Origin of the sequence: Streptomyces rugosispiralis, assembly GCF_024505145.1 — a bacterium.
GTDB classification, from domain to species: domain Bacteria; phylum Actinomycetota; class Actinomycetes; order Streptomycetales; family Streptomycetaceae; genus Streptomyces; species Streptomyces rugosispiralis.
Genome location: NZ_JANIAA010000028.1, coordinates 55,544 through 113,095, shown reverse-complemented (window position 1 = coordinate 113,095; position 57,552 = coordinate 55,544). Strand labels below are relative to the sequence as shown.

The 57,552-nt window shown below is 68.5% G+C and carries 50 protein-coding genes, 1 tRNA gene and 5 pseudogenes (2 of these 56 only partly in view); 15 read left to right on the top strand and 41 right to left on the bottom strand.

Annotated features, from left to right (window positions below; genetic code table 11):
- The 13 genes and pseudogenes from kynU to NP777_RS32000 form a co-directional block, all read right to left on the bottom strand.
- Nucleotides 1-426, bottom strand: the beginning of a protein-coding gene (gene kynU / locus NP777_RS32060; protein WP_256653659.1) for a kynureninase. Its footprint begins 936 nt before the window's first position; only the first 426 of its 1,362 coding nucleotides appear in the window; the start codon lies at nt 424-426; its stop codon lies off the left edge, out of view.
- Nucleotides 419-1,261: a tryptophan 2,3-dioxygenase family protein gene (locus tag NP777_RS32055; protein WP_256653658.1), complete on the bottom strand. Its 843-nt coding sequence runs from the start codon at nt 1,259-1,261 to the stop codon at nt 419-421. Before NP777_RS32055 ends, kynU begins: the two co-directional genes overlap by 8 nt.
- 255 nt (nt 1,262-1,516) lie before the next feature.
- Nucleotides 1,517-1,930 carry a DUF3151 domain-containing protein gene (locus tag NP777_RS32050; protein ID WP_014178261.1) on the bottom strand — a complete coding sequence of 138 codons (414 nt, stop codon included), beginning with the start codon at nt 1,928-1,930 and terminating at the stop codon, nt 1,517-1,519.
- Nucleotides 1,931-1,993: 63 nt separating this feature from the next.
- The gene (locus NP777_RS32045) at nt 1,994-3,598 is read right to left on the bottom strand and encodes an MFS transporter (RefSeq protein ID WP_256653657.1); all 1,605 of its coding nucleotides are present in this window, start codon (nt 3,596-3,598) and stop codon (nt 1,994-1,996) included.
- Nucleotides 3,599-3,707: 109 nt separating this feature from the next.
- Nucleotides 3,708-4,730: a class II fructose-bisphosphate aldolase gene (fbaA, locus tag NP777_RS32040; RefSeq protein WP_256653656.1), complete on the bottom strand. Its 1,023-nt coding sequence runs from the start codon at nt 4,728-4,730 to the stop codon at nt 3,708-3,710.
- Between the two features lie 176 nt (nt 4,731-4,906).
- Nucleotides 4,907-5,452 carry an orotate phosphoribosyltransferase gene (gene pyrE, locus NP777_RS32035; RefSeq protein ID WP_256653655.1) on the bottom strand — a complete coding sequence of 182 codons (546 nt, stop codon included), beginning with the start codon at nt 5,450-5,452 and terminating at the stop codon, nt 4,907-4,909.
- 144 nt (nt 5,453-5,596) lie between these two features.
- On the bottom strand, nt 5,597-6,412 hold the full coding sequence (locus NP777_RS32030; protein ID WP_256653654.1) for an aldose epimerase family protein: 816 nt from the start codon (nt 6,410-6,412) through the stop codon (nt 5,597-5,599).
- 25 nt (nt 6,413-6,437) lie between these two features.
- Entirely contained in the window at nt 6,438-7,319 is an 882-nt protein-coding gene (locus NP777_RS32025; RefSeq protein WP_256653653.1) for an SRPBCC domain-containing protein, read from the bottom strand.
- A 205-nt stretch (nt 7,320-7,524) separates the two neighbouring features.
- Entirely contained in the window at nt 7,525-9,099 is a 1,575-nt protein-coding gene (locus NP777_RS32020) for a polyamine aminopropyltransferase (protein WP_256653678.1), read from the bottom strand.
- 268 nt (nt 9,100-9,367) lie between these two features.
- Nucleotides 9,368-9,883, bottom strand: a pseudogene (locus tag NP777_RS32015) (DUF2617 family protein); the annotation flags it as partial.
- A gap of 401 nt (nt 9,884-10,284) precedes the next feature.
- Nucleotides 10,285-10,587 (bottom strand): hypothetical protein, encoded by a 303-nt coding sequence (locus NP777_RS32010; RefSeq protein ID WP_256653652.1) that lies wholly within the window; start codon nt 10,585-10,587, stop codon nt 10,285-10,287.
- A gap of 107 nt (nt 10,588-10,694) precedes the next feature.
- Nucleotides 10,695-11,624 carry an alpha/beta fold hydrolase gene (locus tag NP777_RS32005; RefSeq protein WP_256653651.1) on the bottom strand — a complete coding sequence of 310 codons (930 nt, stop codon included), beginning with the start codon at nt 11,622-11,624 and terminating at the stop codon, nt 10,695-10,697.
- A gap of 271 nt (nt 11,625-11,895) precedes the next feature.
- Nucleotides 11,896-12,840 (bottom strand): DUF5996 family protein, encoded by a 945-nt coding sequence (locus NP777_RS32000; RefSeq protein WP_256653650.1) that lies wholly within the window; start codon nt 12,838-12,840, stop codon nt 11,896-11,898.
- Nucleotides 12,841-13,042: 202 nt separating this feature from the next.
- Between NP777_RS32000 and NP777_RS31995 the strand changes: the two genes are divergently transcribed.
- Both NP777_RS31995 and NP777_RS31990 read left to right on the top strand, forming a co-directional pair.
- Nucleotides 13,043-14,215 (top strand): pyridoxal phosphate-dependent aminotransferase, encoded by a 1,173-nt coding sequence (locus NP777_RS31995; RefSeq protein ID WP_256653649.1) that lies wholly within the window; start codon nt 13,043-13,045, stop codon nt 14,213-14,215.
- Nucleotides 14,216-14,466: 251 nt separating this feature from the next.
- Nucleotides 14,467-15,666: a hypothetical protein gene (locus NP777_RS31990; RefSeq protein ID WP_256653648.1), complete on the top strand. Its 1,200-nt coding sequence runs from the start codon at nt 14,467-14,469 to the stop codon at nt 15,664-15,666.
- Between the two features lie 104 nt (nt 15,667-15,770).
- On the opposite strand, the gene NP777_RS31985 is transcribed toward NP777_RS31990, so the two are convergent.
- Together NP777_RS31985 and clpB are read right to left on the bottom strand one after the other, a co-directional pair.
- Nucleotides 15,771-16,307, bottom strand: a complete 537-nt coding sequence (locus NP777_RS31985) for a YbjN domain-containing protein (protein WP_020869726.1) — start codon at nt 16,305-16,307, stop codon at nt 15,771-15,773.
- A 168-nt stretch (nt 16,308-16,475) separates the two neighbouring features.
- The gene (gene clpB, locus NP777_RS31980) at nt 16,476-19,067 is read right to left on the bottom strand and encodes an ATP-dependent chaperone ClpB (RefSeq protein ID WP_256653647.1); all 2,592 of its coding nucleotides are present in this window, start codon (nt 19,065-19,067) and stop codon (nt 16,476-16,478) included.
- Between the two features lie 118 nt (nt 19,068-19,185).
- On the opposite strand from clpB, the gene NP777_RS31975 reads away from it, so the two are divergent.
- On the top strand, nt 19,186-19,590 hold the full coding sequence (locus tag NP777_RS31975; protein WP_256653646.1) for a pyridoxamine 5'-phosphate oxidase family protein: 405 nt from the start codon (nt 19,186-19,188) through the stop codon (nt 19,588-19,590).
- Between the two features lie 102 nt (nt 19,591-19,692).
- Here NP777_RS31975 and proP read toward each other — a convergent pair whose 3' ends face one another.
- Entirely contained in the window at nt 19,693-21,243 is a 1,551-nt protein-coding gene (proP, locus tag NP777_RS31970; protein ID WP_256653677.1) for a glycine betaine/L-proline transporter ProP, read from the bottom strand.
- 141 nt (nt 21,244-21,384) lie between these two features.
- Nucleotides 21,385-21,756 (bottom strand): cupin domain-containing protein, encoded by a 372-nt coding sequence (locus tag NP777_RS31965; RefSeq protein ID WP_256653645.1) that lies wholly within the window; start codon nt 21,754-21,756, stop codon nt 21,385-21,387.
- A gap of 158 nt (nt 21,757-21,914) precedes the next feature.
- Between NP777_RS31965 and NP777_RS31960 the strand changes: the two genes are divergently transcribed.
- Nucleotides 21,915-23,453, top strand: coding sequence for a type I restriction endonuclease (locus tag NP777_RS31960; RefSeq protein ID WP_256653644.1), 1,539 nt, complete (start codon nt 21,915-21,917; stop codon nt 23,451-23,453).
- Complete coding sequence (locus tag NP777_RS31955; RefSeq protein ID WP_308405277.1) at nt 23,428-23,799, top strand: HsdM family class I SAM-dependent methyltransferase; 372 nt, start codon at nt 23,428-23,430, stop codon at nt 23,797-23,799. Before NP777_RS31960 ends, NP777_RS31955 begins: the two co-directional genes overlap by 26 nt.
- Before the next feature lie 301 nt (nt 23,800-24,100).
- Here NP777_RS31955 and NP777_RS31950 read toward each other — a convergent pair whose 3' ends face one another.
- The 3 genes from NP777_RS31950 to NP777_RS31940 form a co-directional block, all read right to left on the bottom strand.
- A complete protein-coding gene (locus NP777_RS31950) occupies nt 24,101-24,877 on the bottom strand; it encodes an endonuclease domain-containing protein (RefSeq protein ID WP_256653643.1) in 777 nt (258 codons plus the stop codon).
- 315 nt (nt 24,878-25,192) lie between these two features.
- Complete coding sequence (locus NP777_RS31945; protein WP_256653642.1) at nt 25,193-25,393, bottom strand: DUF397 domain-containing protein; 201 nt, start codon at nt 25,391-25,393, stop codon at nt 25,193-25,195.
- 10 nt (nt 25,394-25,403) lie between these two features.
- Complete coding sequence (locus tag NP777_RS31940; protein ID WP_256653641.1) at nt 25,404-26,255, bottom strand: helix-turn-helix domain-containing protein; 852 nt, start codon at nt 26,253-26,255, stop codon at nt 25,404-25,406.
- A gap of 32 nt (nt 26,256-26,287) precedes the next feature.
- Here NP777_RS31940 and NP777_RS31935 point away from each other — a divergent pair, with 32 nt between their 5' ends.
- Nucleotides 26,288-26,605 carry an ATP-binding protein gene (locus NP777_RS31935; RefSeq protein ID WP_308405276.1) on the top strand — a complete coding sequence of 106 codons (318 nt, stop codon included), beginning with the start codon at nt 26,288-26,290 and terminating at the stop codon, nt 26,603-26,605.
- A gap of 10 nt (nt 26,606-26,615) precedes the next feature.
- Here NP777_RS31935 and NP777_RS31930 read toward each other — a convergent pair whose 3' ends face one another.
- From NP777_RS31930 to dnaK, 6 genes are all read right to left on the bottom strand, one after another.
- Entirely contained in the window at nt 26,616-26,822 is a 207-nt protein-coding gene (locus NP777_RS31930) for a hypothetical protein (protein ID WP_256653640.1), read from the bottom strand.
- Nucleotides 26,823-26,957: 135 nt separating this feature from the next.
- Complete coding sequence (locus NP777_RS31925; RefSeq protein WP_256653639.1) at nt 26,958-27,599, bottom strand: Uma2 family endonuclease; 642 nt, start codon at nt 27,597-27,599, stop codon at nt 26,958-26,960.
- Between the two features lie 154 nt (nt 27,600-27,753).
- Nucleotides 27,754-28,227: a heat shock protein transcriptional repressor HspR gene (locus NP777_RS31920; RefSeq protein ID WP_138914662.1), complete on the bottom strand. Its 474-nt coding sequence runs from the start codon at nt 28,225-28,227 to the stop codon at nt 27,754-27,756.
- 1 nt (nt 28,228) lies between these two features.
- Nucleotides 28,229-29,416: a molecular chaperone DnaJ gene (dnaJ, locus tag NP777_RS31915; protein ID WP_256653638.1), complete on the bottom strand. Its 1,188-nt coding sequence runs from the start codon at nt 29,414-29,416 to the stop codon at nt 28,229-28,231.
- A 45-nt stretch (nt 29,417-29,461) separates the two neighbouring features.
- Nucleotides 29,462-30,118 (bottom strand): nucleotide exchange factor GrpE, encoded by a 657-nt coding sequence (gene grpE / locus NP777_RS31910; protein ID WP_256653637.1) that lies wholly within the window; start codon nt 30,116-30,118, stop codon nt 29,462-29,464.
- Nucleotides 30,115-31,986 (bottom strand): molecular chaperone DnaK, encoded by a 1,872-nt coding sequence (gene dnaK, locus NP777_RS31905; protein WP_256653636.1) that lies wholly within the window; start codon nt 31,984-31,986, stop codon nt 30,115-30,117. The genes grpE and dnaK overlap by 4 nt, the downstream gene beginning before the upstream one ends.
- A gap of 314 nt (nt 31,987-32,300) precedes the next feature.
- On the opposite strand from dnaK, the gene NP777_RS31900 reads away from it, so the two are divergent.
- Nucleotides 32,301-34,589, top strand: a complete 2,289-nt coding sequence (locus tag NP777_RS31900; protein ID WP_256653635.1) for a (Fe-S)-binding protein — start codon at nt 32,301-32,303, stop codon at nt 34,587-34,589.
- Between the two features lie 252 nt (nt 34,590-34,841).
- On the opposite strand, the gene NP777_RS31895 is transcribed toward NP777_RS31900, so the two are convergent.
- Both NP777_RS31895 and NP777_RS31890 read right to left on the bottom strand, forming a co-directional pair.
- Nucleotides 34,842-37,685, bottom strand: a complete 2,844-nt coding sequence (locus tag NP777_RS31895) for a SpoIIE family protein phosphatase (RefSeq protein ID WP_391858613.1) — start codon at nt 37,683-37,685, stop codon at nt 34,842-34,844.
- 20 nt (nt 37,686-37,705) lie between these two features.
- Complete coding sequence (locus NP777_RS31890) at nt 37,706-38,095, bottom strand: hypothetical protein (protein ID WP_256653634.1); 390 nt, start codon at nt 38,093-38,095, stop codon at nt 37,706-37,708.
- 730 nt (nt 38,096-38,825) lie between these two features.
- Between NP777_RS31890 and NP777_RS31885 the strand changes: the two genes are divergently transcribed.
- Both NP777_RS31885 and NP777_RS31880 read left to right on the top strand, forming a co-directional pair.
- Nucleotides 38,826-40,268, top strand: a complete 1,443-nt coding sequence (locus NP777_RS31885) for an FG-GAP repeat domain-containing protein (RefSeq protein ID WP_256653633.1) — start codon at nt 38,826-38,828, stop codon at nt 40,266-40,268.
- A gap of 264 nt (nt 40,269-40,532) precedes the next feature.
- A complete protein-coding gene (locus NP777_RS31880; protein ID WP_256653632.1) occupies nt 40,533-41,489 on the top strand; it encodes a Yip1 family protein in 957 nt (318 codons plus the stop codon).
- Nucleotides 41,490-41,612: 123 nt separating this feature from the next.
- Here NP777_RS31880 and NP777_RS31875 read toward each other — a convergent pair whose 3' ends face one another.
- On the bottom strand, nt 41,613-42,110 hold the full coding sequence (locus NP777_RS31875; RefSeq protein WP_256653631.1) for a phosphoribosyltransferase: 498 nt from the start codon (nt 42,108-42,110) through the stop codon (nt 41,613-41,615).
- Between the two features lie 5 nt (nt 42,111-42,115).
- Nucleotides 42,116-42,691: a dCTP deaminase gene (gene dcd, locus NP777_RS31870; RefSeq protein ID WP_256653630.1), complete on the bottom strand. Its 576-nt coding sequence runs from the start codon at nt 42,689-42,691 to the stop codon at nt 42,116-42,118.
- 597 nt (nt 42,692-43,288) lie between these two features.
- Between dcd and NP777_RS31865 the strand changes: the two genes are divergently transcribed.
- Nucleotides 43,289-43,362, top strand: a tRNA-Gly gene (locus NP777_RS31865).
- Nucleotides 43,363-43,416: 54 nt separating this feature from the next.
- On the opposite strand, the pseudogene NP777_RS31860 reads toward NP777_RS31865, so the two are convergent.
- Together NP777_RS31860 and NP777_RS31855 are read right to left on the bottom strand one after the other, a co-directional pair.
- Nucleotides 43,417-43,788 (bottom strand): annotated as a pseudogene (locus tag NP777_RS31860) (tyrosine-type recombinase/integrase); the annotation flags it as partial.
- Between the two features lie 54 nt (nt 43,789-43,842).
- Nucleotides 43,843-45,576, bottom strand: coding sequence for an AIPR family protein (locus NP777_RS31855; RefSeq protein WP_256653629.1), 1,734 nt, complete (start codon nt 45,574-45,576; stop codon nt 43,843-43,845).
- 561 nt (nt 45,577-46,137) lie between these two features.
- Between NP777_RS31855 and NP777_RS31850 the strand changes: the two genes are divergently transcribed.
- The 5 genes and pseudogenes from NP777_RS31850 to NP777_RS31835 all read left to right on the top strand — a co-directional run bounded on the left by NP777_RS31850 (nt 46,138) and on the right by NP777_RS31835 (nt 48,610).
- Nucleotides 46,138-46,359 (top strand): hypothetical protein, encoded by a 222-nt coding sequence (locus NP777_RS31850; RefSeq protein ID WP_256653628.1) that lies wholly within the window; start codon nt 46,138-46,140, stop codon nt 46,357-46,359.
- A pseudogene (locus tag NP777_RS48610) lies at nt 46,346-46,480 on the top strand (type II toxin-antitoxin system VapC family toxin); the annotation flags it as partial. The gene NP777_RS31850 and the pseudogene NP777_RS48610, both read left to right, overlap by 14 nt.
- A gap of 97 nt (nt 46,481-46,577) precedes the next feature.
- Nucleotides 46,578-46,745: a hypothetical protein gene (locus NP777_RS31845; RefSeq protein WP_256653627.1), complete on the top strand. Its 168-nt coding sequence runs from the start codon at nt 46,578-46,580 to the stop codon at nt 46,743-46,745.
- A 419-nt stretch (nt 46,746-47,164) separates the two neighbouring features.
- Nucleotides 47,165-47,533, top strand: a complete 369-nt coding sequence (locus NP777_RS31840; RefSeq protein ID WP_256653626.1) for a hypothetical protein — start codon at nt 47,165-47,167, stop codon at nt 47,531-47,533.
- A gap of 705 nt (nt 47,534-48,238) precedes the next feature.
- Complete coding sequence (locus tag NP777_RS31835; protein ID WP_256653625.1) at nt 48,239-48,610, top strand: hypothetical protein; 372 nt, start codon at nt 48,239-48,241, stop codon at nt 48,608-48,610.
- A gap of 66 nt (nt 48,611-48,676) precedes the next feature.
- Here NP777_RS31835 and NP777_RS31830 read toward each other — a convergent pair whose 3' ends face one another.
- The 9 genes and pseudogenes from NP777_RS31830 to NP777_RS31790 form a co-directional block, all read right to left on the bottom strand.
- Complete coding sequence (locus NP777_RS31830; RefSeq protein ID WP_256653624.1) at nt 48,677-49,150, bottom strand: hypothetical protein; 474 nt, start codon at nt 49,148-49,150, stop codon at nt 48,677-48,679.
- A 73-nt stretch (nt 49,151-49,223) separates the two neighbouring features.
- Nucleotides 49,224-51,083, bottom strand: a complete 1,860-nt coding sequence (locus tag NP777_RS31825) for an alpha/beta hydrolase (RefSeq protein WP_256653623.1) — start codon at nt 51,081-51,083, stop codon at nt 49,224-49,226.
- A gap of 364 nt (nt 51,084-51,447) precedes the next feature.
- A complete protein-coding gene (locus NP777_RS31820) occupies nt 51,448-51,660 on the bottom strand; it encodes an excisionase family DNA-binding protein (RefSeq protein ID WP_256653622.1) in 213 nt (70 codons plus the stop codon).
- A gap of 181 nt (nt 51,661-51,841) precedes the next feature.
- Nucleotides 51,842-52,178, bottom strand: a pseudogene (locus NP777_RS31815) (DUF2637 domain-containing protein); the annotation flags it as partial.
- A pseudogene (locus NP777_RS31810) lies at nt 52,159-52,473 on the bottom strand (FtsK/SpoIIIE domain-containing protein); the annotation flags it as partial. The pseudogenes NP777_RS31815 and NP777_RS31810, both read right to left, overlap by 20 nt.
- A gap of 667 nt (nt 52,474-53,140) precedes the next feature.
- The gene (locus tag NP777_RS31805; protein WP_256653621.1) at nt 53,141-54,376 is read right to left on the bottom strand and encodes a DNA methyltransferase; all 1,236 of its coding nucleotides are present in this window, start codon (nt 54,374-54,376) and stop codon (nt 53,141-53,143) included.
- Nucleotides 54,377-54,387: 11 nt separating this feature from the next.
- Entirely contained in the window at nt 54,388-55,413 is a 1,026-nt protein-coding gene (locus NP777_RS31800; protein ID WP_256653620.1) for a Bpu10I family restriction endonuclease, read from the bottom strand.
- 717 nt (nt 55,414-56,130) lie between these two features.
- Nucleotides 56,131-57,219, bottom strand: a complete 1,089-nt coding sequence (locus tag NP777_RS31795; protein ID WP_256653619.1) for a hypothetical protein — start codon at nt 57,217-57,219, stop codon at nt 56,131-56,133.
- 61 nt (nt 57,220-57,280) lie between these two features.
- Nucleotides 57,281-57,552, bottom strand: partial view of a TIGR03086 family metal-binding protein gene (locus tag NP777_RS31790; RefSeq protein ID WP_256653618.1) — the end only. It continues 295 nt past the right edge of the window; only the last 272 of its 567 coding nucleotides appear in the window; its start codon lies off the right edge, out of view — the gene reads right to left on this strand; it ends in the stop codon at nt 57,281-57,283.

The following is a 57,552-nucleotide window of genomic DNA, read 5'->3' as shown; positions in this document are numbered from 1 at the left end:
GACCTGGCCGGGGCCCGCGCCGATGAGCCGGGCGACGCGGTCGCCGATCCGCTCCGGCGCGGTCCACCAGCCGCTCTCATCCCAGGAGCGGATGCGCAGCTCACCCCATTCGCGGGCGACCACATCGGCCAGCCGGGGCGGGACGGCGCGGGGCAGCGCGCCCAGTGAGTTGCCGTCGAGGTAGATCGTGTCGTCGAGGGTGAAGGCGTCGCGCTTGGCGCGCAGCGGGTCGGCCGCGTCGAGCCTGGCGGCCTCGTCGGCCGGAGCGGTCCCGGACAGACCGGGCGCGGCCGCGCCGGGCTGGACCGCGCCGGGCTCGGCCGCGCCGGGCTCGGCCGCACCGGGCTCGGCCGCACCGCGCCCGGCACCGGGCGCCGCACCCCGCTCGGCACCGGCCGACTCCGTCGGAATCGTCGCGTCAGACATGGCTGCGCGCCGTCCACAGCTCGGGGAAGACGTTCTTGGCCGCGCGCTTCTCCAGCCAGGCGACCCCGGCCGAGCCACCCGTGCCGGTCTTGGAGCCCATCGCCCGCCGGGTCGCCACCAGGTGGTCATTGCGCCAGCGCCACACCAGCTCGGCGACCTCGGTGAGCGCCTCGCCGAGCCGGACCAGCTCGCTGTCGCGCGGACCGGAGTAGATCTCCGCCCAGACCCGCTCCACCCCCGGATCCGGTTCATGGCGCAGGGCGGGATCGCGGTCCAGCACCGCGGCCGGGACGGCGAGGCCGCGCCGCGCGAGATGGCGCAGCACCTCGTCGTAGAGGCTGGGCTCGGTCAGCGCCTTCTCCAGCTCGGCGTGGACCCGCGGCGCGCCCCGGTGCGGGACGAGCATGGACGCGGACTTCTCGCCGAGCAGGAACTCCAGCCGCCGGTACATCGCCGACTGGAAGCCGGAGCCCTCGCCGAGCGCGGAGCGGTACGCGTTGAACTGGCCGGGGGTGAGATGGGCCAGCGGCGTCCACGAGGCGTTCAGCGACTCCAGCTCGTACGCCGAGCGCTGGAGCGCGGCCATCGCGGTGGGCAGATCGTCCTCGCGCAGCGCCTGCGCGGCGGTCTGCCACTCATGGACGATCACGGTGAACCACAGCTCCATGACCTGGGTGGTGACCAGGAACACCATCTCGCCGGGATCGTCGGAGAGAGGGTGCTGGAGGTGGGTGAGCACGGACGCCTGGACGTAGTCCTCGTACGGCGTGGTGCCGGCGAAGTCCAGATTCGGGGCGTCGGACTCGGCGTGGTCAGGGACAGGCTGCTGCGACATCGCATCTCCTGAGTACTGCTCGCTACCGGGTAGCGGTCCGCCCCATCCCTTCGGTCTCGGAGCCCCGGTCCCCTCGGGGCCCACAGCCGAAGGGGCCCCGCACCGCATCATCCGCGCAGCGCGGACGATCGGCAAGTACGGAAGGGGCCCAAGGGGCCCGTGGGGCATACGACACCCCACAGGCCCGGTGCGCCTCGCGCCGTCTCAGCGGATCAGGAGAGCCGAGATCAGGAGACGGGATTCAGAAGACGGGAATCAGGAGAGCGTGTCCGCCGCGGTCGGGGAGCTCTCGCGCAGGAAGGTCGAGCAGCGCTCGTACTCCTCCTGCTCGCCGATGGACTGCGCGGCACGCGCGAGCGCGTGCAGGGCGCGCAGGAAGCCCCGGTTGGGCTCGTGCTCGAAGGGCACCGGACCGTGCCCCTTCCAGCCGCTGCGGCGCAGGGCGTCGAGCCCGCGGTGGTAGCCGGTGCGGGCGTACGCGTAGGACTCGACCACCCGGCCGGCCTCGAACGCCTCGTCGGCGAGCTGCGCCCAGGCGAGCGAGGAGGCCGGGTACTTCGCGGCGACCTCGGCCGGGGCCGCGCCGGAGGCGAGCAGCTCGCGCGGCTCCGGGTCGTCGGGCAGATGGGTCGGGGGCGGTCCCCCGAGCAGGTTCTCGTGAATGGCCATGGGTTCCAGTCTGCCTGGTCCGGGGCCCCATCCGACACGCTCAAGCCATGAGGGGGACGCGGGTCAGGTACGGGGACTTCGCTCGCCCGGGTCCAGGGGCGGCGCGGACACCCCGCAGTGGTAGGCGCACTCGGGGCGGCACGGCGGCCCCGCCGCCCGCGCGGCGCCCTCGGCGCCCTCCGCGGGCACCGCGGCCCCGGCCCGCTCCGGCTCCGCCCCCACCTCCGCGCCCGCCTGCTCCAGCGCGTCCGAGCGCACCGTGCGCCAGGCGAGGATCGCCCCCAGCACCAGCACCCCGGCGCAGATCGGCATCGCCCGCCGGAAGGTGCTCGAGAAGGCGTCCGCCGACCGGTACGCCTCCGGGCCCATCCCCGCGAGCAGCGGCAACGCGGCCACCGCGACCAGCCCGGCCGCGCGGGCCGCCGCGTTGTTGACCCCGCTGGCCAGGCCGGCGCGGGCGACGTCCACCGAGGCCAGGACGGTCGCGGTGAGCGGGGCGACCACCACGACCATGCCCAGGCCCAGCACCAACAGCGCGGGCAGGATGTCCCGCCAGTACACCGCCCCCACCCCGGCCCGGGTCATCAGCAGCATCCCCGCCGCGCACAGCAGCGGGCCCACGGTCAGCGGGATCCGCGGGCCGATGCGCTTGCCCAGCTCCCCCGAACGGGCCGACAGCAGCAGCATCAGCGTGGTGGTGGGCAACAGCGCGGTACCGGCGGCGAGCGCGGAGTAGCCCACCACCACCTGGAGGTCGAGCACCGAGAGGAAGAAGAAGCCGCCGAAGGCCGCGTAGACGCACAGGGTCACCACATTGACGGCGCTGAACTGGCGGGAGGCGAAAATGGAGAGCGGCAGCATCGGCTCGCGCAGCCTCCGCTCCACGGCGATGAAGGCCGCCCCCAGCGCCAGCCCGGCGACGCCGGGGACCACCACGGCGGCCGATGCGCCCTTCTGCGGCGCGGCGATCAGCGCATAGGTGACCAGGGCGAGGGCCGCCGCCCCCAGCAGGGCGCCGAGCACGTCGAACCGGCCGCGCGGGTGCGGATCGCGGGTCTCCGGTACGTGGCGCAAAGCGACCGGCACACACACCGCGGCCAGCGGCACATTGATGAAGAACACCCAGCGCCAGCCGGGCCCGTCCACCAGCCAGCCGCCCAGGAACGGCCCGATCGCCGCCCCGATCCCGCCGAAGCCGGACCACAGCCCGATCGCCCGCGCCCGGTCGTCGGGGTGGATCACCGACTGGATCAGCGCCAGCGACCCGGGGGTGAGCAGCGCCCCGCCGATGCCCTGGAACGCCCGCGCGGCGATGAGCACCCCGGCGTTCGGCGCCATCCCGCACACCAGCGAGGCCAGCGCGAACCACACCACTCCGATGACGAACACCCGCCGCCGCCCGAACCGGTCCCCGAGCGCCCCACCGAGCAGGATCAGCCCGGCGAGGGTGAGCATGTAGGCGTTGACGGTCCACTGCAGTACGGGCAGATCGGCGCCCAGGTCGAGGCCGATGCGCGGCAGGGCGACATTGACGACGGTGCTGTCGAGGAGCGCCATGGCGGAACCCAGCACGGTGGTGAACACCAGCCACCGTCCGGCCGGCACGGACAGCCGTACCGGCTCACCGTTGCCCGGAGCGTGCCCCGCCCCGGGCGTGGAGCCGCCCATACCTGGATCATGCCCCGGGCAGCGCCCCCGGGACCAGCCCACAACGCAAACGAGCCCGGCGGCTCGCCGCAAAGGCGAGACGCCGGGCCCGAAGAGGCGAGCCGAAGAACTACTTCAGCTTCGTACCCGTGGACCGAAGATCCGCACAGGCCTTGGTGACCCGCTCGGCCATCCCCGTCTCGGCCAGCTTGCCCCAGCTCCGCGGGTCGTACGTCTTCTTGTTGCCGACCTCGCCATCCACCTTCAGCACCCCGTCGTAGTTGCGGAACATGTGGTCCGCGATCGGACGGCTGAAGGCGTACTGGGTGTCCGTGTCGAGGTTCATCTTCACCACGCCGTTCTCCAGCGCGGTGCGGATCTCCTGCTCCGTGGAGCCGGAGCCGCCGTGGAAGACGAAGAAGAACGGGTCCTGCTTGCCGTACTTCGCGCCGACACCGTCCTGGAGGTCACGCAGCAGCTCCGGGCGGAGGACGACATTGCCCGGCTTGTAGACGCCGTGGACGTTGCCGAAGGAGGCGGCCAGCAGGTAGCGGCCCTTGTCGCCCAGGCCCAGGGCCTCGGCGGTGCGCAGGGCGTCGTCCACCGTCGTGTACAGCTTGTCGTTGATCTCGTGGGTGACGCCGTCCTCCTCGCCACCGGTCGGGGTGATCTCGACCTCGAGGATGATCTTCGCCTTGACCGCCTCGGCGAGCAGCTCCTGCGCGATGTCGAGGTTGTCGGCGAGGGTCTCCGCGGAGCCGTCCCACATGTGGGACTGGAACAGCGGGTGCTGGCCCTTGGCGACGCGCTCCTGCGAGATCTTGAGCAGCGGACGCACATAGCCGTCCAGCTTGTCCTTCGGGCAGTGGTCGGTGTGGAGGGCGATGTTGACCGGGTACTTCTGGGCCACGACATGCGCGAACTCGGCGAGGCCGACCGCACCGGTCACCATGTCCTTCTTGTACTGGCCACCCAGGAACTCGGCACCACCGGTGGAGATCTGGACGATGCCGTCGCTCTCCGCCTCGGCGAAGCCGCGCAGGGCGGCGTGCAGAGTCTGCGTCGAGGTCACGTTGATCGCCGGGTAGGCGAACTTGCCCGCCTTCGCCCGGTCGAGCATCTCGTTGTAGATCTCAGGGGATGCGATGGGCATCTGACCGCTCCTTGTATGTGCGGGTTAGTCGTACTTGGCCCTGACCTAGGGGCGACGTCATCGTCGGGGCCATAATCCCAGACTCCGTCGATTGCTCCACACGGCGCACGCCGAGACCACACGGACGGGGGTGGGTGGTTTCACGTGAAACCTCCCGCCTCCTCAGCCCGCGTGATTCAGCTCAGTCCGAGGTCGGTGAGCGAGTACGCCGGGAGGTACGGCAGCCCGGCGTCCGCGATCGCGGGCGCGGCGCCGCGCTCGACGATCGTCGCGACCGCGACGACCTCCGCACCGGCCTCCCGCGCCGCCTCCACCGCGGTCAGCGGCGAGCCACCGGTGGTGGAGGTGTCCTCGACCACCAGCACCCGTCGGCCCGCGATGTCCGGTCCCTCGATCCGGCGCTGCATACCGTGGGTCTTCTGGGCCTTGCGGACCACGAAGGCGTCGAGCCGGCGCCCGCGCGCGGCCGCGGCGTGCAGCATGGACGTGGCCACCGGGTCGGCGCCCAGGGTCAGCCCGCCCACCGCGTCGTACTCCAGATCGGCCGTGGCCTCGAGCATGACCTGCCCGACCAGCGGCGCGGCCTCGGCGTCCAGGGTGATCCGGCGCAGGTCGATGTAGTAGTCGGCCTCACGCCCGGAGGAGAGGGTCACCTTGCCGTGGACCACGGCCTTGTCCTTGATCTGCTGCAGCAGGGCGTCACGCGCATCGCTCATGCGCATGAGCTTATGCGGTGGCCCTCGGAACCCCTCAAGCCGCTCCGTACCGTGAGACCGACCACGTCGGCCGTGAAACCGACCGCGTCGGCCGTGAGACCGAGCGCGTCAGTCGTGAGACCGACCGCGTCAGTCGTGAGACCGACCGCGTCAGGCCAGCGTGCGCCAGCTCCAGGTCATGGCGATCTCCAGCGGCTCGATGGGGGTGACGAGGCGCGGCATGAGGTTGAGGCCGTTGGGCGGGCCGGACTGCGGTTCGACGCACACCGCCTCCGCCTGCTCGTCGTAGACGACCACCCACTCCGTCCGGCTGGTGACCTTCAGCTCGAGCCGGCCGGGCCAGGTGAGCGTGACGTCCACCCCCTGTGGCATCCCGAAGCAGTCGTCCCAGGGGCCGGGCTCGGGCGCGATCCGGCGGCCGGTGGGGAGGTGGTCCTCGCCGCGCTCCTCCTGCCATGCGGCGTCGAAGGCGATCTCGGCATCGGCGCCGCCGTCGCCCAAGTTCCGCAGGAACCACGGATGCCAGCCCGCCTGTGCCGGGAAGGAGTCGCCCTCGGTCTCGACGCTCATGGTGACGGTCAGGCTGTCCGGGGAGAGCTCGAAGGTCTGGGTGACCCGGCCCTCGTACGGCCAGGGGTCGGCGAGGTCGTAGGTGAAGGCCGCGCTGGACTGCCCCGTGCTGACAGGGGTCCATTCGGTGTTCCGGCCGGTCCCGTGGATCGCGTGCGGCGGGGAGTTGACAGGCAGTTGGTGGGTCCGCCCGCCGTTGCGGAACCGGCCGAGACCGGTCCGGCCGCACCACGGCACCATCGGGAACGACCCGAACCGCGGGCCCTGCCGCAGCAGCTCCGTACCGCCGATGCGCAGTGAACCGATACGGCAGCCGTTCTCGGGTGAGACGGTCAGCTCGGCGTCCCCGGCGGTCAGCCGTACGCCCTTGGTCTCCGTTGTGTCTTCGGTGGTCACAAAGACCGAGCCTATGCGTCCGGGCTCATCGGCGGCGGCGAAGTACGCGACGGCCCACGACGACGACGGAGGCGAGCACGACGGCCGCGGCCGGCGCGGCCCAGCGCAGTGTGGCGCTGGTGGAGACGGTCTCGGGCGCGGGGACCGGTGCGTAGCGGCCGCGCGGCGGGGCGTGGTCGACCTCCTCGGTGGAGCGGCCGATCATCGTGCGGCGGGCGTGGGCTGCCTCGGCCGGGGGCTCCTCGTCCAGGTCGTCGAGATCGCCGAAGCCGACGGGCTCCTCGACGGCACCCGCGTCGTCGAGGTCCTCGAGGTCGCCGACGTCCCCGATGTCCATGTCGTCGGCCGACAGCGGAAGCTCGGCCTCGGTCGGCAGCCCGGTCTCGTCCGCGGCGGCGGCCGCGTCGGTGGTCTCGTCGGCCGCCTCGGCAGCGGCCCGGCCGGGGGCCTCGTCCTCCGTGGGCGCGCTGATCGGGGACGTCTCCAGCCCGGCCGTGAGCGCCGCGGCGAACCGGTCCAGCATGCGGCGGGCCACGGTGATGGACGCCTCGTCGTCGAACTCGGCCAGCCGCCCGTCGCTGTGGACCGTCCCGGAGAAGTTCAGCTCCGTACCGCCCTCGACGGGCCTCGGCGTGATGGTCAGCGCGAGCTTCACCGAGCCGCTGCCGCGCGCCTCGCCGCCCTCGCCCTCGACCTCGAAGCCATCGGCGCGCCGGACGACACGCAGCGAGCCGCGATACGTGATGGTGGATCCGCCGATGCGCAGCCGAAGCCGCCCGGCGAGTGGACCGGCGGCCTCATCGGCGTCCTGCTGGAGCCCGGGAACGCAACGAGCGACGCGGGCGGGCTCCGCGAGCGCCAGCCGGACGGTGTCGACGGGAAACGGAACGAATACCTCATGCTCCATAGGTCAAGACAGTACCCATCGCACGTTCGCTGAGACCCGTTCCCGCGCAACTTTCCGCGCGCCGCTGACGTACGCCGCCGACGCGAGCCCCCGGCGCGCGGACACGCCCCGCACGCGGGCGGGCACCCACCGCCGGAGCGGGCACCCACCGCCGGGCCCACTGTGGCGTCGCTGCCCATAGGCCGGCGCGTCTTGGGCCGTGGCGTCATTCCCCATAGCGCGGACGCATGAGCGTCGACGGGGGCAGACCCGCCTCTCGGCCGCGCTCGGCCGTGCGGCGGGCCGTCCGCAGCCCCTCCTCCGTCAGCGAGCGCGGCCGCGGCCGGTGCGGGGCCAGCCGCAGCCCGGCCGGGGAGCGCGCCGCCAGGACGAAGCCCCAGTCGTGCGGGCTGCCGCGCCCGGGGCGCGGGGCGCCGATCACATACGGAGTGGTCCGCAGCCCGACCGAGCGCATCGTCGCGTCCACCGTCCAGAACGGCCGCGGATCGGGCCGCAGCGGCCCGGCGTGGACCACCAGCCGGCCGCCGGGCGCCAGCACCCGCTCGGCCAGGCCGTAGAACTCCTGGGAGTAGTACTTGGTGCTCGGGGTGAGCTGGGGGGCGGGCAGATCGCAGACCACCACGTCGTACGCCATGGACCGGCGCAGCCAGTCGAAGGCGTCCGCCGTCACCGCCCGCACCCGCGGGTCGCGGTAGGCGCCGCCGTTGAGCGCGGACAGGCCGGGATCGCGCCGGGCCAGCCGCACCACCTCCACGTCGCGCTCAACGACGGTCACCGAGCGGACCCCCGCGTACCGCAGGATCTCGCGCGCCGCGAGCCCGTCGCCGCCGCCCAGCACCAGGACCCGGCCGTGCGGTCCGGCGGCCATCGCCGGGTGGATCAGCGCCTCGTGGTAGCGGACCTCGTCGCGCCCGCTGACCCGCAGCCGCCCGTTGAGGAAGAGGGACAGCGGCCGCCCGCTCGTCCCCCCGCCCACCAGCACGATCTCCTGCTCGCCAGTGCGCAGCGCGACCCGCACCCCCGGTCCGTAGACGGCCTGTCGGGCGGCCCGCTCGAAGGAGGGGGTCAGCATGGCACCGGCGGCCAGCGCGGCGAGCACCAGCCCGTTGGCGACGATCAGCGTCCACCGCGCCCGTACGCTCAGATCGCGGCGGAACAGCCAGAGCACCAGCGCGCCGCCCGCGACCGCGTTGACCGCGCCGGTGACCAGCGCGCCGGTCAGCTGGCCGAACGCGGGCAGCAGCAGAAAGGGAAAGGCGAGCCCGCCGACCAGCGCGCCCACATAGTCCGCCGCGAACAGATCGGCCACCGCGCCGCCCGCGTCCTGCCGGCGCACCCGCTGGATGAGGGTCATCAGCAGCGGCACCTCGGCCCCGATGAGCACACCGATGGCGAACGAGAAGCCGACGAGCGCGGAGCGCGAATCACCGCTCCACGCGAAGCACGCGTACAGCGCCATCGCCGAGCAGCCGCCGACGAGCGCGAGCACCGCCTCGACCGCGCCGAAGCCCACGGCGGCGCGGCAGCGCAGCCGCTTGGCCAGCAGCGAGCCGACGCCCATGGCGAAGACCATCACGGACAGCACCACGGATGCCTGAGTGACCGAGTCACCCGCCAAGTACGTGGCGAGGGCGACGAGTTCGAGCTCGTAGACGAGCCCGCAGGCGGCGCAGACGAAGACCGTGCCGAGCACCAGGAAGCGGCCGAGCCCCGCCCGCACGGGCAGCCGCGCCGGAGGGCCGGATTCCGGCGACGACGGCGCATCCGAGACGGCGGACATGGGCGAATCGATCACAAAGGGAACGCTACGTCACATATCGCTTACGTCTCGTCCCCCACACGAGTGCAATGCCGTTCGTACATCTGGCATCGACGGCCTCTCGGCCACTCGCGATTCCCGTTCAGGAGCAGGGGACTTGGGACGACACCCCACCCGACAGCCCGTCCGACAGCCCACCCGGCAGCTCACCGGGCAGGCCGTTCGGCAGCTCACCGGGCAGGCCGTTCGGCAGGCCGCCCATATCGAGCCCGCCCGCGCCCGGCGGCCGGAGCGCGGGCGGCACCCTGGCCCCCACACAGGTGCGGGTGGTGACCAACCGCCCCTCCTGGGGGTACGCATGCCAGGTCCGCCACCCCACCGTGCCCTCGTTCCACTGCGCGAGCAGCGCCGTGAACGCGTTCGGGCTGCCGGGGAACGTACCGGCCAGGCCGTGCGGATGGTCGGCCACCAGCGCGAGCAGCTCCTGCGCACGTCCGGCGAAGGCCCCTTGTGACAACTCCTCGACGCGCGCCGCGAATTCGTATTCGCGGCCGTCGACGAGGGTGGAGACCCCCAGCGGAAGCGGGGTGCTGTTGCCGGACATACAGGCCACGGTCTCCGAGCAACGACCGCCCTCCCCTTCGAGGAGGACCTGGTGGGAGGCGCCCAGAAGCCTCAACTGAACGGTGAAGCCATGGAGTTGCAGATCGAGCACGGCGAGGGCGGGAAGCGGTTCCCGTCCCAGGCCCCAGGCGAGGTCAGCGGCGCGGGTATCGGTGTAGGCAGTCTTGAGGGTCGTGAGCATGGATCGGCTCCGCAAGCACGCAGTGGAAAGAGTTGGGCCAGCTCGCCCCGCGGGGGACCAGGGGCATGCGCATACGGCGGCTCGTGCCCACGTGGGGCCGTAAGGTCGATTGGTGGTATACGGAATCATGAAATGCTGGGCGCCACATCGTTTTTACCCACCTTCGCCGGGTTTCCACCCCCTAGGGCGCTCACTAGGGCAAGTGTTCAACAAGCCAGCGCCCGGCGCACGTTGGCGCGCCGGGCGCTGGCTCATCGCTTCACGGCCGTAAGGACGGCCTGGCAAACCGTAAGAAGGTCATGGCAACCGTAAGGACGGCACGGCGACCGTAAGGGCCGCACGGGGCCGTAAGAACGGCGCGCGGCGACCACGAAGGTCGCGGGGACCGCGGGAACCGCGGGTCAGCCACCCCCGCCGCAGCCACCGCCGCCACCACCGCCGCCGCCACAGCCACCCCCGCCACCGCAGCCGCTTCCGCCGCCGCAGCCACCGCCGCCGCCGTGGTGACCACCCCCGTGATGGCCACCACCACTACCGCCGCCGTCGCTGGATCCGGCCCACCAGCCGCCACCGGCGGCCCCGCTGGATCCGGCGCCCCAGGACCGCTTGCGCCGCCCGCTGTACCCCTTCGACCGACCGGCGCCGAGCGCGGCGAGCGCCGCGAACGTGAACGCCAGCACGACCAAGATGACAACAGGACCCATGGTCCTCACTCTCCTTCCAACCCCCGTAGCGAGGTACCGCTTCGTACCTGTCGGGTCCCATGCCCGACCTCACGGCGGCCAAAGCGAAGTTGAGGAAGTCCAGAGGTTCAGTCCACGCCCTGCGCGCCGTCCACGACCTGAACGGCGACGCGCTCGATCGCCCGCACGGCGATATCCGGCTGGTCGACGTAGATGTAGTGCCCGCTGGTCTTGGCGGTGCTCAGCTTGGAGCGGCTGGAGACCGCGAGCCACTTGCGCTGACCGTCGGTCCACGCCCGCTCCAGGCCCGGCCCGTAGTCGGGCACCTCCGCGAGGTACCGCTTCCCGTGGTGGATCACCTCCACCGGGATGTCCCCGGCGGAACGGACCTTCCCGTCCGGCACCGTGAGCTTCTCCGGCTCCCCTCCGTGCAGGATCGCGAGGGTCTGATCACGCAATGCGACCGCCGGGCCGGTGGCGGTCTCGGGGATTCCCTTGTTGAGATCGGCGGTCTGGGTCGGCGAGGTGGCGTCCATCAGGACCAGCCCCTTGATCCGGTCCTGGTGGTCGGGGGCGTACCGGGCGGCGATCAGCCCGCCCAGCGAATGCCCGGCCAGGACGACCGGAGCGTCACCGGCGACCCGGTCGAGCACCGTGGTCAGCACCTTCCCCGTGCTCTCGAGGGTCTGCGGCCCCTCGGGCTGGTCGCTGGCGCCTTCGCCGGGCCGGTCGTAGGAGCAGACCCGGTTCTTCTTGCTCAGGGTCTCCTGGAGCCCGGCCATCTTCTCCAGACCGTCGCCGCCGCCGGCCACCAGCATGACAACCGGCCTGCCGTCCGCCGACGTCCCGGAACAGGACACGTTCACCAACCGGCCACCGACCTCGATCTTCTTGGTGCCGGTGAAGTCCTGATCGCCCGCCTCCTTCGAAGCGGCGGCGGACGTGGTGGCGGACGCTTCCGGATCCGCCTTCGCGGAATCGTCACAGCCGACCAGCCCCACACCGGCGACGGCGCAGGACAGCGCGATCACAGCGGACACCCTGGCACTGCGGATCATCGTTCTTCCCCCTGAGAGAGTCTGGGTCACCCGCTCCCCGCGGGCGTCTCAGACGCTATGGACCCGGGTCCCCGGAATCGTCACCACACAGAGCGCACCCGCCCGTAGCTCGCCCGGGGGACAACCTCTGAGCGCTGGACAGGAGCTAAGCGGCCTCGCTGGAGTCCGGTGCGGTTCGGTTGCGCCCCGAAGGGGCGCGGGGAACTGCGAGAACGGCCACGACGCACCCGCGGATGAACGACCACACCTCGCGACGCTTCCCGCGGAGCGCTTAGCGGTGCTCCCAGTGGACGGGGTCCGCTTCCAGGACCGCGCGGTCCCAGTCGGCCAGTTCGGCGGCCGCCCCATAGGTGCTGTGGAGGAATTCGCTCAGCGTCCGGTCCGGATCGGGTGCGGTGGCGACCGCCTCATAGGGCAGCACGAATTCACCGACCTCCCGCCGGTATGAGGCTGTCTCGGGCTGTACCGGCTGGTCGGCGAAGCCGGTGGGCTCGGGGTAGGCGTAGGAGTAGAAGCCGCCCTCCGCACCGCCGCCGGGCCAGAAGCCGCAGCTGGAGAGCTCGACGGAGTACGCCTCCTGCGTCACCCGGTCGGGCAGGTTCGGCACACCGCCGGGGGGATGCGGCGGCGCGGTGCGGCCGGAGAAGCGGGTGACGCACAGGTCCATCGCCCCCCAGAAGAAGTGCACGGGGCTGGCCTTGCCGACGAAATGGGACCGGAACTCCCCGAAGACCCGATGTGCGCTCAGCAACTGACCCCAGAAGAGCCGTGTGGCGTACGGGTCGTACGCCGCGTGCCGGTGGTCCTCCGGGAAGGGGATCGCCACGGGCACCTCGTTCGGCCGGGGGTACATCCGGGTCTGGATGCCCAGGTCTCCCAGCACGCCCATGACCTCGGAGTAGAACTGGGACACCGGTTTGGACTCCAGCCTCAGCTCGCGCCGGCTTCCGTCGCTGACCCGGATCCCCAGCCGGTGCTCGATGAAGTCGAACTCGATATCGAACGCCCCGGTCCGGTACGGGACCGTGGACGTGCTCAGCCCGCGCGGGGTGACGTACAGGGTCACCTGCCACCATTGATTGGCCGGTGGCGCGTGGTCCAGCCGGATCTTGCCGACGATCTGGGTCCACATGTGCAGGGTGTCCCGGGTCTCGGCCCAGTCCTCCAGCCGGAGCCGTGGCCAGGCGCCCGCCTGCTGTGTCCTCTGCTTGGCCATCTCGCCTCCCGCGGGGCTCACCCCTCTGGCGACAACGCGCGGTCGATGGATCCCGGCCCGGCCGAGTACCCGCCCGTCCCGCGACCGAAAACGAGCGCAAACAATCAGCGCGGAAAATCCAGCCCCGAAACCGGTGAGCAAGCCCCACACCGGGCACGGGGAGAGTTGATGAAGGCCGAGGGTTCGGCGGAGTATGGGCGCCATGGGACGACCGCCGCTCAACCACCGACTGGCCGCCTTCGGGACCACGATCTTCGCCGAGATGTCCGCCCTCGCCGTGCGCACCGGCGCCATCAACCTCGGGCAGGGCTTTCCGGACACCGACGGCCCCGAGGAGGTGCGCGAGGCCGCCGTGCGTGCGCTGCGCGAGGGCCGGGGCAATCAGTACCCGCCCGGTCCCGGTGTGCCCGAGCTGCGCACCGCCGTCAGCGAGCACCAGCGGCGCTGGTACGGCCTGGGCTTCGACCCCGACACCGAGGTGCTGATCACCGCGGGCGCCACCGAGGCCATCGCGGCGTCGCTGCTGGCGCTGGTGGAGCCGGGCGACGAGGTGATCGCGCTGGAGCCGTACTACGACTCGTACGCCGCCTGTGTCGCCATGGCGGGCGGCGTCCGCGTACCCGTCACCCTGCGCCCCGACGGAGACACCTTCCGTCTTGATCTCGACGAGCTGCGCGCCGCCGTCACCGACCGCACCCGGCTCATCCTGCTCAACACCCCGCACAACCCCACCGGCACCGTGCTCACCCGCGATGAGCTGGCCGCGGTCGCCGAGCTCGCCGTCGAGCGCGATCTGCTGGTGGTCACCGACGAGGTGTACGAGCATCTCGTCTTCGGCACCGAGCACACCCCGCTCGTCTCCTTCCCCGGGATGCGCGAGCGGACGGTCACCATCAGCAGCAGCGGAAAGACGTTCTCGTTCACCGGCTGGAAGGTCGGCTGGGTGACCGGCGCTCCCGAGCTGGTCACGGCGGTGCGCTCGGCCAAGCAGTACCTCACCTATGTCTCGGCGGGCCCCTTCCAGTACGCGGTGGCCGAGGCGCTGGCCCTCCCCGACGCCTATTTCCACGGCATCCGGGACGATCTGCGCGCCAAGCGCGATCTGCTGGCCGACGGCCTGACCGACGCGGGCTTCCATGTCTTCCGCCCCTCGGGGACGTACTTCATCACCACCGACATCCGCCCCCTCGGCGAGACCGACGGCTTCGCCTTCTGCCGCTCCCTCCCCGAGCGCTGCGGCGTGGTCGCGGTCCCGAACGCGGTCTTCTACGACCACCAGGACCAGGGCTCCCCCTTCGTCCGCTTCGCCTTCTGCAAGCGCGAAGAGGTCCTTACGGACGCCGTGGCCCGGCTCAAGACCCTCGCCGCGGGCTGAGGCGCCTGACGCGGGCCGAGGCGCCTGACGTGCGCTGAGGCGCTTGACGTGCGCTGAGGCGCCTGACGCGCGCGACGCGGCTGACGCACCTCCTCCGGTAACCCCGCTCCCCCGGTTGGACGTCCCGGGTCGCGGGCGTCCGCGGCCTGGCGGATGGTCGGTGTGTCCGCCGAGCCTCCTGGTCCGTCCCGTCCCGGGGGCTCGGCGCAGGTCCGTCGTGCGCCCGTCGTGTGCCCACACCGGAGGTCTCCGTGTCCGCCGAAACCGCCGCGTCCACACGGACCCCGGAACCGCCCCGGCGGCCGGCGGAACGGCGACGGGCGCTGGGGCGGATCGGGGCGTCGCTGAGGCGGGCGTGGCTCGCGCTCGCGGTGTACGCGACGGTGCGGGCCGCCGGGATCGTCTGCGTGGTGCTGGGCGCCCGGCAGGCCGGGAAGCAGCCGCGGACGCAGCTCGGGCACTACTGGGACAGCCGCTGGTACGTGGGCATCGCCCAGCACGGCTACGGCACCAACCGCCCCTCCGTCACCCACCCCGGCCTGACCTTCAGCGACCTCGCGTTCTTCCCGCTCTACCCGGCGCTGATCAGGGCCGTCACCGCCGTCGTCCCCGTGAGCGGGGTGACGGCCGGGCTGCTGGTCGCCTGGGGCGCGGCCGGGCTTGCGGCCTGGGGGATCCACGCGGTCGGGGAGCTGCTGTACGGGCGGCGGGTGGCCTTGACGCTGGTCGCGCTGTGGGGGCTGCTGCCGCATGCGGTCATCGAGTCCATGGGGTACACCGAGTCGCTGCTGACGGCGCTGGCGGCCTGGTCGCTGTACGCGCTGCTGACCGGGCGCCCGCTGTGGGCCGGGGCGCTCGCGCTGTGCGCGGGGGCCACCCGGCCCAACGGGCTCGCGGTCGCGGCCGCGGTGTGCGCGTGTGCGGCCGCCGAGATCCGGCGGCACCGGTGGCGTACGTCCTGGCGGGTGTGGGCGGGGGCCGCGCTGTCACCGCTCGGCTGGCTCGGCTACGCCGTCTGGGTGGGTGTGCGGCGCGGCACCTGGCGCGGCTATCTGGACGTCCAGGACGACTGGGGCACATATCTCGATCTCGGTGCGAGCGGCTTCCGCTCCGCCCGCTCCCTGATCATGGGGGACGGCTATCTGTCGCACTACATGGCGCTGGTCGTCATCGGCGCCGCGCTGATCTCCCTGGTCGGGTTCGTGCTGCGGCCACCGCCGCTGCCGCTGGTCGTCTACACCCTCGCCCTGGTGTTCATCGCGCTCGCCAGCGCCCACTACTTCGCGTCCAAGCCGCGCTTCCTGCTGCCCGCCTTCCCGCTGCTGATCCCGGCGGCGCTGGCGATGGCAAGAGCCCGGCCGCGCACCGCCGTCCTGGTGGGCGGCGCGCTGGCCGGGCTCTCCTGTCTCTACGGGACGTATCTGCTGACCATGGCCACCAGCCCGGTCTGACCGGGACACGGCCCTTCCGACCGTGACACGGCCCTTCCGACCGGCATACGGCCCTGCTGACCGCAATACGGCTGTACGGCTATAGGGCTGTACGGCTCGGCCGCTCAGGCCTCGTCGTCGCCCGGCTTGTCGTCACCGTCGGACTCGATGTCGGCCTCCAGACCGAGCTGTTCGACCAGCCAGCGGTCGAACTCGATCGAAGCCCGCACCCAGCTGACCGTGCTGGATACGAAGTGCTCCAGGCTGACGCCGGTGCCGATCAGCATCTGCGCCTCGCCGATCAACCGGACCGTGCCGTCGTCATTGGTGTGGCTGTAGACCTTCGGCCACAGGGTGCGGCGGTTCCAGTCGTCGATCGCCTCGAGCAGCCGCGGCTTCTCATCGATGCCATGCGGCCGGTCGTAGAACGTGCGAACGGAGAAGACCTGCTGCTCCTCCTCCCCGCGGAACATGAAGTAGGTGCGGAACTGCTCCCACGGCGCGGCGAGGTCCCCCTCCTCGTCGACGACGTACTTCAGCTCCATCTGCTCCAGCAGCTGCTTGACCAGGTCCTGGTCGGGCAGCACGGGGCCGCTCGGACCCGTCGGTTCGGGCTCGGGCTGACCCCCGAAATTCGGAATCGAGGACGGGTCGATGCTCACCGTGGATTTCCCTTCGTATGGAATACCGCCATCCTCCCTCACACCCGCCCCCGCCGTGCAACCCCGGCCGTACATTGCCCGATCCGGCCGAAACGACAGCCGAAACAACGGCCGCGAGGTCCGGCCGGCGGACCGGCCGGACCGTGGGCGCCGGGCGGCCCCGGACCCCTATTGCGCGGGGCCCACCAGCAGGTCGTCGCCGACCCGGTCCACCCGGACCTTGTCGCCGTCCCGGACCTCCCCGGCGAGGATCTCCTTGGCCAGCCGGTCGCCGATCGCGGTCTGGATCAGCCGGCGCAGCGGGCGCGCCCCGTACGCCGGGTCGTTGCCCTCCTCGGCGAGCCACTCCAGCGCGGCCGGGGTGACGTCGAGGGTCAGCCTGCGGTCGGCGAGGCGGCGGGCCAGCCGGGCGATCTGGAGCTCGGCGATCCGGGCCAGCTCCGGGCCGCTGAGCGCGGAGAAGACCACGAGGTCGTCCAGGCGGTTGAGGAACTCCGGCTTGAAGGAGGCCCGCACGGTCTCCAGCACGCTCTGCTTCTTCTCCTCCTCGCCGAGCAGCGGATCCATCAGGTATTGGCTGCCCAGGTTGGAGGTGAGCACCAGGATGGTGTTGCGGAAGTCCACCGTCCGGCCCTGGCCGTCGGTGAGCCGCCCGTCGTCGAGCACCTGGAGCAGGATGTCGAAGACCTCGGGGTGGGCCTTCTCCACCTCGTCCAGCAGCACCACGCTGTACGGGCGGCGGCGCACCGCCTCGGTGAGCTGGCCGCCCTCCTCGTAGCCGACGTAGCCGGGCGGGGCGCCGACCAGCCGGGCCACGCTGTGCTTCTCGCCGTACTCGCTCATGTCGATGCGGACCATGGCCCGCTCGTCGTCGAAGAGGAAGTCGGCGAGCGCCTTGGCCAGCTCGGTCTTGCCGACGCCGGTGGGCCCGAGGAAGAGGAACGAGCCGGTGGGCCGGTCCGGGTCGGCGATGCCCGCCCGGGTCCTGCGCACCGCGTCCGATACGGCCCGTACGGCCTCGGTCTGGCCGATCAGCCGCTTGCCCAGCTCGTCCTCCATGCGCAGCAGCTTCTGAGTCTCGCCCTCCAGCAGCCGGCCCGCGGGGATACCGGTCCAGGAGGCGACCACATCGGCCACGTCGTCCGGGCCGACCTCCTCCTTGACCATGGTGGGGCGGTCCCCCTGGACCTCGGCCTCGGCCTCCGACGCCTCGGCCAGCTCCCGCTCGACGGCCGGGATCTCCCCGTACAGCAGCTTGGAGGCGGTGTCGAAGTCGCCGTCGCGCTGGGCGCGCTCGGCCTGGCCACGCAGTTCGTCCAGCTTCTCCTTGAGCTCACCGACGCGGTTGAGGCCCTGCTTCTCCTTCTCCCAGCGGGCGGTGAGGCCGCGCAGCTCCTCCTCCTTGTCGGCGAGGTCGCGGCGCAGCTTCTCCAGCCGCTGCCTGCTGGCCTCGTCGGTCTCCCGGGCGAGGGCCATCTCCTCCATCCGCATCCGGTCCACCGACCGCTGGAGTTCGTCGATCTCCACGGGCGAGGAGTCGATCTCCATCCGGAGCCGGGAGGCCGCCTCGTCCACCAGGTCGATGGCCTTGTCGGGGAGGAAGCGGGAGGTGATGTACCGGTCGGAGAGGGCGGCGGCGGCCACCAGCGCGCCGTCGGCGATCTGCACCTTGTGGTGGGCCTCGTAGCGGCCCTTGAGCCCGCGCAGGATGGCGACGGTGTCCTCGACGGTCGGCTCGGCCACCAGCACCTGCTGGAAGCGGCGCTCGAGCGCGGCGTCCTTCTCGATCCGCTCGCGGTACTCGTCGAGGGTGGTGGCGCCGACCATGCGCAGCTCACCGCGGGCCAGCATCGGCTTGAGCATGTTGCCCGCGTCCATCGCGGAGTCGCCGCCGGCGCCCGCGCCGACCACGGTGTGCAGCTCGTCGATGAAGGTGATGATCTGGCCGTCGCTGGACTTGATCTCGGCCAGGACGGTCTTCAGCCGCTCCTCGAACTCACCGCGGTACTTCGCGCCCGCGACCATCGCGCCGAGGTCGAGGGCGACCAGCCGCTTGTCGCGCAGGCTCTCGGGCACATCGCCCTTGACGATCCGCTGGGCGAGCCCCTCGACGACGGCCGTCTTGCCGACGCCCGGGTCGCCGATCAGCACCGGGTTGTTCTTGGTGCGCCGGGAGAGCACCTGCACCACCCGGCGGATCTCCTGGTCCCGGCCGATGACCGGGTCCAGCTTGCCCTCGCGTGCGGCGGCGGTGAAGTCCGTGCCGAACTTCTCCAGTGCCTTGTACGTGCCCTCCGGATCGGGCGTCGTCACCCGCTGTCCACCCCTGACCTTCTCGAACGCGGCGAGCAGCTTCTTGGCACCCGCCCCCTGCTGGTCGAGCAGCTCCCCCGCCTGGCCGCCCTTGGCGGCGATGCCGATGAGGAGGTGCTCGGTGGAGACGTAGTCGTCCCCGAGTTCCCTGGCCCGCTGGGTGGCGTCCGCGATGACGGCCAGCAGGTCGCGGCTGGCCTGCGGCGGGGCCACGGTGGAGCCCTGGACGCTGGGCAGGGCGGCGAGCAGCCGCTCGGCGCCGTCGCGCACCAGGGCCGCGTCGGCCTCGACGGCGGCCAGCAGATCCATCACGTTCTCGTTGTCCTGGCCCTGCAGCAGGGCGAGCAGAAGGTGCGCGGGCGTCATGTCCGCATGCCCGGAGGACACCGCCCGGTCATTGGCGGCGCTCAGCGCCGCCCGGCTCTTGTTGGTCAGCTCGGCATCCACGTCCCTGTGCTCCTCCTCGCTCCGATCTTCCCATCCCTGCCCTACCCAACCTCCGTAAAGTTGAGTCTATTCCACTCAACCTCGCGGGCGCCACTCCTCTGGCCCTAGGTTCTGGACCATGTCCGTCGATCCCCGCAACCCCGATCCCGAGTACCTCGCCTTCTGGCGCGAACGCCATGTGTGCACCCTGACCACCCCACGCCCGGACGGCACCCCGCATGTGGTCCCGGTCGGCGTCACCTACGACCCCGAGGCCGGGCTCGCCCGCGTCATCGCGAGCCGTCACAGCCGTAAGGTCGCCCATGTCCGGGCGGCGGGCGAGGGCGGTGCGCGGGTCGCGGTCTGCCAAATGGCGGGCAGGCGGTGGGCCACGCTGGAGGGGCTCGCGGTGGTACGTGAGGAGCCCGAGCTGATCGCGGACGCCGAGCGCCGCTACGCCGAGCGCTACCAGCGCACCCCCCGCCCCAACCCGGATCGCGTCGTCATCGAGATCGCCCTCACTCGGGCAATGGGCCGGGGCTGAGGCTCGTCACGCCTTTGGGCCCGAGGCCCGTCACTCCTCATGGCCCGAGACCTGTCACTCCTCATGGCCCGAGGCCCGTCACTCCTCATGGCCCGAGGCCCGTCACTCCTCTTCCTCCTCCTGGTGACCGGCCTCCCGATGGCCCGCCCCCGCCCAGGGGTGGCGCAGCCGGATCCAGACGTCGCGGGCGCGCCGCCCGGCCTCCGTGCGGCTCTCCGCCACCGCCGTACGCGCCTCCTCCTCGGTCTCCACCATGGGCCCCGAACCGCGCAGCGGCTTCCCCGCCGTCTCGTGCAGGAACACCGTGGCGATCAGCCCGATCACGCCCGCCACCATCAGGTAGAAGGCGGGCACCAGCGTGTTGTGGGTGGTGGCCACCAGCCACGACGCCAGCAGCGGCGTCGTCCCGCCGAACAGCGACACGGAGAGGTTGTACGAGATCGACAGCGCGCCGTAGCGCAGCCGGGTCGGGAACAGCGCGGGCAGCGTGGCGGCGCTCGTCCCCGCGAAGGTGACCAGCATCGCGCCCAGGATCAGACAGCCGATCGCGGGCATCAGGACGCCGCCCTCCCGGATCAGCAGCACCGCCGGAATGGCCAGCACGATCATGCCCACGCTGCCGAACAGGAACAGCGGCCGCCGCCCCCAGCGGTCGGATGTGCGCCCCACCACCGTGATCGCCAGCACCACGAACAGCATGGTGCCCAGCACCAGCACCTGGGCGGTGGTGGCGTTCTGGCCGAGCGTGGAGGTCATGAAGGTCGGCAGATACGACGTCACCATGTAGTTGGTGACGTTGTACAGCAGCACCAGACCCATGCAGATCAGCACCGCCTGCCAGTGCCTGGTGAAGATCTCCTTCAGCCGGCCCCGCCCGGACTGCCGCGCCTCCTCGATCGGCGCGGTGCCACCGTGTGCCTCCGCCGCCTTGGCCTCCTCGGCCGCCCGCTCGGCCACCTGCTGGAACGCCGGGGTCTCCTCCAGCCGCAGCCGCATATAGAGACCGATCAGCCCCAGCGGCCCGGCCACCAGGAACGGCACCCGCCAGCCCCAGTCCACCATCCCGTTCGCACCGACGGCGGCGGTGAGCACGGTGACCAGACCGGAGCCCAGCGAATAGCCGATGAAGGTGCCGAAGTCGAGCCAGCTGCCGAGGAAACCACGGCGATGATCGGGCGCGAACTCGGCGATGTACGTGGTCGCACCCGCGTACTCACCGCCGGTCGAGAAGCCCTGCACCACCCGGCAGACCAGCAGCAACAGCGGGGCGGCGAAGCCGATCTGGGAGTAGCCGGGCAGCAGCCCCACCGCGAAGGTGCCCGCCGCCATCATGATCATGGTGGTGGAGAGCACCAGCCGCCGCCCGATCCGGTCGCCCAGCGGCCCGAACACCAGCCCGCCCAGCGGCCGCACCAGGAACGCCACGGCGAAGGTGGCGAACGTGGAGACCACCTGGGCGGCGGGGTCCTCGGCGGGGAAGAAGACACGGCCCAGGGTGACGGCGACATAGGCGTAGACACCGAAGTCGAACCACTCCATGGTGTTGCCGATGGCCGTCGCCGCGACGGCGCGGCGCATCCCCGGCTTGTCGACGACGGTGACGTCCTCGATCGCCAGCGGCTCCTTACGGCGGCGCAGCAGCGTGCGGATCAGCTGGTCGGTACGGGCACTGCCGTGCGGCCATCCTCCGCGGCGGGGGCCGCGCGGTGGTCTCGGACCGGTAGTCATCTCGTCCCCTGCCGCCGGCTGAACCGCTGAAGCATCCGCTACCCGACGCCACTCCCGCCCCCGGGCTCAGGCTCCGGCATCGCTGGACTTCGCGTAGGTCTCCGCCATCTGCCCGCCGACGTCGTACATCACCACCTGTTCGTCACCGACCACCCACGCTTCATGGCCGGGCGGCACCACATACGCATCGCCGGGGCCCACTTCGCCCTCGGCTCCGTCGTCCGTACGCACCCGCATCCGGCCCCGCACGATGATCCCGGTGTGCTGGACCTGGCAACTGTCCGTCCCCACGATCGGCCGCACCGACTCCCGCCAGCGCCAGCCGGGCTCGAGGGTGACCACGGCGAGGTGCAGCCCGGTCAGATTCAGCGCTTCCAGATGACCACCGGGAAAGTCCCGCCGCTCATCCGGCTTGTCCATCGTCTTGATCTCCAACATTGGCGTACCTCCTCCTACACCTCCATGGTGCGCCCGGACCGCCCTCGGGGCGCTTCGAGAGCCTCGTCGTTCTCTGCAAACCTCTTGTGCGCCCCAGCGCCCCGGTGGCATCCTGCGAGGCTTTGCTCACGCACGGAAACGGTTCTGGGGGGAACACCATGCCGACGTCGCCGACCGGCCAGGGCGGAAACCAGCACGACCCGCAGGTCGCTCAGCTGGCAGCCGGATCGTCCAACTTCGGTCATCTGCTGGAACACGAGCCTCTGCTCGTCACCATCGGCTGCTCCGCCGAGTCGTATGTGCACACCGACTCGCACGCCGCCATGTTCAAGGCCCGCCTCTTCGGCGAGGTCATGGCCCGCCATCTGCTGAGCCTCCTCGGCCTCCAGGTCAACAGCAACACGCAGTTCCACCGCATCAGGGCACTGTCCCAGGCCGGTGTCCTGAAAGAGCAGACCTACGAGTGGTTCGACCTCCTGCGCGACACGGGGAACAGGGCCGCCCACGGCTACTACGCGAACGTCCGCACCGCGCTCCAGATGGTCGAGACCTGCTTCAAGCTCGGCGACTGGCTGCACCGGGCCCGCAACCAGGACGACACCACTCACCGCGTTTTCCTCGCCCCGGCCACTCCCGATGAGAGCCCTACCCCGGCCACCCCCGCCGACCTGGAGGAGCTGGGACAGCTTCGCGCCGAGCTGGACGACTACCGTGCCAAGCTGGCCGAGGCCCGGATGCGCTTCGACGGCAAGCAGGACCGACTCGAACGTGAGCGGGCCGCACGTGAACAGGCCGAAGCCGAGCTGGCCCGTGCCGAAGCCGACCGCGCCGCGCTCAGCGAATTGGTCGAGCAGCTCAGCGCACAGATCGAAGAGTTCACCGACGCCGACCTGGCCGACGCCTACGTCGCGCCGACGCCACTCAAGAACACCTCGGAACGCGACGCGTTCATCTCCCACGCCCAGAAGGCGGCCCTGCCGCCTATGAACGAGGCGCAGGTCCGCGCGGAGCTGGACCGGATCTTGGAGCAGGCCGGCTGGGTGGTCCAGGACGACAACGCCAAGAACCTGTACGCGGAGGGTGTCCCCGGCGTCGCCGGCGTCGCCGTGCGCGAGGTCACCACAGCCGTGGGCCGCGCCGACTACCTGCTGTACGTGAACCAGCGGCTGGTCGGCGTCGTAGAGGCCAAGCGCGAGGGCGCCGATCTGGAAGGCGCCATGCACCAGGCCGCGCGGTACGCCGCCGGGCTCACCCGCAGCCAGCAGCTCAGCGCCTGGCGGGCCAGCCTGCCCTTCCGATACGTAGCCGACGGCAACACCGTCCGCTTCCACAACGCCCTGGACCCCGCGCCCCGGACCCGGGACGTCTTCGCCATCCACCGGCCGGACACCGTCGCCCGCTGGATCGACGAAGCCGAGGCCGACCCGCAGGCACCCACCCTGCGCGCTCGCATGCGCCGCCTGCCGGAGGTGTTCCTCGACCGGGAACCGCTGCGTCCGGCCCAGGTGTCGGCCATCGAGGGAATGGAGCGCTCCCTCGCCAAGGACGACCCCCGCTCCCTCATCCAGGCCATCATCGACTGCGTCAAGCCGACCCCCGAGGACACGATCACCGACCCGGCCTGCGGAACCGGCGACGCCCGAGCAGCGCCAGCACCTCAGCTCGGGCGGCATCTGGGGCAACGAACTGGTCCGTAACACCGCGCGGCTCGCCGCCATGAACCTCTTCCTCCACGGCATCGGCCACCCCACGGGCAACGCCCTCGTCCGCACGAAGGACGCGCTCGCCGCCCCGCCCGACCAGCGCGCCAGCCTGGTCCTCGCCAACCCGCCCTTCGGCAAGAAGTCCTCCATCACCGTCTACGGCGACGACGGCAAAGCAGCCCGCGAGTCCATCGCCTACGAGCGCCGGGACTTCTGGGTCACCACGACCAACAAGCAGCTGAACTTCGTCCAGCACATCGCCTCGCTCCTCGAAATCCACGGCCGCGCCGCTGTCGTCGTCCCTCAAGCAGAACCCCCTCACCCGGGCCTCCCTCGATGACTTCGTCCAGTGCTACCGGCCGGACGACGAGGACCGCAGCAAGCGCGTCGAAACCGAGCGCTTCAAGTCCTTCACCTACGAAGAGCTGGCCGCCCGCGACAAGGCAAACCTCGACATCCTCTGGCTCCGCGACCCCAGCCTGGACGACGCCGACTCGCTCCCCGCACCCGAGGTCCTCGCCGCCGAGATCGTCGAGGATCTCCAGGCCGCGCTCAGCGAGTTCGCCGCCATCGCCGAAACCCTCCAGCAGGCCCGAGGAGGCAACGAGGCGGTCGTCGCCGACGAGTGACCTCCGCGCGAGCTACGAAGCGGGCTGAACGTCGGCAAGCTGTGTCAGGGCGCCCCGGATATCGCGAATCATCGCTCCGGGGCGCCGATACACATCGCTCGCCGTGAACCGCAGAATCCGGCGCACTTCCCCGCACGACATCAGGTCGTTGAAGCGAGCAGTATCCCGCTGGTGCTGTGCCCTGCTGCCGTGCCACCGGTAGCCCTCGATCTCCACTACCAGCCCCTGTGCCCGGAAGAAGAAGTCCGGGTACGCCCGCCTCCCCGTCGGGGTGGTGAGCAGCAGCTGCGACTCGGGGTGCAAACCGGCGTCATGCATCCGCAGGCGGGCGATCGTCTCCGCCGGCGACCCCGCCTTGGGGTCCGCCAGCGCCAGCCACTCCCGGGCGGTGGCCGTACCGCGCATGGCAGACCCCCGCTCCAGGGCTCGGGCGATCTCCCCCAGCGTGGTCAGCGGCGCCCTGCGCCCCTTCCCGCCCCCGTACCGGCTGGGCCGCCTGCTCACCGCCGACTCCACCGCCACCAGCGCGTCGTCACGCGGCCCGGCCCGTAAGAGGTCTGCCATGGTGCGTCCCACGGTGGTGACCCTCAGCCCGCCCAGGGTTGTGGTTTCGTCCGCCCCGAGCGGCAAACGGTGCAGCACGCCGCCGTGCACGTCCGTCCTGCCCTGGGGCGGCCCGGTGAACTCCACACGCTGTGTACGGGTTTCGATGTCATGGAGTACAGCCGCCGCCGTATGGCTGACGACGAGGTGCGCATGCGCCAGTTGGTTCGCCCACAGCAACGCCACCGGTCCAACCGCCCGCCCGGGCTCCACCCACACACCTGCACGGAGCTGGGTCCACCCCTCCGCGCGAAAGCGACGGTTCAGCCGCCCGCGCTTCCAGCCGCCCACAAGAGCCTGGGCAGTCAGCACCACCCCGCCCTGGGCAGCAGCCAGCCTAGCCAGCAACACCGCATCCCCCGTCCCCGTCATCTCCCCACAGTGCCGCAGTTGCCTGCTCTCGCGCTGGGCCTGTGGATAACGGGGTTTGCGGTGGGTTTGCGCCGCCGGTGTGCCAACACGGGCGATGTATCGGCGACCAAACCCACCGCAGCCCCCTGCTCACTCAGTCAAGCCGTCGAACTCCCCCGCCTTGGCGGCCCGTATGAAGGCCGCGAGAAGGGGAGGCGTGGTCGTGAGGACGGCGCGGGGGTCGTCGCTCTCGCGCAGGCATATGGCACCGCTCTCAGTGGCGGCGAGTTCCACGCACTCGTTGCCCTGCGTTCCAGCGGAGTACGAGCTCTTCCGCCATGCCCCGGACATCTGCACTTCTTCACAGCTCCTCTGCGATGCGGTGAATGAGGTCACGCGACTCTCTCACCGGCAGGGCAGCGCTCTCCATCATGCCGAAGACCCTCCGGTAGTCGGCCAACTGCTTCTCCTCGCCGGAGAAGACGCTGCCGTTCACCGTGTCGAACTGCACCGTGTCCAGTTGTCGCACCGGGCCCTCCGCGTACAGCATCGGCAGACCGGCACCGGCGAATCCCTCCTCCTCGAAAGAGATCACCCGCAGGCTCACACATGGTCGTGTGGATGCCTCCAGCAGGTGGTCAAGCTGTCCACGCGCCACCTTGCGATCGCCGACTTTGATACGGAGCGCGGCTTCATGCACGACGGCGCGCGTCTCGGGCGGAGCATCACGGTCCAGGACCTGCTGTCGGCTCAGACGAAAATCCACAGTCGCCTCAAGGAGCTCCGGCGACAACTCGTAGGGCGCGTTCACATGAAGTGCCCGCATGTAGTCCTCGGTTTGGAAGAGGCCCGGCACATGCACCATCTGGAACAGCTTGAGGCCACGTGCATGATGCTCCAGCTCTGCAAGATCCAGCAGCACCGGGACGAGACGGCCCTGATACTTCCCCCACCACCCGCGAACCCGCTCAGCCGCTATCGCGGCAAGGGCATCAACCAAAAGGACGTCCGAGACACCGTAGTGCGAGGTCAGCTGCCGCACACGCTTTTCACCCGCCGCGACGCGCCCTGCCTCAAGGTGCGACATCGTGGCCTGGTCCATGCCGACGACGTCGGCCGCCTCACGTGCGGTTACGCCCGCCCGCTCGCGCAACTTCCGCAGCTCCGCGCCCAGTCGCTCCTGCCGAGCAGTTACGTGATTTCTCCGCGGCATGAACCCCTCGTACCGCCCTCACCGCCCATGAACTGCCCGAACTGGTCGAGCGCGCGGAGCTGTTGGCGAGCGAGATGCTCACCAACGCCATCGTGCACGCGGGCGGCGAGGCCGATCTGCGGCTGAAGTGGTCCGCCGAGACGCTGCGGATGACCGTGTGGGACTCCAGCATGGCCCCACCCGGCATCCGCCCGCTCACGGCGGGCGGCGAGAGCGGGCGAGGGCTGCACCTGCTGCGGTTGCTCGCCGACCGGTGGAGCCACTACCCGCTGACGGGGGAACGTTGGGGGCCCGCGTCCAAGGTCGTCTGGTGCGAGATCAGCAGAACGCCGCCCGCTGCCTGGGCATAGGCCGTTACGGTCAGGGCGCCGTGAGGGCGACGCGGCGGAACTCGACGGACTCGACGGTGACGCCGGGGGCCGAGGCGCCGAGCAACGGGGCGGCCGCGCGGGCCCGCTCCTCGTCCTCGAACGTCAGGATCGACATACCCCGGCCGTCCACGGGCTCCAGCCACTGGCCGGACACGAAGCCCGGCGCGGCGGTGAGCTTCGGCAGGACGTCGTTCATGAGCGCGGCGGCGGCCGCGGGGGCCTGGGCCGGGTCGATGGGTGACGAGGACTGCGTGCATCGGGGTCTCCTGCGGTGGAATGCTCCGTTCAGCAGGTAGGACCGTCCAGCGGCCCGGAACTCATCGCGGCCCGGTCACCCCTGGCGCGGGCCGGTGATCTCCTCCGTGATCGCGAAGCCCTTCGCCGGGCCCTCCGAAATCTCCACCACGGTGCCGTACGGGACACGGGTCTCGGCGGCGTACGTCCCCTCGTCCGGGGAGGGGGAGGTCAGTACGGTGACGGTGCCGTGGTTGTCGTGGTCGTCGATCAGGACGTAGACGGGGATCCCGGCCCCTGCGTAGGCACGGCGCTTGCGCACCCGGTCGCGCTGCTGGTTCTCGTGGCCGGGGGAGACCACTTCGACGACGAGCTTCACGGCGGAGGCGGCGAAGCCGAGGCCGTCCTCGGTGAGGAACTCCTCGTCCTCCTGGGGCGCGACGAACAGATCCGGCACCCATGCCTTCAGGCCGTGGATGACATTCCAGTCGTGGTGGACCGCGTAATCGCCGTCTTCCAGGTACTTCTCGAGCAGCCGCCGCAGCCGGTTGATGATGCGGGCATGGCTGGAACGTCCGGTTGGCGACACCTCGATGAACCCCTCGACAATCTCCGCGCGAAAGCCCTCGGGGAGTTCCAGGGACTTCCACGCCTGCCACAGGGCCTCATCGAGCGAGATCGGGGACATGGCCTCGGGCACCTCCGTCGTCGTAGGCGCCTCATGGGCGAGTGCGGTCATGGCGCAGCACCTCCTCCTCAAGTGTGGGCCAAGAGTGCCCTCGTGGCACAGGCAGGCAACGGCCTCACGCTAGAGATACGAAAGGCCCGACGACCTGGGATTCGGTCGCCGGGCCACTCGATCGGATGAGTTTGGAAACGGAAGAAACGGTCCGCTACTCCGGGCGCTTGGGGCGCCAGACCACCAGGGCGCTGCTCTGCTGGACGTCCTGGTAGCGGACCAGGTCGCGGCGGTAGGAGGCGTGGACCTGGGCCTCGCGCTGCTGCATGGCCGTCGCGGCGCCCTCGACCGCGGCCTGGAGCTCGGCGACCCGGGACTGGAGGGCCGCGACCTGGTTCTCCAGTTCGATGATGCGCTTGATCCCGGCGAGGTTAATGCCCTCGTCCTGGGACAGCTGCTGGACCTGGCGGAGCAGCTGGATGTCGCGCGCGGAGTACCGCCGGCCGCGGCCGGCGGTGCGGTCGGGGGAGACCAGGCCGAGACGGTCGTACTGACGCAGGGTCTGCGGGTGCAGCCCGGAGAGCTGGGCGGCCACCGAGATGACGTAGACCGGCGAATCCTCGGTCAGCTCATAGGGGTTGCGGGGTCGGCCAGCGCCCCTGCCTCCGATTCCTCCGCGGCCGTCCATCTCATGCTCCCTTCGCGGCCTTGAACAGCTCCGCCCGTGGGTCCTCTCCCACGGTCGCCTCGCGATACGACTCCAGCGCGTCACGCGCCGGGTCGCTCAGGTCCTTCGGCACCGTGACCTCGACGGTGACCAGCAGGTCTCCGCGGGTGCCGTCCTTGCGCACCGCGCCCTTGCCCCGGGCGCGCATGGTCCGCCCGTTGGGCGTGCCGGGCGGCAGCTTCAGGGTGACCGGCGGGCCGCCCAGGGTCGGAACCTTGATCTCGCCGCCGAGCGCCGCCTCGGGAAGGGTGACGGGCACGGTGACGGTCAGGTTGTCGTCCTTGCGGCCGAAGACCGGGTGCGGGTCCACATGCACGACCACGTACAGATCGCCCGCCGGGCCGCCGGTCTCGCCCGGGGCGCCCTTGCCGCGCAGCCGGATCCGCTGGCTGTCGCTGACCCCCGCGGGGATCCGGACCTGCATGGTGCGGGCGGAACGGGCCCGTCCGCTGCCCTTGCAGGTCTCGCACGGGTTCTGCGCGATCAGTCCGCGGCCGCGGCACTCCACACACGGGTCGGTGAGCGAGAAGCCGCCCCCGCCGCCCCGGCTGACCTGGCCGGTGCCGACACAGGTCGGGCAGACGCGCGGGGTGCCGTCCCGGTCGCCGGTGCCCGAGCACGCCTTGCACGGGGCCTGGCTGGACATCCGCAGCGGGACCGTGGCCCCCTCGACGGCCTCGGTGAAGCTGAGCGTCACCTCGGACTCGATGTCCTGGCCACGGCGCGGCTGGGCGCGGGTGGCGCCACCGCGGCCGAACAGCCCGCCGAAGACGTCCCCGAGCCCGCCGCCGAAGCCGCCGGCGCCGCCACCACCGCCGCCGCCCTGGGCGCCGCCGCCGAAGAGGTCGCCCAGGTCGAAGTTGAAGCTGCCGGTGGAGCCCGGTCCGCCCGGCCCGGGGCGGAAGCCCCCGTTGCCGAACAGCGCGCGGGCCTCGTCGTACTCCTTGCGCCGCTTGGGGTCCCCGAGGATGTCGTTGGCCTCGGAGATCTCCTTGAACCGGTCCTCCGCCTTGGCGTCGCCCTTGTTGGCGTCCGGGTGGTACTCGCGGGCGAGCTTCCGGTACGCCTTCTTGATCTCCGCTTCGGTGGCGTCCTTGGGGACGCCGAGAACTTTGTAGTAGTCCTTCTCCACGAAGTCCTTGGTGCTCATCCCCGACGTCCCTCCTCTCCTGCTGCTCTCGCGGTCACCGTCGCGTCAGCCCTCTTCCGGGCCACCGCTCTCCTCGTCCGGCGCCGCGGTCTCGCCCTCGCCCTTGCCGGAGCCGGCTCCCGGCTGGGGCTCGGCGACGGCGACCCGCGCCGGGCGGATCGTGCGCTCGCCGATTCGATACCCCGGCTGCAGAATCTGCACGCACGTGGTCTCGGTGACATCCGGCGCGTACGAGTGCATCAGGGCCTCGTGGATCAGCGGGTCGAAGGGCTCGCCCTCCTTGCCGAACTGCTGGAGGCCCAGCTTGGCCACCACCGTCTCCACGGACTCGCCCACCGACTTGAAGCCGCCGACGAGCTCGCCGTGGTCACGGGCGCGGCCGATGTCGTCGAGCACGGGCAGCAGCTCGGACAGGAGGCTCGCGACCGCGATCTCCTTGACCGTCACCCGGTCCCGCTCGACCCGGCGCCGATAGTTCTGGTACTCCGCCTGGAGCCGCTGGAGGTCGGCCGTCCGCTCGTTGAGCGCGGTACGGACCTGGTCCAGCTGTGCCTGAAGGGCTACCTGCTCGAGGTCCCCGGCCGGGGCCGCCGGGCCCGCCTTGTCGGCGGACCCGGCGCCCTTCGCCGCGTCATCAGGGGTCTTCGCGGCCTCGGAGGGGACATCGGGCTGCTCCTCGAAGCCCGGGGTCTCCTCCGTCACGCGGCACCACCCTGACCCTTGTCGGCCTTGTCGTCGTCGACGATCTCGGCGTCCACCACATCGTCATCGGCCTTGGCCTGGCCGCCCGCGGCACCGGCGTCACCGGCGGCGGCACCGGCCGCGCCCGCGCCGTCCGCCGTGTTGGCGTACATCGCCTGGCCCAGCTTCTGGCTGACCGCGGCGACCTTCTCGGTCGCGGTGCGGATCTCGGCGGTGTCCTCGCCCTTGAGCTTCTCCCTCAGCTCGGTGAGGGCCTCCTCGACCTCGGTCTTGACCTCGGCCGGGACCTTGTCCTCGTTGTCCTTGAGGAACTTGTCCGTCTGGTAGACCAGCTGCTCGGCCTGGTTGCGGGCCTCGGCGGCCTCGCGGCGCTTGTGGTCCTCCTCCGCGTACTGCTCGGCCTCGCGCATCATGCGGTCGATGTCGTCCTTCGGCAGCGCGGAGCCGCCGGTGACGGTCATCTTCTGCTCCTTGCCGGTGCCGAGGTCCTTCGCGCCGACGTGCATGATGCCGTTGGCGTCGATGTCGAAGGTGACCTCGATCTGCGGCACGCCGCGCGGGGCCGGGGGCAGGCCGGTCAGCTCGAACATGCCGAGCTTCTTGTTGTACGCCGCGATCTCGCGCTCGCCCTGGTAGACCTGGATCTGCACGGACGGCTGGTTGTCCTCGGCCGTGGTGAAGATCTCCGAGCGCTTGGTCGGAATGGTCGTGTTGCGCTCGATCAGCTTGGTCATGATGCCGCCCTTGGTCTCGATACCGAGGGACAGCGGGGTGACGTCCAGCAGCAGGACGTCCTTGACCTCGCCCTTGAGGACACCGGCCTGGAGGGAGGCGCCGATCGCGACGACCTCGTCCGGGTTGACGCCCTTGTTGGCCTCCTTACCGCCGGTCAGCTCCTTGACGAGCTCGGCGACGGCGGGCATACGGGTCGAGCCACCGACCAGGACCACGTGGTCGATCTCGGACAGCGAGATGCCCGCGTCCTTGATGACGTTGTGGAACGGGGTCTTGCAGCGCTCCAGCAGGTCGGAGGTGAGCTGCTGGAACTGGGCGCGGGTGAGCTTCTCGTCCAGGTGCAGCGGGCCCTCGGCGGACGCCGTGATGTAGGGCAGGTTGATGGTGGTCTCGGACGAGCTGGAGAGCTCGATCTTCGCCTTCTCAGCGGCCTCGCGGAGGCGCTGCAGGGCCATCTTGTCCTTGGACAGGTCGACGCCGTGGCCGTTGTTGAACTGCTTGACCAGGTAGTCGACGACGCGCTGGTCCCAGTCGTCACCACCGAGGTGGTTGTCACCGTTGGTGGCCTTGACCTCCACCACGCCGTCGCCGATCTCCAGCAGCGAGACGTCGAAGGTGCCGCCGCCGAGGTCGAAGACCAGAATGGTCTGGTCGTCCTTCTCCAGCCCGTAGGCGAGCGCGGCGGCGGTAGGCTCGTTGACGATACGCAGGACGTTGAGGCCCGCGATCTCACCGGCCTCCTTGGTCGCCTGGCGCTCGGCGTCGTTGAAGTACGCCGGGACGGTGATGACCGCGTCCGTGACCTTCTCGCCGAGGTACGACTCCGCATCCCGCTTGAGCTTCTGCAGGATGAAGGCGCTCATCTGCTGCGGGTTGAAGTCCTTGCCGTCGAGGTTGATCTTCCAGTCGGTGCCCATGTGGCGCTTGACCGAGCGGACGGTGCGGTCCACGTTGGTCACCGCCTGGCGCTTGGCGACCTCGCCGACCAGCACCTCGCCGTTCTTCGCGAACGCCACAACGGACGGCGTGGTCCTGGCGCCCTCGGCGTTGGTGATGACGGTGGGCTCACCGCCTTCGAGAACACTGACGACGGAGTTCGTCGTACCCAGGTCGATGCCGACCGCACGTGCCATTTCGGGATCCTCCAGCTACAGCATTGAGTGGAACAGGCTCAAGCGTGCATCACCCGCTCCATCGCTGTCAACAGACCTGAGTCGACAGGGCTCAAGTTTTATATGAGGCTTATGCCCAAGCGGGCGTGGAAGAGGGAGAGGGGAGGCCAAACGAGAGGACGGAGAGGCCAAATGAGGGAGTGGAGGGGCCAAATGAGCGACACAGATCACCGGCTCGTCGACTACATGGGTCCCCGTCCGGGCGGGTAATCTCGGTCAAGCCACATTAAGTTACTGCTTAGTAATCCAGCTCTCTCAGGTTCGAGGAGCCCCTTATGCAACTCGCCGCGATCATCGTGTCGCTGGTCCTCACCGCGGTCGGCGTTGCCCTGCTCGGCCGGGCCGTCGCACAGTTCGTGCGCTTCTTCAAGCTCGGCGCGCCGGTCCCGGCGGGGGCCAGGGCCGACAATCCCTGGCAGCGCAGCGTAACCCTGGTCCGGGAGTTCCTCGCGCACACGCGCATGAACAAGTGGGGCGTCATCGGCGTCGCCCACTGGTTCGTGGCGATCGGCTTCCTGACCCTGCCGCCGACCATCATCAACGCCTATGGCCAGCTCTTCCGGGCGGACTGGACGCTGCCGATCCTCGGCGGCTTCCTCCCCTACGAGCTGTACATCGAGTTCATCGGCACGATGACCACGCTGGGCATCCTGACGCTGATGGCGATCCGGCTGCTGAACCTGCCCAGCCGGGCCGGCCGCAAGTCCCGGTTCGCGGGCTCCACCGCCTGGCAGGCGTACTTCGTCGAGTACGTCATCCTCATCATCGGCCTCGCGATCATGGCGCTGCGCGGCACCGAGGGCGCGCTGCACCACGTCGACCATTACGAGCCCGCGTACTTCGCCTCGTATCCGCTGGTCCAGCTCTTCGACGGGCTCAGCGTGGACACGGTGCAGAACCTGACCTACCTCTTCGCGATGATCAAGCTGGGCACGACCATGATCTGGATGATCACGGTCAGTACCAACCTCGACATGAGCATCGCCTGGCACCGCTTCCTCGCCTTCCCCAACATCTGGTTCAAGCGGGAGTCCAGCGGCGAGGTGGCGCTCGGCGCGCTGCAGCCGATGGTGAGCGACGGCAAGCCGATCGACTTCGAGGACCCGGACGAGGACGCCCAGTTCGGCGTCTCGCAGATCGAGCACTTCTCCTGGAAGGGCATCCTCGACTTCTCCACCTGCACCGAATGCGGCCGCTGCCAGTCGCAGTGCCCCGCCTGGAACACCGGCAAGCCGCTCTCGCCCAAGCTGCTGATCATGTCGCTGCGCGACCACTCGCACGCCAAGGCCCCCTATCTGCTCGCCGGTGGCGGCAAGACGATGGAGGGCGAGGAGAAGGCGAGCGAGGAGCAGCTCGCCGGGGTGCCCGCGGCCGCGCTGGCGGAGGCCGAGCGGCCGCTGATCGGCACGCTCGAGGAGAACGGCGTCATCGACCCGGACGTGCTGTGGTCCTGCACCACCTGCGGCGCGTGCGTCGAGCAGTGCCCGGTGGACATCGAGCACGTTGACCACATCGTGGACATGCGCCGCTACCAGGTGATGATCGAGTCCTCGTTCCCGTCCGAGGCGGGCACGATGCTCAAGAACCTGGAGAAGAAGGGCAACCCCTGGGGCCTGGCCAAGAAGCAGCGGCTGGCATGGACCAAGGAAGTCGACTTCGAGGTGCCGGTCGTCGGCAAGGACATCGAGGACCTCACCGAGGTCGACTATCTGTACTGGGTCGGCTGCGCGGGCGCCCTGGAGGACCGGGCCAAGAAGACCACCAAGGCCTTCGCGGAGCTGCTGCACATCGCGGGCGTCAAGTTCGCGATCATGGGCGGCGACGAGGCGTGCACCGGTGACTCCGCCCGCCGGCTGGGCAATGAGTTCCTCTTCCAGCAGCTCGGCCAGCAGAACGTCGAGATGCTGAACATGGCGTTCGGCGAGGACGCCGATGAGGGCGTCGTGGTCGAGAAGTCCAAGAAGAAGATCGTCGCGACCTGCCCGCACTGCTTCAACACGATCGCGAACGAATACCCGCAGTTGGGCGGCGAATTCGAGGTCATCCACCACACCCAGCTGCTGCAGCACCTCCTCGACGAGGGCAAGCTGATCCCGGTCACCCCGGTCGAGGGTCTGATCACCTACCACGACCCCTGCTACCTGGGCCGCCACAACAAGGTCTACACCCCGCCGCGCGAGATCATCGCCAAGGTGCCGGGGCTGCGGAACGAGGAGATGCACCGCCACAAGGAGCGCGGCTTCTGCTGTGGCGCGGGCGGCGCCCGGATGTGGATGGAGGAGCGGATCGGCAAGCGCATCAACAACGAGCGCGTGGACGAGGCGCTGTCCCTCAACCCGGACATCGTCTCCACCGCCTGCCCGTTCTGCCTGGTGATGCTGACCGACTCCGTCAACGGCAAGAAGGGATCCAATAGCGGATCCGCCGCGGGCGACGCGAAGGTGAAGGAAGACCTCCAGGTCGTGGACGTGGCGCAGCTGCTGCTCGACTCGGTCAAGACCCCCGCCGAGCCGGAGGGCGACGGCGAGTCGACCGAGGCCCCGGAGCCCGCGCCGGCGAAGTGACGCACTCGCCGTACCGACGATGACGAGGCCCGCCCGCGCACCGCGCGGGCGGGCCTCGCTCTTAGAGCCTGTGTCATATCCCCGGTCGGATCAGCGTGCGGCGTCAGGGGGCACCTCCCAGCGGTAGCTGGGGGCGCGTGCGATCGCAAGGCGCCGGAGCCCCCTCGTGGCGGAGCCACATGGGCGTTTCGGCAACGCCGCGAGCGTGCGTGCCAGGCGCCGCACGCCCGGCCGGGGATATGACACAGGCTCTTACGCCCGCGGCTTGCCGTTCCTCGACAGCGGCAGCGCCTGCTCGGTCCAGATGACCTTGCCGTCCGCGGTGTAGCGGGTGCCCCAGCGGTCGGCGAACTGCGAGACCAGGAAGAGCCCCCGGCCGCCCTCGTCCGTCGTCCCCGCGTACCGCAGATGCGGGGAGGTGCTGCTGGTGTCGAAGACCTCGCAGATCAGGCTGCGGTCGCAGAGCAGCCGCACCCGGATCGGACCGGTCGCGTAGCGGATCGCGTTGGTGATCAGCTCGCTGAGGATGAGCTCGGTCGTGAACGCGACCTCGCCCAGCTCCCACTCCGCCAGCTTCCGGGCCACCGCGGCCCGCACCTCGGCCACCTGCGCCGGATCGGACGGCACCTCCCAGTCGGCGGTCAGACCGGGCTCCAGCACCCTCGTACGGGCCACGATGAGCGCGATGTCGTCGCTCGGGCGATCGGGCAGCAGCGCGTCCAGCACCGCCGTACAGGCGTCCTCGGGCGTCCGGCCGGGGCGGGCCAGGGCGCCGCGCAGCATCTCCAGACCCGTTTCGATGTCCCGGTCGCGCTTCTCGATCAGCCCGTCCGTGTAGAGCACCAGATGGCTGCCCTCGGGCAGCTCCAGCTCGGCCGTCTCGAACGGCAGCCCGCCCAGGCCCAGCGGCGGCCCCGCGGGCAGGTCCAGGAACTCCACCGAGCCGTCCGGACGCACCAGCGCGGGCGGCGGATGACCGGCCCGCGCCATCGTGCAGCGCCGCGTCACCGGATCGTAGATCGCGTACAGACAGGTGGCTCCCGTGATGCCCTCACTGCCACCTCCACCACCACTGCCGTCGCCGTCCGGCCCACCAGGACCCTCGTCCTGGTCGATCCGCGCGATCAGATCGTCCAGATGGGAGAGGATCTCATCGGGCGGGAGGTCGAGCGTGGAGAAGTTGTGCACCGCCGTCCGCAGCCGCCCCATCGTCGCCGCCGCGTGCAGACCGTGCCCCACCACATCACCCACCACCAGCGCCACCCGCGCCCCCGGCAACGGGATGACGTCGAACCAGTCACCCCCGACCCCCGACTCCGCCGGCAGATAGCGGAAGGCCACATCCAGCGCGTTCTGCTCCGGGAGCATCCGGGGCAGCAGGCTGCGCTGGAGGGTCACCGCCATGGTGTGCTCGCGGGTGTAGCGGCGGGCGTTGTCGATGCTCACGGCGGCCCGGGTGACCAGCTCCTCCGCGAGGGAGACGTCGTCCTCCTCGAAGGGCTCCGGCTTCTCCGCGCGCATGAAGCTGGCCACGCCCAGGACGACGCCCCGGGCTCGCAGCGGGACCGTGATCATCGAATGGATGCCGTAGTCGACGATCCGGCGGGCGTGCTCGGGGTCCTGCTCCTGCCAGCCGCCGAAGTCGCCCAGGACCGGCTCGACCGTGACCGCTCCGCTGCGGAACCCCCGGGCCTGGGGCGCGCTGGGGCCGAACTCGATCAGCATGCCGAGGGGGTACAGCGGGCCGTCGTCCCGGATGCCGCTGAGGGCCGTACGGCGCAGGACCGTACGGCCGCCGTCCGCGGCCGCCACGGCGGCCCACGAGCCCGCGTCCGGGGCGCCGATGCCCGAGACCCCGTCCGGGGGCTCCTCGCCGCGCAGCACCGAGTCCGCGAGGTCCACCGATACGTAGTCGGCGAACCGGGCCACCGCGTACTCCGCCAGCTCCTGGGCGGTGCGCACCACGTCCAGCGTGGTGCCGATGGAGACGCCCGCGTCGTACAGCAGCTTGAGGCGGTTGCGCGCGAGGTCGACCTTGCCGGACAGCGCGCGTAGCTCCGTGGTGTCGCGCAGGGTGGCGACGCTGCCGGGCGGGCCGCCGTCGCGGTCGGTGGGGCGGTGGCTGACGGACAGCAGCCGCTCACCCGCCGTATGGACCTCGTCGGTGGCGGGGCGCCCGGACGCCAGCAGCGCGGCGGTGTGCGGATCGAAGCCGAGCTCGGACACCAGGCGGCCCTCGGCGTCCGGCGGGAGGTCGAAGAGCCGGCGCGCCTCGTCGTTGGCGAGCACCAGCCGCCCGTCGCCGCCGACGATCAGCACACCCTCGCGCACCGAGTGCAGCACCGCGTCATGATGCTCGTACATCCGCGTCATCTCGGACGGGTCCAGCCCGTGGGTCTGGCGCCGCAGCCGCTTGCTGACCAGGGCCGTGCCCACCGTGGCGAGCGCCATGGCGGCCGCGGCCGCGCCGAACAGCAGCGGTAGCTGATGGTCGGCGGCGCCGCTCACCTTCTTGATCGTGATACCGGCGGCGACCAGGCCGACGACCTTCCCCTGGGCGTCCTTGACGGGCACCACGGACCGTACGGACAGGCCGAGGGTGCCGGTGAAGGTCTCCTGGACCGTCCGGCCCTCGGCCGCCGGGCGGATGCTGCCCATGAAGTGCTTGCCGATCCGGCCCGGGTTGGGGTGGGTGTAGCGGATCCCCTGCGGCGTCATGGCCACGACGAAGTCGACCCCGGAGGCCTTACGGGCCCGCTCGGCGAGCGGCTGCAGCACGGCACTGGGATCGTGGCCGCGCAGCGTGCTCACCATGCCGGGCGCGTTCGCGAAGCTCTCGGCGACCGCCATGGAGCGGTTACGGGCCTCCCGCTCGCTGTCGTAGCGGGACTGCAGGACGAGCGCCACGACGGCGGCGACGACCAGCAGCAGCACGACGCCGACCTGCAGGACGAAGACCTGGCCGGCCACGGTGCGCACGCCGCGCCCGGGATGCCAGCGGGGCCGCCGCCCATAGCCGGGGCCGTTGGGGGCGCCGGGGCCGTTGGGGCCGCCGGGGCCGGGGCCCGATCCGCGGCCGCTCCAGCCGGTCCGCACCGGCGGCCGTCCATGCGGGCTCAGCTGGGTATACGTGCTCTGCCGACCCTGCGGACCCCAGCGCTCACGAGGGTCCGGCGAGCCCTGCGGATCGGCTTGACCGCGCTGATCCCACTGATCGCGCCGGTCTCGCCGGTCTCGCTCGTCGCGCTGACCTTGCTGGTCTCGATGACCTCGCTGGTCTCGCTCGTCGCGCCGACCTCGCTGGTCTCGCTGGTCTCGCTGGTCTCGCTGGTCTCGCTGGTCTCGCTGGTCTCGCTGATCTCGCTGATCTCGCTGATCTCGCTGGTCTCGCTGACCTCGCTGACCTCGCTGATCTCGCTGGTCTCGCTGATCTCGCTGGTCTCGCTGATCCTGTCGGTCCTGTCGGTCCTGCTGGTCCTGCGTGTCCTGCTGAACGCGCCGCCCACGTCGCTCCCATGCCGAGCGGGGCCCCTCACGCCGACCGCGTGGGCGCCAGTCGGTCATCGTGCGGGCCAGCGGAACCCGTGGTCGACCGAAAAGTCCGGCCATGTCGCTATTTCTAGCACCCTCGCTCAGCGGCAGGCGAGCGGCATCCTCCCCCGCCGGCCGAGCACTCCCGTCCGACATCGCGACTACACCCCGCCCGCGCCCTCTTCCACCGGTCTCGCCGCCTCACCCGTCATCCGTACACCGTGCGTCAAGCACATGGTCGCCCCCGCTTTTCCGCATCGAAGTTCCCCGCCGGACGTACCGATACTGGCCGTGAAGTATCCCTTCTCACAACGACGTTGCGAATTCCCTACAGGATCATGCCCAACACGGCATCCGTAAATGTCCTGGACGGGCCTTGTGCTCCAAAGGTCATCTTTACAGTCAAGCGGACTGATCAATCCCGCATCATCCGGAAAGATCACCGAGTGGCCGTCGGCCGGGGTGCCCGGCATCACCCTCGTAACGAAGTGCCGTGCCCCTTGGCCTCGGCCGCGCTGATGGGTTGCCTCAGCCGCCCTGATGGGTTGAGGTGGCCCGATGACGCCCGCACCTCCCCCCACCGCACCACCCGGTCGCGTCCCGGGCCCCCGACGCCGCTCCCTCCCCCGCGTCCCTCGCGTCCTTCGCGTCCCTCGCGTCCCTCGCGTCCCCCACGCCCGCGTCCCCCGCGTCCCCACCGCCTCTGTGGCCACCTCCGTCGCCGCCGGTGCGGCCTGTCTGGCGCTGCTGCTCACCGCCTGCGGCCCCGACGACGGCGGCGCCCAGGGCCGCCGCGACAGCTCCGTCATCACCCCCACCGCGACCGCGCCCGTCCCCCACGGCAAGGGCAGCCGGCTGCCGGACGACGTCAACGGCGACGGCTACCCCGATCTGCGCGTCCCCGTCCCGTCCGGCAAAGGGGGGCTGCCCAGCCGGATCGCCTTCGTCCACGGCTCGTCCCACGGCCTGAATCCCGCCACCCGGACCGTGCTCCGCCACCGCGACCTCGGCCTGCCGTCCCAGGACGTCACCGTCGCGGGCGCGACCGAGGTGGCCACGGCCGACCTCGACGGCGACGGCTACGCCGATGTCACCACCACGGCGGGCGAGGCACTCGGCAAGCAGGAGACCGAGCGCACCCAGGCCACCGTCCGGACCGTCCCCTACATCTCCTGGGGCGGCCCCGGCGGCCCCCACCGCACCCGCGCCGCCGCCCGCGTCCAGCTGACCGGCCCGGACGACGGCGTGGACGCCCAGCGCCCCACGGTCGGCGACTTCGACGGCGACGGCCACCACGACCTGGCCCTGGTCCGCGCGGACCGGCGCTCGCTGCTGGTGCTGTACGGGCCGTTCAACCGGGCGGGCAGGGCCGCCCGGATCGTGCCGTACGCGAGCCCGCTGGAGGGCCACGGCGAGATCAGCGATCTCATCGCCGACACGATCGCCGACACCGCCGACGGCCACCGCGCCACCGATCTGGTGGTGCACGCGATCAACGACAACGACCAGTCCGGCTCCACCCTCCTCCCCGCCGGGCCCCACGGCCTCAGCCACACGGGCCGCAGGCTGCGCGAGGGCAACTCGATCGCCTTCGGCGACTTCGACGGCGACGGCCGCCGCGATGTCGCGGTCGGCGACAGCGGCACCCGTAACGACGAGCCGGGCGTGGAGACGGAGCGGCCGGACATCGGCAATACGGTGAGCGTCTACCACAAGAGGGCGTCACGGACGGCCGGTTCCGTTCCGCACCCCCTCAAGGTGCCCGGGATGTCGGGCACCCTGGCCGCCGCCGACACGGACGGGGACGGCACCGACGAGCTGGCCGTCTCGCTCGGACGGGGCGGCGTGGAGCTGCTCACCCTGCGGGGCTCCCATCCCGCCACGACCCGCATCGCCAGGCGTCATCTGCTGACCCGCTCGGCACCCGCCGTCGTGGACGGCAAGTCCATCCGTAAGGGCGAGCGCGCGGCCCGGCTCTACGCCGTCGCGGACTTCGATCACGACGGTAAGGACGAGGTCGTCCTGGCGTGGGGCCCCGGTCTGGCCTTCTCGCGGTACGGCGAGCGTCCCGAGTGGTGGTGGATCACGGACGGCACGGCGGACAAGGAGGCCTTCAGCAGCAAGCCGTTCGCGGCGGACAAGGACTAGGGCCGGGACCAGAACCCGGACAAGGACCAGAGCCCGGACAAGGGCTAGGGCCCAAACAACGACCAGGACCCGGACCAGAACCCGGACCCGGACCCGGACCCGGACCAAAGCAAGCAAGGACCGGTCGGACACACCGGCGCGCCCCACCCCCCACCGGGGGAAAACCCATAAGGGACCCCCTTAAGGGATGTCACAGCTCGGCCGCAATGCCCGGTCCGCTCGCACAGCTCCCGCACCCGGCCCGCGACGACCGGGTACGTTCGAATGGTGGCTGGATTCAGGATCGGACGCGGACGGGACTCCCACTCCGCGCAACAAGGGCAGCAGCAGCGGCCGCCGCAACCGCCGTACGGACAGAACGCCCCGTACGGCGGTCAGCAGCAGCCGCAGTGGCAGCAGCCCTCCTCACAGGGAGAGCCGGAGTATTTCGGCGGCCAGGACCCGCACTACGGCCCCGGACCCGGGCAGGGCCCCGGCGCCGGAGGCTACGGCCAGGGGCAGAGACCGTACGGACAGGGCGGCGGCGGGTACGCCGACAACAACTCGGGCCATACACAGCAGTTCAGCGTCGGCGAGGCGCCCGACGCGTACGACCCGTACGGCCAGGGCCCCGGTTCGTACGACGACGGCTACGGCGGGCAGACGTACCGCGCAGGCTCCTCCACGGCCGCGCCCACCGGCCCCCGGCTGCACTGGCAGCAACTGCTGAGCGGCATCGTGCTGCGCCCGTCGGCCACCTTCTGGCAGATGCGGGACTACGCGGTGTGGGGCCCGGCGCTGATCGTGACCTTCATCTACGGTCTGCTGGCGGTCTTCAGCTTCGATGACGCCCGTAAGGACGTCCTCAACGCCCCCATGTCCAACAGCATCCCGTGGGTGCTCACCGCGGGCGTCGCCATGCTGATCAGTGGACTGATCCTGGGCGCCGTCACCCACACCCTCGCCCGCCAGCTGGGCGGCGACGGCACCTGGGCGCCGACCATCGGCCTGTCCATGCTGATCATGTCGATCACGGACGCGCCGCGGCTGGTGTTCGCGCTCTTCCTGGGCGGGGACAGCTCGCTGGTGAAGGTGCTGGGCTGGGCGACCTGGCTGGCGGCGGGCGCACTCTTCACCTCGATGGTGAGCAAGTCGCACGACCTGCCGTGGCAGAAGGCGCTGGGCGCGTCGGCGCTCCAGCTGATCGCGCTGCTGAGCCTGCTGAAGCTGGGAACGCTGTAAGGCCGGCACCACAGGCCGCGTGAGCGGCATGGGCCGCGTGAGCCACATGAGCCGGCATGACCAAGGGGCCCGCACCGGCGGGCCCCTCATCTACGCGACATCTACGCGACATGGTCACCGGCGTCAGGCGTCCCGCACTTGCCCTTCCCGCCGCACCACGGGCGGTTCGACGCTCCACGGGAAGTTGATCCACTGATCGGTGCGCTGCCAGACGTACTCGCACTTCACCAGCGACTGGGACTTTTCGTAGATCACCGCGCTGCGCACCTCGGCGACCGTGCCGACGCAGAAGTCCCGGACCAGCTTCAGCGTCTTGCCGGTGTCCGCCACGTCATCGGCGATCAGCACCTTCTTGTCGGAGAAGTCGATCGCGTTGGGCACGGGCGCGAGCATCACGGGCATGTCGAGGGTGGTCCCCACGCCCGTGTAGAACTCCACGTTCACCAGGTGGATGTTCTTGCAGTCGAGCGCGTACGCCAGCCCACCGGCCACGAAGACCCCGCCACGGGCTATGGAGAGCACGATGTCGGGCTCGTAGCCATCACCGGCGATCTTCTCCGCCAGCTCGCGGACCGCGACCCCGAACCGCTCGTACGTAAGGTTCTCGCGCTGCTCGTCCACGCCGCTCACACCTTCGTCCGGTGGAAGCTCTGGAACGACCGCGAGGGCGTCGGCCCGCGCTGCCCCTGATAGCGGGAACCGTAACGGGCGGAACCGTAAGGATGCTCCGCGGGCGAGGTCAACCGGAACATGCACAGCTGCCCGATCTTCATCCCCGGCCAGAGCTTGATCGGCAGCGTCGCGACATTCGACAGCTCGAGCGTGACGTGCCCGGAGAACCCGGGGTCGATGAACCCCGCCGTGGAGTGCGTCAGCAGCCCCAGCCGCCCCAGACTCGACTTCCCCTCGAGCCGCGAGGCGATGTCGTCCGGCAGCGTCACGACCTCGTACGTCGAGGCGAGCACGAACTCCCCGGGATGCAGGATGAACGCGTCCTCGCCCTCGGGCTCCACCAGCCGCGTCAGATCGGGCTGCTCCACCGCCGGGTCGATATGCGGATAGCGGTGGTTCTCGAACACCCGGAAGAACCGGTCCAGCCTTACATCGATACTCGACGGCTGCACCATCGCCGGATCGTACGGATCAACCCGCACCCGCCCGGCGTCGATCTCGGCCCGGATGTCCTTGTCTGAGAGAAGCACGCAAAGAGGATACGCACATCACAGGTGCCCCCACGGCACAGGCCCGGTCCCACCGGACCGGGCCCGCACCCTGCGACTTCATCGGCTACCGCTCAGCGCTTATCGGCTCCCACCGGCACCGCGTGCCGGAGCCGAGCGCAACGCGGACACCGCAGCAACCGGCCGGGGCCGATGCGGTCGACGGTGAGGTGCTGCATCGGGAACGAGGAGGTGCTGAACACATGCCCCTCAGCACAACGGACGACGGTGCGCTCCATGAGTCCCTTCCCCAAGAACGTGGACGGCGTGGACGACAAAAGCCACATTAGGGGATCAACCACACCCTGCTCCACGCGGCACTCCGAACCCCCACCGTACGCCCAACTCCCGCACCCCAACAGCCGCTTCCACCCCACGGACACCCCGAAAATCCACCCCAAAACCACACCAAATCCCCCTCAAACCATCCCCGAACCCACCCCACCTCAACCCCAATCTCAACCCCACCCCGCCCCCGACCGGACCCCGAACAGCACGAAGACCCCACGACGAATGCGCCGGGGGTCAGCCATGGGGTAAAGTGTCCGACGATGCGGCGCCAGAGATCGGGCGCCTCTCGCGGGTGTAGTTTAATGGTAGAACATGAGCTTCCCAAGCTCAGAGCGCGGGTTCGATTCCCGTCACCCGCTCCAGACAGAAGCCCCAGGCCAGCGGCCCGGGGCTTGTTTGTTGTCTAGACCTCTCTGCGCCTCCCGTGCCCGTTGCGTGCCCGATGGGCTCTGGGCCGCCTCACGGTGTGCCCGTACGCGGGCGTCGAGGGCAGCGGCAATCTCCTTCTGGCGGTCAAGCTTGGAGTGCTGATAGATCAGCGCGGCCCGCTCGGAGGACTGGCCGGCACGGACCATGGTGTCCTTGAGCGTCGCCCCGGATTGGGTCGAGAGCGTGTGCCCGGTGTGACGAAGATCGTATAAACGGAAGTCGTCGGGAAACCCGACTTTCGCCCTCGCCCGACGCCACTTCCGCCCAAAGAAGGACCGCCGGAACGGCGCCCCCTTCTCGCCGACGAAGAGCAGCCCGTTCCGCTCCTTCTCGGCGAACCACTTCACATGCCGCTCCAGGGTCCTGGCCTCGCTCCTTAAACCGAACCTCGAGCTACAGCGAATCGGAACCAGCTAGCGATCAATCTTGAACCTTCGCGCACTAACAGTAGCCTGCCGAATTCTAGTGGTGAAATCGGAACTCCGGGCCACCCTGTCAATTCCCTTGACGCGGTTCCCGCGAAGGGAAGCCCTGTACTCCCTGTCTAGAATAGTCGCCATGCCCCTAAGTAGCACGTCCGACAAATGCTCGACCTTAATATTCAGCAAATCCCTGTGCGTTGGCCGACGCAGACGAGTGAGCGCAAATGAGGCCATATATGCGAGATGGTAACGCCAGTTCTCCGAGGTGTCACCAAGGAGCGGGTTGTCCTCTGCGAACGTGGGCAAAAACTCCCCAACCCGAAGGTGCACGTCAAGCACTAGTCGATACAGATCCAGATCATGATCAGGTGAGAATACCTTGAAGTAGTGAGAATCATCCAGCAAGAGGTCCTCAGAGTATTTGAGGGACGCGTGCGGCTCACCTACCACGAACGCCGTGAATTCTCTGGCAAGGCGCGACATACTCACTACCTGTTCCAGAGGGAAGCCAAGGTTCCTATAGTAGTTTGCGCGCCGTTCATAGTAGTAGCCGTCCCTCTGAAGCGACTCTTCCAAATCCTTCTGGATCTGCTCGGTCGCGCGAAGAGCTCCGGGCGGCAATTGCGTCTGACTATTGGTAGCCCTGATAATTCCGTCCCGAGCCCTGCCAGAAGCAGGCGGCACCATGATCCTCACCAAGATCGAGCGGTCATGGTGTGCACCAGAATTCTGGAAATACTTATAGACCTCATGGCTGGTTTGCAAGCCGTTCACAATCTGCGGGTCTTTCATCACGATTTTCTTTCCTGCGATCCGCACCTCCTCAGCAACAATCGTCACTCCATTATTGAACCACCAAAAGTCGTCACGCTGGCTAGACCTTAGAGTCTCACCGATAGCAGTGTTGACGGATGTCCTGCCTGCGTAGTCTCTGACATTTGATTCAAACAATTCCAGACGCAGCGCGTCATTAGCTGACGTGATGAACCTATAATATTCGTCCAGGCGAGCCAGGCACACATACCCTTCCCCGAGCGATGTACTCATAGGTGTATCGGTGAAGACCAATTCCGAAACAACCACTGCACCGCGAGCCGAAAGCTCACGAAGTTCTCCAGCCCCGAGATATTCGACTTTACACTTTGTCCCGGAAGAGATCTTGGTCAACTCGCGTTCGAGCCTATTTCCCTTTGACCGAACATTCGGGTGCGGGGGCTCAGCTGATCGACTTGCGTAGATCACTCGAACAAATACCTCGGGGAAGGAGGAAGCCAACCCTTCCAGGACATGCAGAAATCTTCCTGTCCGATCCAGCAGCTTAGCGTTCGTCGAACCTGCTAGCTCAGCAACATCTCGATCCATGTCGAGCAATATAGGCAAATGGTAGTGCAGTTTCTCAAATGCAGTCTCCTGGTAACCAGGCGATGTCTTTGCCTGAAGAATTACAAGCTCGATCTTCCCTGCACGAAGTGTCGTATGGCGATCAACATCCGCTGAGACGTAACGGTCGTCCACCAAAACCCAAATCCCGTCAATACCGCAGTCGTGAGACCCATCGACGATGCCATCACGTAGTTCATCGATGTCTAGATCTAGGTCCTGCAATGCAGTGCTCGCCGCAAAATAGTTAAAAAACTCATCAAGCTTCTGGTTTGGCGCGAGCCGGGACCGCTGATCCTCAAGAATACGGTCCAACAAACGCTGATCATTGCTCTTTGGCGCCACGATGCCCCCCAGTATCGTTCCCGCTACGCAGCGTCTATCTTCCCGACGTCATGCCATGGCCGCAAGGGCTTGTAGCTACTGGCCGTGCTGGAGAGATGGCGTGCCCCCACCGTGACGGCCCACCACCAGCGGATGGTGCCAGGGCCCGACCCAGCCGCAACGATCCGGCACAGCCAGGCTGACAGCAAAGCAGGGCCTCGTCAGTTCGACACCAGCCCAGCGCGGCAGAGTCCCCCCTTGGGGCACGGCTGCACCAGATGCGCACCAGATGGAGCGGTAAACAGCGGTCAATGGCGGCTTCTGTGAAGGCGTGAAGGCTCGTCTCCAGCTCACGTTCGCACTGGTCAGCAACATGATCCGGGCTGATCGCCACGTGATTCCCAAGCTCAGAGCGCGGGTTCGATTCCCGTCACCCGCTCCAGTACAAAGCCCCAGGCCAGCGGCCCGTGGCTTGTTTGTTGTCCAGCCCCCTCCAGACGGCTCGCACCAGATGCGGAGTCCCCGGCGGTCTCCTCGGTCGAGCGCTATCGTGAAGCAGAGACGGCCGACAGGGAGAGTCCGATGACTGCCGCCCATGACTACAGCGATCTGCACGACATCATCGAGCGGCTTGAGCCCGAGCAGGTGGAAGAGCTGCGTCGCCACGCCCTGTGCTTGGTGAGGACGTCCCCGCCGAGCCGTTTCCGCGTCCTGCGAAGCTTCGACGGACCGTCGGACGACCTCGGAGCTCGCGCCAAGGACATCGTTCGTGAGGAGCTCGGCGAGGCCGATGCTGATCGTTGACACAGGCCCCATCGTCGCCCTACTGAACCGCAACGATCCCGACCACAATCGCTGTGCCGAGCTACTGGAGTCCCACAACGGCGAGCTACTGATCACGCCGTATGTTCTGACCGAAGCCCGCTACCTGCTCGCCAAGTACGTCGGCCCCGACGCAGAGATCAACCTCATCGAGGCCGTTGCCGCAGAGGACCTCGTCCAAGCGGGACGGCCTTTCCCGCATGGCCGAACTCATGCAGCAGTACCGCGGATTTCCTCTTGGTGTTGCCGATGCCTCAGTAGTCGCCCTTGCGGAGCGCCTCAAAGCGCCCACGGTCGCCACGCTGGATCATCGCCACTTCCATGCCATCAAGCCCCTCCACGTGCCCGCGCTGACGCTCCTGCCATGAGGCCGCGCCGTGCCCGACGCGTGCCCGATCGGGCGGCGAACAGCGGTCAATCACGGGCTCAGAGGAACCCGCCGGAGCCCAGCCAGCAGCGCGTTAGCGCAGATCAGGTCCGGTTTCGCGTCCGTTAGGCCCCGTGATTCCCAAGCTCGGAGCGCGGGTTCGATTCCCGTCACCCGCTCCATACAAAAGCCCTAGGCCAGCGGCCCGGGGCTTGTTTGTTGCTTGAGACCGCTGGCGTCTCCGGCGGCTCTCGATGACGTACCAAGATCCAACACGACGCGATCACGCTTGCGCCTAAGCGATCGAGACGCGTCGGGTGTTGTGTGGCGGACGAGGCGCGGGCGTAGGCTCAGCCCAGCGTCCGCAACAACGGCCAGGCTCACGATGATCACACAGACCGCCGCCCGGGAGACGTTCCGATGACCGAGCGGCCCTCTGCCCCCAACGGGCCCCTGATCCCCATGGACGGCGATCCCATGCCGGCGCTCACTCCGGCAGCGCTCCGCGCAGCCGTCGCCCAGATCGCCCCCGCCCTGTTGCCTTCCTTCGTCGAGCACCTCGACCGCGCGGTCGAACAAGCCGCCACTCAGAGCACCATCGCTCCGCTGCGTACCTTTCTGCGGTGGTGGGGAGAATTCGTTGCCATCGAGCGCTGCCCCGCGCGAGCGGCCCGCCTGCGTGAACTGGAAGCTGTAGCGGAAGGAGCAATGGACCGCGAGGCCCTGCGTTCAGCACTCGCCGAGATGCGACAGATCACAGACTTGGCGCAGCGCGAGATCTCCGCGTGAGCGATAGCTGGACCTGGGACTACGACCCCGATGCCGAGCATGTCGTAGGCGGCATGTCGCACGAAGTCGTGACCGAGGTAGAGCGCTTGGCCGAGCAGCTGACGGTCCTGCGCACCAGATAGAGCGGTAAACAGCGGTCAACGACGGCTGCTGCGGCAGTCGCAGTAGCTTCCTCCCACAGCGCCACCGGCACCTTCAGGAAGCCGTCGCCGCGTCTCGCATCGGGCAAGGCCAGGGGGCCACTCGTGCTGGTTGCCCTTACACAGGTGGCGCCTGCGATGTTAACGAGCAATCGCAGCAATATACCTTATCTCGAGCCGCCCAAGAATGCAACTCAGGCAGAGAAAGAAAACTTCAACCATCATGGAGCATGGGGCAAGCCGAACTACCCGTTTGCCATCTGCTCTGTTTCGACAACCAGGCGATCGTCTACTCTGGCGGGAAGTTAAGTTCACCCACAAGGAAGAAGGAGGCCCAGGACACTTCGAGTACACGTTTGACTTTCTCTTTGCTCCAATCACCAGACTCGGGTCAACGGTCCGCTTTGCCGGCCCTCCTTTCGCTGTCGAGGTCATGACTGCGAGTACCCGAGGAGGCGGACTTACTGAGCATCTGTGGGATGCGTTGCAATGCAAGGCACCGAGGCCTCTCAAAGGAGAAATCGACTCCCCATACACCCCTAATTATCGACAGGTCTTCGGCCGCATGCTTAGTCAGTTCTTTGTGAAATGCGAGGCACTAGAGCGATGGGGAGGACGAGCATTTTGGCTGCTGCAAGACGAACTCCTCGAATACATTGAGGAGTCGACGAATTTCTCGCGGGAAAAATTTCACGGGGCAGAAGGCCCTGGCACGTTCATCGTTTACACCATGGAAGACGCTGGAGAAGAATACCGACTCAAGCATCTGGAAACCATCACCGGACCTACCCGGCCAAATCCGGAGGACAGTAGTCAGGCCTTCATGACTGACATGGTGGGCGCGGGGTACGTGCCATCACTGGATGCCCTCGAGGAAATGCTTCTGATCCGTCCGCGCGCGAAAGCTGCAACAAATTTTCGAGACTTCGTTTGGTGAGGCGACCACCTCGCCAGGGCAGCGTGCGCCGGGGAGAGTGCGCGGCGTACCCCGCTAGGCCCGCCCTCAGCTGGGCTCCTTGGACTTATGCGCTGCGTCGCGGAAGCAGTCGGAGACAACCGTCACCTCGATCAATGATGTTTTGTCAGGATGCTTGCGCTGATCGAGCAGTCGGATGTCTGCGGAGAAATGGTCCCGAGAGAAATTCGCAACGATCTGCGACGTCTTCGCGGGACTTCCATCGGGCCCGTCCTTGACGATCTTCCAGTCGTGTTGGGGAAGCTCCGCGCGAAGCCGCTCAAAACCACGGGACAGGTCATCGAAAGGTACGCCATAGACGCTCCAGGGATGGTGCATGCGCTGCACTCCCCCGTCATCAGGGTATTTCGAGCACGGTAGCGTCCCCGGACCGGGCTCGGTGACCTTCGCATTCTTCAGGCCAATGATGTCCAGAATGGTGCTGGACATTTTCTCCGTCTTTTTTTCCATGCTGCCGACATCACGGACATCCACTTTGTCCGCAGCCTTTTTGTCGTCCACCTGGGAACACCCCGCAATAAACGTGAGGATCGGAATCACGAAGAGTACCGACCAAACCTTCCCAGCAGTCAATTTAATCATACTGAACCCTGTCATAGCTGCCGGTGATCACGGCAGCCTGGTTCCGCAGCGCAGTGGTTTCATCGTCCCAGTAGTCACCATGACCCTCGACACCTGATTTCACTATATGGGCGCCGAACTCGGGGTCGGTGGGAATTCTCCCGTCACCACCGAGCCCAGCCTTCCGCCCTCCTTCCCGGACCCACCAGTCGTCTCCCCAAGGATCGCCGGCCCCCATGGCCCAGACGTGGTCGCTCCCGATGCCGAGGTCGGACGCGTGCCCCACCTGCATGCCAGGGCTGCCCGCCGCGAAGATGTCGTCAACGGGCAAGCCGCCGCCATCAGGGTCGTAGGAGGTATGGGACTTGGTGGCATCACCGATGACCGTGCTGCCGTAACTGTGACCGATGAGGGTCGTATGGCCATGGTCGCCGGTCGCCGCCTCATGCGCCGCCCGGTTGCCGTCGAGGAACTGGCGGAGGTGAGGCGCCGCAGCAGCCGCGTATTTGTCGTGCCGTGCGTCCGGAATGGTGTCCGGGGCGTCATACCCCAACCAGGTGATTGTGGAGACCTTGGAGTTGGGATCCAGCTTATTGCTCTCCATCCACAGGTTTTCCCCGCGGTCGAGATCGCCGCCGATACTGCCGATGTGCGTCTTGGTGCCCGGCACATACACCGCCGTGTGATCGGCGGTGTCCGGGTTTCCGGTGGCCATGATGACGCGGCCGTCGTTCTTCTCCGGGTCGAAACCGAGTAGATACGCCTCGGGTATGTGCTTCTTTCCGCCGGTCTCGTCGAAACGCTCCTGGATCGCCTCCATGCCGTCCAGGGCGGCGTTCAGATGGTCCCTGCGGTCGTTGTACTTGTAGTACCACTTCGCATATTCGTCGGTGAAGACCTGGACCGGATAACCTCCGCTGCCGGGGATCGTCTTGTATTTGACCAGAGGTTCCTCGGGGATGGCGTTCAGCTCCTCCTGGTACTTGGCGTGCGTCACGTCCAGGTGAGTGCGGTTCGCCTCGTCGCGGGCGACGGCGGGCAACCCGTTCATGCCGCCCACAGCCTTCGGGTGGAGGGCGATATAGGCGTCCTTCTCGTCCTGGGACAGGCCTTTCCACCATTCGGCGTTTTCCTTCGGGCTGCCATCCTCCGGCGGGCGCTTGATGTGTTCCAGGTAGTCCTTGGCGCCCGACCTGACTCCGGCGGTGTCCTTGTCCGCGTCGATCCAGTCCTTGTCAGAGACGTTCAGATCATCGTCGGCCTTCAACTGACGCAGCTTCGGCGCCCACCGCTCGTCGGCCTCGGTCGCCTCCTGGACGGCCTGGGCGATCCGGTCGGCGTATTCGATCGCCCGGCTGAAGTACGGGTTCGGGTGCTGGTTCCCGGCTTGCCTGTCCAGGGCGTCAGCGATGTCATTGGCGTCCTTGCCGGGGTCTATGGAGGCGCCGGACTCGTGTGCCCTGGCGCTGCCGGTGACCTTGCCGCCCTTGGGGGTCTTGCCGTCGACCTTGTCGCCACCAGGCGGATAGCTCACCGAGCCGTCCGCGTTCACCGTCAGCTTCTCCGCCTGGGCGTCCTCGATTGCCGAGTCCAGCTTCTTCTTCGCCTCTCGCAGATCGAAAGCCAGCGCGTTCAGAGCGGTGCTGACCAGGCCGCACTCGACCTCCACGTAGTGGAAGTTCTCCGAGAGGTTCCGTAACTGGTCGTACGCCGCCGTCGCAGCCTTGCCCTCCAGGGACTCTCGCATCTGGGCGGCGATCCGGCGCTCCAGCGCCTGCCTGGACCGGCCGGCCATGTCGCTGGTCGTTTGGTAGCCGTCAGCCGCGCCCTCGAACTCGCTGGGCTTGAGGTCCTTCAGCGTCGCGTAGTCCACCGTTCAGGTCACCGGCCCTTGTCCTGGCCGCCGGCCCCGGTGGTTGTTACATTCTCCACGTCGCTCAGCAGGGCGACCAGTCCGCTTCCGGTGTGCCGCGCCCTCTGGCCCGACTTCACTCCGCCGGATTCGCCCGCGCCCCTCGGCTTCCCGATCACACCGCCGAGTTGGCTACCTGTAACGCCAACCATGCCTTCCCCCCGTACACATTCGTATCCACACTATGTCAACGCCACACTACAAAATGGGGGAAGACGCCGGTGCCTTAGTGAGCGTTTGCCTCGTGCCCGATGCGTGCCCGATGCGTTCCCGATCGGCTGGTCATGCACGGTCATTCAGGGGTTAAGACGAACCCTATTGGTCATCAGGCAGCCCGCCGGAGGTGGCGCCGCCGAGCTTGCACCGGCCGGACGGTGCTGGCGTCGATGTACTCCTGAATGACGCTCTCCGGGATACGGACGTGACGACCCACCTTGACGTACTTGATGCGCCGCTCGGCGATCAGCCGCCGGGGGAAACGGTCCGTGGTGCCCAGCAGCTCGGCCACCTGAGCAACGCTGAGGTACCGGTCACGCATGGGTCGGTTCTCCTTCCGGTCCGGTTCCGGTCCGGGAGCGGGGGCGATCGTGGCGGTCAGCCATTCCTCGGCGGGGGTAAGGCCGGTACCGGCGTAGACCCAGTGGGCGAGGACCAGCGTGGTCCCGTCTAGGCCGGAGTCGACGGCCGCAGCGTGAGCACGACGCCAGGCGACGCGGGCGGGCGACGGCTGGCCATTCGGCGACGAGGATGCGCAGCCAGGCCGGTACGTCGGTCAGGTCGAGCAGCCCGGCGGTGGTGACGTTCGCCCCGAGGGACGCGGCCAGGGGGCGACCACGAACCAGCACCAGGCCGCCGCCTTGGTCCAGCCGGACCGCAGCCGCCGCCAGGCCGCCACAAGCAGCAGGTTCACCGAGACCGGGTAGGCCCACGCCTTCCACCCGTCCTGTCCGGCCGCCGAGGTCAGGTCATGCAGGTGAGCGAAGGACGCGCAGCGGCGATGACCGCTTGCACCAGCACTGAGTCAACGCGGCCCAGGTAAAGGCACCTTGAGGAAATCGCCCGCCGTTCTGCGGGGCATCCGTACCTTCCGCAGCACGTCGAAGCCGATCAGCCGCAACTCGACCACCCCCGGCTTGACGACGTCCACGTACACGCCGTGAACTCCCCAGGCATGCCTCATGCGTTCAGCCGAGGCCGCCACGTCCGCAGGTTGCTGCCCCGGCGCCAGCCGAAGCCGCACCTGCAGCCCGGTCGACGTCGGCCGTATGAGCCCCCGGCGAGGAGGCACCGGCCGCACCTCCCGATGGGTGAGCGCCTGTGTCACCCAGGCCCGCAGTCGCGCCGGCGGAACCCCACCTCACCGAGGCCGACCCGTACTACACCCACGGCCACGGATTGAGCATCGTCATTGCCCTCACGGTCCAGTCGACATCGCCGGCAAGCCAGCACGGCCACACCGTCACCGCCCAGCACGTAACCCAACAGAGGGCGGAGCGACGACACACCGCCCCGAACGCAACGATGGCTGGAACCTGGACCAGTTCCACCGCGACGAGATCAGCGTGGCGACGAACTGGTTATCCGCGCCTGTCAGGAAACCACTGCCACAAGACGTTCTGGACTCCCGCCGGAACCGCAGCCGGCACAGCACCGGCCACAGACCACCTCATCCGCTCTGTGCCACTGAGTTACAACCTTCTCTACGGATTCAATGCGCCGCGCAAGCGGCCCGGCGGCGCGGGCCGCCGCTCCTGTCTCCGCCCCGCTCCAGCCCGACCGCCGGACCGAGCGCCAGCAGCGGGCACCCTGGCTGAGGGGAAGAGCACCGTCGTGGCCGGGCGCTCCGCGGCTTTACGCACCTCCCCGCCCGGATCCAGCGTCGGACAAGGCCGGTGGGCCCCTCACGCTAATTCCGGGCAGGTTCAAAGCCTGCCCGAGTTGCCGGGCCAGCATACGGCCCCCTGACCATGCCCGACCCCAAACCAGGCAGGCCACCGCCCAAACCCGCTCCGCCGACCTCAGACCTTCATCAGACTCAATTCTGGCGACGCTTCCACTTTGGTGACGCTCTCGACGGCACTTTGCAAGTCTTCCCGCACGTCATCCGTCGATTGCTCCAACCCCTCCGCCAATACATGGCGTGCTACCTCACGCGAGAATTCATCCAACTTCGATCCGCAAGCAGCGATGGAGTTTTTACTCACCTCAAAAGACAGAACATCCTCGTAGATCACAGCGCCGAACCTATTGGTGAATTTTCTTTCCTGCCACCGCGCAAACCGCAGGTTAGGAAGTGCTTCAGCTAGAGAGGCTACAATTTCAGAGTTAGAAAACGCGACGCCACGCACCCTGGACTCCCGGCCCACCACCAGGACAACGTTCCCTGCCTCGAAAACCAACCGCTCCATCTCACAGAGCGCCTGCATCATGTCGATGCAGTACTGGATGACTGTTAGAAAACGGTTCTGGCGATTCTTTCGATTGGACCCGATTTCTGTTCTAGCAGCAGGCAGGACATTCCAGCCAATTTTTTCTACGGCAGGACGATAGTTCTGATGGTAGTTGAATACATTAATATACGGAGGGGAGGTGACTACAAGGCCTGCACACCCATCGCGAAGAGGAACCCTGCGGGCGTCGCCAGCAATTACCTGAGAGGGAACCGAGACGGAAGGGAAATCCATGATCAGGTCACGCACCTGATTCCAAGCCTTCTTGACCTTCCTTACATCCGCCTCCTTCTTATCGCCCATACTCAGCAGGAGGGTGGTAGAAAAAACGCGTTCGATATTTTTATCGACAGCACCGCGATGCCCATCAAGCAGATATTCAACGACATCTTCGATGTCTTCCGAGCTACCGAAAAGCGCGTCTTGCCCCGCAACGGAAACCTTATCCAAATAGGATGAGACTTTCTCCACGATCCGCAACCGCTGATCGTGAGGCAATGACGCAAGCTCCAAAATTCCAGACAACTCCAACGCCGCCGGGTTGATTTCGACACCTGCCGACGGAATACTCCCTCGAATGCATTCCAGAACAGTCGTGCCGCTCCCCAGGAACGGATCGACTACGATTCCGGAGCCGGGATAGTAGACGTCGAGGAGCTTACTTACCAGGCCCGGGGTGAACTGGCCACGCCATGGGAGCGCACTGCGCCGCTCCCGCACGAGCACATCGAGGTCATCCTGCCCAATGAAGCTGCGGTCGAATTCACGCTTTCGAACCGCGCCAAAGATCTCCCCGACGTCCATCTTCCTACTTTCTAGAAATATCCCTTGGTGACGACATCTTCTTCGTTCGGATCTTTAGCCTCGAACAGGGATCTCAGATGATCGACGAATCGCCGCACGACATCATACCTGATCGGATTAGCCTCGAGGTAATCGGCATATTCCGACCTTAGCCTCTTCCTATTTGCGGCTGACGAGTACTCTTTCCTTTTATGGGAACCCAACCTCTTCCCGCGCAGGATCAATACTTCGTCAATATCTGTACCGGCCGTACTGATGGGCGTCATGTCAAGGTACTCACAGATCAAGTAATAACGAGCCGCCGGCACAGCCACCTTGAGGTCGTGAGAAGTTGCACTCGCCTCCTGGAACATCGTTTTATCTAGGTTGGTTTTGCATTCGGCGGCCACATAGGCCAGCCAAACATCCATACTGGATGAGGCTTCGGCAGGAAAGTCTGGCTTGAATGACGCCTTCAAATAGGCGCGCCTACTCAGCGTAAAATCTTGGTCTTTCTTTCGAACCTTCATGGAAATGCCGCTATCCGGCGCCGTAAGGGAACTAGAGAAGTAGGCAGCAGCAAAAGCTCCAGCTGGCCCGGCATACAAATCTTGCTCAGCCAAGACAGGAATAACGCGCGGGTCGATCAACCACGGCAAGAACTCTTCAATAATTGAGTTATCGATCTTCAGCTGCCCGCGTTGCCTGAATAGGAAATCTCTTCCGCTGTCCCAGATTAGATCGAGCTCCACGCTCTTCTTGTACTCGTTAGTCAGGTCAACCAGTTGCCGCACAAGTTCATTGCCAGTAGCGTCGATACCCGCCATGCCACCAATCCATGACTCGTATCGCTCTATCGCTTTCTCGGCCGCAACCCTATCGTCCTCGGGAAGCTTTGAGTTCCTCAGTAGCTCAACGAGCTTTGATTTGTGGGGCGTTGGCCGCGCTCGCATTGGTGCCTCTGCGCTGGCGTCAGCCAACGGCTCTGCCTCGGCGGGTTTCGCTGGCGCTGCTCCTGATGGCTCAATAGATGTAAAAAGGACCTCATCACTGCTCATGTAGGGAGCCTAGCGGCAGCTGCGGGAGGTTCGGAGCCACTCGCTACGGTCGACTACCTGCGTTGGCTAGCTCATCGCAGGTCCTCCCCAGCCGGTCAGTTTGAACTAGACGTTCTTGTGCCGCGATCCCGACAGGATGCACGAACCTGGCTCCCCCTCGACGCTTGATCAACGGTCTAGAGATCGTCATGCAACGTTGTGGTCTACCTTGTGGACTGGATGCGGCCGCATACTGAGCGTGGTACCACTCACCTGCGGTTTCGACAGGTCAGCGAACGGCATCCGGAGCCGTTTGCACGACGCAGTAGAGATTGGTCGGCGCTGCCAGCCCCAGCTGACCAGCTGACCAGCTCTGCGGTCCTCAGCGGCCGCCCCGCCGGCGATGCGGGGCAAGCCCAGGCCGCACCAGATGAGCACCAGATACAGCGGTAAACCGCAGTCAATGACGGGGGGTGCAGTCGGCACACCACTCCACTGTCAGCACTCGTTTACGCTGGTCAGCGGCATGAAAAGCGCCAACCTCCCCGTAATTACCAAGCCCGAGCGCGGGTTCGATTCCCGTCATCCGCTCCACGCTTAAGGCCCAGGTCAGTGACCTGGGCCTTAAGGGCCTTAGTTGTTGTCCAGACCCTTTCTACGCCTCCCGGGCCCGTTGTCGGCTTCGGGGCGGGTCGTGGGAGTGGCGACCGCGGGGCGTTCGGGGGGACGGCGGTCGGTTCAATCGGTCTTGACGGGGGTCAGGCTGAACCCGTCGTTGGGCTTGCCCGCGAGGAGGTCGGCCAGCCCGCCGCTGAGGGCATATGTCGTTCCGTACGGACCCGCGGTCACGTCGCTGGTGACGGGATCCTCGACGGTGTCGGTGACCTTCACCGTGGCCTTCTTCCAGCCGTCACGGGGCTTCACATGCTGGATCTGGGCGGGCTTGCCGGTCAGCAGACCGCTGCTGACCGCCGCGATCGAGCCGTCCTTCAGGAGCCGCAGGCCGGCCGTGGGGGACCCCAGGGGCGCGGAGAGCTTCACCTCCTGCGCCTTTTCGGGATGTTTGACGGGCACCCGCACCAGGGAGCCATCGGCCATGGCGATGATCAGCTGGTTTCCCTTCACCCACTCCACGGCTGACATCCCCACACCGTTCAGGAAGTCGGGAATGTCAAGCGTGCCCTTGAGCAGATCGTTCCGCAGGAATACCGAGGCGCGGCCCTTGCGGTCGATGCGGAACACCGTCGGGGTCAGCTCGTCGACGGCGTACGCGGTGCCGTCGGGCGCCACCGTCACATCGGAGATCAGGTGCTGCTTGCCGTCCAGGGTGACCGCGGTCAGATCGACGCACCAGTCCTGCTTCCCGCTCTGCAGGTCGTAGCTGCCCACACCGGCGACGCGGAAGGGGGCGTCCTTCTTGGAACGGTCGGCAGTGCCGTAGTCCACATTGCTGACCAGGACGCGGTCCCGTTCGCGGTCGACGAGAACGGCCTGCGCCGACACCAGTTCCGGGTCGTCGATGAAGGTGCGCACCTTTCCGTCAGGACTGACGGTGGAGACCGTGCCGTGCTTCAGCGAGCCGGCGAAGAACGTGTTCGACCGCGTGTCGAAGTCCAGCGAGTGCGGGAACACGTTCGAGCCGTCGGCCTTGATGGCGCTGGGGGTCTTCTGCTTGGCCTGCTCGGCCTGCTCGGTCCGGGTCTGTTCGGCGCCGGATTTGGGGCCGGATCCGGCAGAGGAACCGTTCGCGGCCAACGCCGTCCCGGTGGCCACGGCGGCGACAAGTGCCGCGCCCGCGATGGCGATCTTCAGCTTCGTCTTCTTCATTGTTGTCCTTGTTCCTCGGGAGGGTTGGAGCCGACGTGTACCGCGGTGACCCGCGTGGGGGTCACTCGGTGAGGTCGCGTCCGAACAGCGCGGCCAGCCGGTCGAGCGCCGGGGCGTCTTCCGGAACGGTCCGGGACGGCGCGAACGGAGCGCCCGGTCCGGACGGCATCTGTGCCGCGAGGCCGCGGGCGAACTCGGTCTCCCGCTCGACCGTGGCCTCGTCGAACAGGGCCTTCTGGCCGATGGACCGGGCCAGATCCCAGCCGTGCACCAGGTGCTCGATGGTCTGCAGATGCAGTGCCACAGCGCCGGGCACCTCCCCGATCGGGGCCC

Bases quoted from the DNA above. Each gene is read 5' to 3' on its own strand.
- NP777_RS32045 (WP_256653657.1), bottom strand. From the start codon at position 3,598: ATGGGCGGCTCCACGCCCGGGGCGGGGCACGCTCCGGGCAACGGTGAG.
- NP777_RS31845 (WP_256653627.1), top strand. From the start codon at position 46,578: ATGGCCGAACTCATGCAGCAGTACCGCGGATTTCCTCTTGGTGTTGCC.
- NP777_RS31805 (WP_256653621.1), bottom strand. From the start codon at position 54,376: ATGGACGTCGGGGAGATCTTTGGCGCGGTTCGAAAGCGTGAATTCGAC.
- NP777_RS31945 (WP_256653642.1), bottom strand. From the start codon at position 25,393: ATGTCCGGGGCATGGCGGAAGAGCTCGTACTCCGCTGGAACGCAGGGC.
- NP777_RS32020 (WP_256653678.1), bottom strand. From the start codon at position 9,099: ATGTCCGCCGTCTCGGATGCGCCGTCGTCGCCGGAATCCGGCCCTCCG.
- fbaA (WP_256653656.1), bottom strand. From the start codon at position 4,730: ATGCCCATCGCATCCCCTGAGATCTACAACGAGATGCTCGACCGGGCG.
- NP777_RS32010 (WP_256653652.1), bottom strand. From the start codon at position 10,587: ATGGGTCCTGTTGTCATCTTGGTCGTGCTGGCGTTCACGTTCGCGGCG.
- NP777_RS31820 (WP_256653622.1), bottom strand. From the start codon at position 51,660: ATGCGTGACCGGTACCTCAGCGTTGCTCAGGTGGCCGAGCTGCTGGGC.
- NP777_RS31940 (WP_256653641.1), bottom strand. From the start codon at position 26,255: ATGCCGCGGAGAAATCACGTAACTGCTCGGCAGGAGCGACTGGGCGCG.
- NP777_RS31795 (WP_256653619.1), bottom strand. From the start codon at position 57,219: ATGAAGAAGACGAAGCTGAAGATCGCCATCGCGGGCGCGGCACTTGTC.
- NP777_RS31850 (WP_256653628.1), top strand. From the start codon at position 46,138: ATGACTGCCGCCCATGACTACAGCGATCTGCACGACATCATCGAGCGG.
- NP777_RS31925 (WP_256653639.1), bottom strand. From the start codon at position 27,599: ATGACCGCACTCGCCCATGAGGCGCCTACGACGACGGAGGTGCCCGAG.
- NP777_RS31840 (WP_256653626.1), top strand. From the start codon at position 47,165: ATGACCGAGCGGCCCTCTGCCCCCAACGGGCCCCTGATCCCCATGGAC.
- NP777_RS31800 (WP_256653620.1), bottom strand. From the start codon at position 55,413: ATGAGCAGTGATGAGGTCCTTTTTACATCTATTGAGCCATCAGGAGCA.
- NP777_RS31995 (WP_256653649.1), top strand. From the start codon at position 13,043: ATGGGACGACCGCCGCTCAACCACCGACTGGCCGCCTTCGGGACCACG.
- NP777_RS32055 (WP_256653658.1), bottom strand. From the start codon at position 1,261: ATGTCGCAGCAGCCTGTCCCTGACCACGCCGAGTCCGACGCCCCGAAT.
- NP777_RS31920 (WP_138914662.1), bottom strand. From the start codon at position 28,227: ATGGACGGCCGCGGAGGAATCGGAGGCAGGGGCGCTGGCCGACCCCGC.
- NP777_RS31965 (WP_256653645.1), bottom strand. From the start codon at position 21,756: ATGTTGGAGATCAAGACGATGGACAAGCCGGATGAGCGGCGGGACTTT.
- dnaK (WP_256653636.1), bottom strand. From the start codon at position 31,986: ATGGCACGTGCGGTCGGCATCGACCTGGGTACGACGAACTCCGTCGTC.
- NP777_RS31900 (WP_256653635.1), top strand. From the start codon at position 32,301: ATGCAACTCGCCGCGATCATCGTGTCGCTGGTCCTCACCGCGGTCGGC.
- NP777_RS31835 (WP_256653625.1), top strand. From the start codon at position 48,239: ATGCTTAGTCAGTTCTTTGTGAAATGCGAGGCACTAGAGCGATGGGGA.
- NP777_RS31975 (WP_256653646.1), top strand. From the start codon at position 19,186: ATGTCCGTCGATCCCCGCAACCCCGATCCCGAGTACCTCGCCTTCTGG.
- NP777_RS32000 (WP_256653650.1), bottom strand. From the start codon at position 12,840: ATGGCCAAGCAGAGGACACAGCAGGCGGGCGCCTGGCCACGGCTCCGG.
- NP777_RS31880 (WP_256653632.1), top strand. From the start codon at position 40,533: ATGGTGGCTGGATTCAGGATCGGACGCGGACGGGACTCCCACTCCGCG.
- NP777_RS32025 (WP_256653653.1), bottom strand. From the start codon at position 7,319: ATGGAGCATGAGGTATTCGTTCCGTTTCCCGTCGACACCGTCCGGCTG.
- dnaJ (WP_256653638.1), bottom strand. From the start codon at position 29,416: ATGAGCACCAAGGACTTCGTGGAGAAGGACTACTACAAAGTTCTCGGC.
- NP777_RS31930 (WP_256653640.1), bottom strand. From the start codon at position 26,822: ATGAACGACGTCCTGCCGAAGCTCACCGCCGCGCCGGGCTTCGTGTCC.
- NP777_RS31960 (WP_256653644.1), top strand. From the start codon at position 21,915: ATGCCGACGTCGCCGACCGGCCAGGGCGGAAACCAGCACGACCCGCAG.
- NP777_RS32050 (WP_014178261.1), bottom strand. From the start codon at position 1,930: ATGGCCATTCACGAGAACCTGCTCGGGGGACCGCCCCCGACCCATCTG.
- pyrE (WP_256653655.1), bottom strand. From the start codon at position 5,452: ATGCGCATGAGCGATGCGCGTGACGCCCTGCTGCAGCAGATCAAGGAC.
- NP777_RS32005 (WP_256653651.1), bottom strand. From the start codon at position 11,624: ATGATCCGCAGTGCCAGGGTGTCCGCTGTGATCGCGCTGTCCTGCGCC.